Source organism: Streptomyces milbemycinicus (genome assembly GCF_002154605.1).
Classification (GTDB): domain Bacteria; phylum Actinomycetota; class Actinomycetes; order Streptomycetales; family Streptomycetaceae; genus Streptomyces; species Streptomyces milbemycinicus.
On record NZ_MUNE01000189.1, the window covers coordinates 1 to 54,164 of the forward strand.

The 54,164-nt window shown below is 70.1% G+C and carries 49 protein-coding genes and 2 pseudogenes; 23 read left to right on the forward strand and 28 right to left on the reverse strand.

Annotated features, from left to right (window positions below):
* Positions 1-189: 189 nt before the first annotated feature.
* The 4 genes from CCN51_RS16820 to bldG form a co-directional block, all read right to left on the reverse strand.
* Positions 190-783 (reverse strand): hypothetical protein, encoded by a 594-nt coding sequence (locus CCN51_RS16820; RefSeq protein ID WP_014178439.1) that lies wholly within the window; start codon positions 781-783, stop codon positions 190-192.
* Between the two features lie 277 nt (positions 784-1,060).
* On the reverse strand, positions 1,061-3,526 hold the full coding sequence (locus tag CCN51_RS16825; protein ID WP_014178438.1) for a sodium-translocating pyrophosphatase: 2,466 nt from the start codon (positions 3,524-3,526) through the stop codon (positions 1,061-1,063).
* 346 nt (positions 3,527-3,872) lie between these two features.
* Positions 3,873-4,307, reverse strand: a complete 435-nt coding sequence (locus tag CCN51_RS16830) for an ATP-binding protein (protein ID WP_014178437.1) — start codon at positions 4,305-4,307, stop codon at positions 3,873-3,875.
* A gap of 86 nt (positions 4,308-4,393) precedes the next feature.
* Positions 4,394-4,735 carry an anti-sigma factor antagonist BldG gene (gene bldG / locus CCN51_RS16835; protein WP_014178436.1) on the reverse strand — a complete coding sequence of 114 codons (342 nt, stop codon included), beginning with the start codon at positions 4,733-4,735 and terminating at the stop codon, positions 4,394-4,396.
* A gap of 54 nt (positions 4,736-4,789) precedes the next feature.
* Here bldG and CCN51_RS16840 point away from each other — a divergent pair, with 54 nt between their 5' ends.
* Positions 4,790-7,243: a DEAD/DEAH box helicase gene (locus CCN51_RS16840; RefSeq protein ID WP_078610581.1), complete on the forward strand. Its 2,454-nt coding sequence runs from the start codon at positions 4,790-4,792 to the stop codon at positions 7,241-7,243.
* A 287-nt stretch (positions 7,244-7,530) separates the two neighbouring features.
* Here the strand turns inward: CCN51_RS16840 and CCN51_RS16845 are convergent, their stop codons facing one another.
* From CCN51_RS16845 to CCN51_RS16870, 6 genes and pseudogenes are all read right to left on the reverse strand, one after another.
* On the reverse strand, positions 7,531-7,905 hold the full coding sequence (locus CCN51_RS16845) for an Rv3654c family TadE-like protein (RefSeq protein ID WP_238545430.1): 375 nt from the start codon (positions 7,903-7,905) through the stop codon (positions 7,531-7,533).
* Positions 7,902-8,354: a TadE family type IV pilus minor pilin gene (locus CCN51_RS16850; RefSeq protein WP_055413984.1), complete on the reverse strand. Its 453-nt coding sequence runs from the start codon at positions 8,352-8,354 to the stop codon at positions 7,902-7,904. Before CCN51_RS16850 ends, CCN51_RS16845 begins: the two co-directional genes overlap by 4 nt.
* A complete protein-coding gene (locus CCN51_RS16855) occupies positions 8,341-8,478 on the reverse strand; it encodes a DUF4244 domain-containing protein (RefSeq protein WP_238545429.1) in 138 nt (45 codons plus the stop codon). The genes CCN51_RS16850 and CCN51_RS16855 overlap by 14 nt, the downstream gene beginning before the upstream one ends.
* Before the next feature lie 209 nt (positions 8,479-8,687).
* Positions 8,688-9,494 carry a type II secretion system F family protein gene (locus CCN51_RS16860; protein ID WP_014178431.1) on the reverse strand — a complete coding sequence of 269 codons (807 nt, stop codon included), beginning with the start codon at positions 9,492-9,494 and terminating at the stop codon, positions 8,688-8,690.
* Positions 9,484-10,416 (reverse strand): type II secretion system F family protein, encoded by a 933-nt coding sequence (locus CCN51_RS16865; RefSeq protein ID WP_043491046.1) that lies wholly within the window; start codon positions 10,414-10,416, stop codon positions 9,484-9,486. The genes CCN51_RS16860 and CCN51_RS16865 overlap by 11 nt, the downstream gene beginning before the upstream one ends.
* A pseudogene (locus CCN51_RS16870) lies at positions 10,413-11,006 on the reverse strand (ATPase, T2SS/T4P/T4SS family); the annotation flags it as partial. The pseudogene CCN51_RS16870 and the gene CCN51_RS16865, both read right to left, overlap by 4 nt.
* A 158-nt stretch (positions 11,007-11,164) precedes the next feature.
* Here CCN51_RS16870 and CCN51_RS16875 point away from each other — a divergent pair.
* On the forward strand, positions 11,165-11,512 hold the full coding sequence (locus tag CCN51_RS16875; protein ID WP_014178428.1) for a phosphomannose isomerase type II C-terminal cupin domain: 348 nt from the start codon (positions 11,165-11,167) through the stop codon (positions 11,510-11,512).
* An 85-nt stretch (positions 11,513-11,597) separates the two neighbouring features.
* Here the strand turns inward: CCN51_RS16875 and CCN51_RS16880 are convergent, their stop codons facing one another.
* Positions 11,598-12,083, reverse strand: a complete 486-nt coding sequence (locus tag CCN51_RS16880) for an NUDIX domain-containing protein (protein WP_014178427.1) — start codon at positions 12,081-12,083, stop codon at positions 11,598-11,600.
* Positions 12,084-12,201: 118 nt separating this feature from the next.
* Here CCN51_RS16880 and CCN51_RS16885 point away from each other — a divergent pair, with 118 nt between their 5' ends.
* Complete coding sequence (locus CCN51_RS16885; protein WP_014178426.1) at positions 12,202-13,407, forward strand: helix-turn-helix domain-containing protein; 1,206 nt, start codon at positions 12,202-12,204, stop codon at positions 13,405-13,407.
* Positions 13,408-13,519: 112 nt separating this feature from the next.
* Positions 13,520-13,870, forward strand: a complete 351-nt coding sequence (locus CCN51_RS16890; RefSeq protein ID WP_014178425.1) for a DUF6415 family natural product biosynthesis protein — start codon at positions 13,520-13,522, stop codon at positions 13,868-13,870.
* Positions 13,871-15,122: 1,252 nt separating this feature from the next.
* On the opposite strand, the gene CCN51_RS16895 is transcribed toward CCN51_RS16890, so the two are convergent.
* Positions 15,123-15,653 carry an SCO5717 family growth-regulating ATPase gene (locus CCN51_RS16895; RefSeq protein ID WP_014178424.1) on the reverse strand — a complete coding sequence of 177 codons (531 nt, stop codon included), beginning with the start codon at positions 15,651-15,653 and terminating at the stop codon, positions 15,123-15,125.
* Between the two features lie 148 nt (positions 15,654-15,801).
* On the opposite strand from CCN51_RS16895, the gene CCN51_RS16900 reads away from it, so the two are divergent.
* The 5 genes from CCN51_RS16900 to CCN51_RS16920 all read left to right on the forward strand — a co-directional run bounded on the left by CCN51_RS16900 (position 15,802) and on the right by CCN51_RS16920 (position 20,092).
* Positions 15,802-16,134, forward strand: a complete 333-nt coding sequence (locus CCN51_RS16900; protein ID WP_014178423.1) for an SCO3933 family regulatory protein — start codon at positions 15,802-15,804, stop codon at positions 16,132-16,134.
* Positions 16,131-16,328: a hypothetical protein gene (locus CCN51_RS16905; RefSeq protein ID WP_014178422.1), complete on the forward strand. Its 198-nt coding sequence runs from the start codon at positions 16,131-16,133 to the stop codon at positions 16,326-16,328. The genes CCN51_RS16900 and CCN51_RS16905 overlap by 4 nt, the downstream gene beginning before the upstream one ends.
* A gap of 2 nt (positions 16,329-16,330) precedes the next feature.
* Positions 16,331-17,713, forward strand: coding sequence for an FtsK/SpoIIIE domain-containing protein (locus tag CCN51_RS16910; RefSeq protein ID WP_106436402.1), 1,383 nt, complete (start codon positions 16,331-16,333; stop codon positions 17,711-17,713).
* Positions 17,714-17,759: 46 nt separating this feature from the next.
* Entirely contained in the window at positions 17,760-18,473 is a 714-nt protein-coding gene (locus CCN51_RS16915; protein ID WP_014178420.1) for a DUF2637 domain-containing protein, read from the forward strand.
* A gap of 137 nt (positions 18,474-18,610) precedes the next feature.
* Entirely contained in the window at positions 18,611-20,092 is a 1,482-nt protein-coding gene (locus tag CCN51_RS16920; protein ID WP_014178419.1) for a replication initiator, read from the forward strand.
* A gap of 206 nt (positions 20,093-20,298) precedes the next feature.
* Here the strand turns inward: CCN51_RS16920 and CCN51_RS16925 are convergent, their stop codons facing one another.
* From CCN51_RS16925 to ssd, 3 genes and pseudogenes are all read right to left on the reverse strand, one after another.
* Positions 20,299-21,945 (reverse strand): recombinase family protein, encoded by a 1,647-nt coding sequence (locus CCN51_RS16925; RefSeq protein ID WP_014178418.1) that lies wholly within the window; start codon positions 21,943-21,945, stop codon positions 20,299-20,301.
* Between the two features lie 35 nt (positions 21,946-21,980).
* Positions 21,981-22,601 (reverse strand): annotated as a pseudogene (locus tag CCN51_RS16930) (ATPase, T2SS/T4P/T4SS family); the annotation flags it as partial.
* Complete coding sequence (gene ssd / locus CCN51_RS16935) at positions 22,598-23,710, reverse strand: septum site-determining protein Ssd (RefSeq protein ID WP_014178416.1); 1,113 nt, start codon at positions 23,708-23,710, stop codon at positions 22,598-22,600. The pseudogene CCN51_RS16930 and the gene ssd, both read right to left, overlap by 4 nt.
* A gap of 468 nt (positions 23,711-24,178) precedes the next feature.
* Here ssd and CCN51_RS16940 point away from each other — a divergent pair, with 468 nt between their 5' ends.
* Positions 24,179-25,015 carry an HAD family hydrolase gene (locus tag CCN51_RS16940; RefSeq protein ID WP_014178415.1) on the forward strand — a complete coding sequence of 279 codons (837 nt, stop codon included), beginning with the start codon at positions 24,179-24,181 and terminating at the stop codon, positions 25,013-25,015.
* Between the two features lie 344 nt (positions 25,016-25,359).
* Here the strand turns inward: CCN51_RS16940 and CCN51_RS16945 are convergent, their stop codons facing one another.
* Positions 25,360-26,181, reverse strand: coding sequence for a Fic family protein (locus tag CCN51_RS16945; RefSeq protein ID WP_014178414.1), 822 nt, complete (start codon positions 26,179-26,181; stop codon positions 25,360-25,362).
* Positions 26,182-26,291: 110 nt separating this feature from the next.
* On the opposite strand from CCN51_RS16945, the gene CCN51_RS16950 reads away from it, so the two are divergent.
* Positions 26,292-27,296, forward strand: coding sequence for an ATP-binding protein (locus tag CCN51_RS16950; protein ID WP_014178413.1), 1,005 nt, complete (start codon positions 26,292-26,294; stop codon positions 27,294-27,296).
* Here CCN51_RS16950 and CCN51_RS16955 read toward each other — a convergent pair.
* Entirely contained in the window at positions 27,277-28,581 is a 1,305-nt protein-coding gene (locus CCN51_RS16955) for a polysaccharide deacetylase family protein (RefSeq protein ID WP_043487366.1), read from the reverse strand. The genes CCN51_RS16950 and CCN51_RS16955 overlap by 20 nt on opposite strands.
* 294 nt (positions 28,582-28,875) lie before the next feature.
* Here CCN51_RS16955 and CCN51_RS16960 point away from each other — a divergent pair, with 294 nt between their 5' ends.
* The 6 genes from CCN51_RS16960 (at position 28,876) to CCN51_RS57420 (ending at position 36,993) form a co-directional block, all read left to right on the forward strand.
* Positions 28,876-31,359, forward strand: coding sequence for a SulP family inorganic anion transporter (locus CCN51_RS16960; RefSeq protein WP_086859693.1), 2,484 nt, complete (start codon positions 28,876-28,878; stop codon positions 31,357-31,359).
* A gap of 105 nt (positions 31,360-31,464) precedes the next feature.
* Entirely contained in the window at positions 31,465-33,426 is a 1,962-nt protein-coding gene (gene acs, locus CCN51_RS16965; RefSeq protein ID WP_014178410.1) for an acetate--CoA ligase, read from the forward strand.
* A gap of 276 nt (positions 33,427-33,702) precedes the next feature.
* Positions 33,703-35,094, forward strand: coding sequence for a Na+/H+ antiporter NhaA (gene nhaA, locus CCN51_RS16970; protein WP_014178409.1), 1,392 nt, complete (start codon positions 33,703-33,705; stop codon positions 35,092-35,094).
* A gap of 134 nt (positions 35,095-35,228) precedes the next feature.
* Positions 35,229-35,690, forward strand: a complete 462-nt coding sequence (locus CCN51_RS16975; RefSeq protein WP_014178408.1) for a phage holin family protein — start codon at positions 35,229-35,231, stop codon at positions 35,688-35,690.
* On the forward strand, positions 35,687-36,613 hold the full coding sequence (locus CCN51_RS16980) for an alpha/beta fold hydrolase (protein ID WP_014178407.1): 927 nt from the start codon (positions 35,687-35,689) through the stop codon (positions 36,611-36,613). Before CCN51_RS16975 ends, CCN51_RS16980 begins: the two co-directional genes overlap by 4 nt.
* A gap of 173 nt (positions 36,614-36,786) precedes the next feature.
* Positions 36,787-36,993 carry a hypothetical protein gene (locus tag CCN51_RS57420; RefSeq protein WP_078610579.1) on the forward strand — a complete coding sequence of 69 codons (207 nt, stop codon included), beginning with the start codon at positions 36,787-36,789 and terminating at the stop codon, positions 36,991-36,993.
* 84 nt (positions 36,994-37,077) lie between these two features.
* On the opposite strand, the gene CCN51_RS16990 is transcribed toward CCN51_RS57420, so the two are convergent.
* From CCN51_RS16990 to nth, 3 genes are read right to left on the reverse strand one after another with little or no spacing between them, the layout of a single operon-like run.
* Positions 37,078-38,277, reverse strand: a complete 1,200-nt coding sequence (locus CCN51_RS16990) for a MarP family serine protease (protein ID WP_014178406.1) — start codon at positions 38,275-38,277, stop codon at positions 37,078-37,080.
* 12 nt (positions 38,278-38,289) lie between these two features.
* Positions 38,290-38,955, reverse strand: coding sequence for an NUDIX hydrolase (locus CCN51_RS16995; protein ID WP_043491038.1), 666 nt, complete (start codon positions 38,953-38,955; stop codon positions 38,290-38,292).
* 17 nt (positions 38,956-38,972) lie between these two features.
* Positions 38,973-40,103, reverse strand: coding sequence for an endonuclease III (gene nth / locus CCN51_RS17000; RefSeq protein ID WP_014178404.1), 1,131 nt, complete (start codon positions 40,101-40,103; stop codon positions 38,973-38,975).
* 248 nt (positions 40,104-40,351) lie between these two features.
* On the opposite strand from nth, the gene CCN51_RS17005 reads away from it, so the two are divergent.
* The gene (locus CCN51_RS17005) at positions 40,352-41,026 is read left to right on the forward strand and encodes a Crp/Fnr family transcriptional regulator (RefSeq protein ID WP_003981529.1); all 675 of its coding nucleotides are present in this window, start codon (positions 40,352-40,354) and stop codon (positions 41,024-41,026) included.
* A gap of 74 nt (positions 41,027-41,100) precedes the next feature.
* Here the strand turns inward: CCN51_RS17005 and CCN51_RS17010 are convergent, their stop codons facing one another.
* The 4 genes from CCN51_RS17010 to CCN51_RS17025 all read right to left on the reverse strand — a co-directional run bounded on the left by CCN51_RS17010 (position 41,101) and on the right by CCN51_RS17025 (position 45,044).
* Entirely contained in the window at positions 41,101-41,931 is an 831-nt protein-coding gene (locus tag CCN51_RS17010) for an MBL fold metallo-hydrolase (RefSeq protein WP_086859696.1), read from the reverse strand.
* A complete protein-coding gene (locus tag CCN51_RS17015; protein WP_014178402.1) occupies positions 41,931-42,836 on the reverse strand; it encodes an NUDIX hydrolase in 906 nt (301 codons plus the stop codon). Before CCN51_RS17015 ends, CCN51_RS17010 begins: the two co-directional genes overlap by 1 nt.
* A 79-nt stretch (positions 42,837-42,915) precedes the next feature.
* Positions 42,916-44,283, reverse strand: coding sequence for an RICIN domain-containing protein (locus tag CCN51_RS17020; protein WP_014178401.1), 1,368 nt, complete (start codon positions 44,281-44,283; stop codon positions 42,916-42,918).
* Between the two features lie 104 nt (positions 44,284-44,387).
* Entirely contained in the window at positions 44,388-45,044 is a 657-nt protein-coding gene (locus CCN51_RS17025; RefSeq protein WP_143675819.1) for a C40 family peptidase, read from the reverse strand.
* Between the two features lie 282 nt (positions 45,045-45,326).
* Between CCN51_RS17025 and CCN51_RS17030 the strand changes: the two genes are divergently transcribed.
* Positions 45,327-46,121 (forward strand): VOC family protein, encoded by a 795-nt coding sequence (locus tag CCN51_RS17030; protein ID WP_014178399.1) that lies wholly within the window; start codon positions 45,327-45,329, stop codon positions 46,119-46,121.
* Positions 46,122-46,268: 147 nt separating this feature from the next.
* On the opposite strand, the gene CCN51_RS17035 is transcribed toward CCN51_RS17030, so the two are convergent.
* Both CCN51_RS17035 and sp36 read right to left on the reverse strand, forming a co-directional pair.
* Positions 46,269-46,733 (reverse strand): RidA family protein, encoded by a 465-nt coding sequence (locus CCN51_RS17035; RefSeq protein ID WP_014178398.1) that lies wholly within the window; start codon positions 46,731-46,733, stop codon positions 46,269-46,271.
* Positions 46,730-46,891 carry a Sp36 family protein gene (gene sp36, locus CCN51_RS17040; RefSeq protein ID WP_014178397.1) on the reverse strand — a complete coding sequence of 54 codons (162 nt, stop codon included), beginning with the start codon at positions 46,889-46,891 and terminating at the stop codon, positions 46,730-46,732. Before sp36 ends, CCN51_RS17035 begins: the two co-directional genes overlap by 4 nt.
* A 72-nt stretch (positions 46,892-46,963) precedes the next feature.
* On the opposite strand from sp36, the gene bagA reads away from it, so the two are divergent.
* Both bagA and bagB read left to right on the forward strand, forming a co-directional pair.
* Positions 46,964-47,941: an ATPase BagA gene (bagA, locus tag CCN51_RS17045; RefSeq protein ID WP_014178396.1), complete on the forward strand. Its 978-nt coding sequence runs from the start codon at positions 46,964-46,966 to the stop codon at positions 47,939-47,941.
* A gap of 133 nt (positions 47,942-48,074) precedes the next feature.
* Positions 48,075-49,484 (forward strand): ATPase BagB, encoded by a 1,410-nt coding sequence (gene bagB / locus CCN51_RS17050; RefSeq protein ID WP_014178395.1) that lies wholly within the window; start codon positions 48,075-48,077, stop codon positions 49,482-49,484.
* Positions 49,485-49,770: 286 nt separating this feature from the next.
* On the opposite strand, the gene CCN51_RS17055 is transcribed toward bagB, so the two are convergent.
* Positions 49,771-50,106: a WhiB family transcriptional regulator gene (locus CCN51_RS17055; protein WP_043487364.1), complete on the reverse strand. Its 336-nt coding sequence runs from the start codon at positions 50,104-50,106 to the stop codon at positions 49,771-49,773.
* Positions 50,107-50,491: 385 nt separating this feature from the next.
* On the opposite strand from CCN51_RS17055, the gene CCN51_RS17065 reads away from it, so the two are divergent.
* On the forward strand, positions 50,492-52,753 hold the full coding sequence (locus CCN51_RS17065) for a transglycosylase domain-containing protein (protein WP_014178393.1): 2,262 nt from the start codon (positions 50,492-50,494) through the stop codon (positions 52,751-52,753).
* A gap of 137 nt (positions 52,754-52,890) precedes the next feature.
* Here the strand turns inward: CCN51_RS17065 and CCN51_RS17070 are convergent, their stop codons facing one another.
* Entirely contained in the window at positions 52,891-53,361 is a 471-nt protein-coding gene (locus CCN51_RS17070; protein WP_014178392.1) for a GatB/YqeY domain-containing protein, read from the reverse strand.
* A gap of 77 nt (positions 53,362-53,438) precedes the next feature.
* On the opposite strand from CCN51_RS17070, the gene CCN51_RS17075 reads away from it, so the two are divergent.
* Positions 53,439-54,164, forward strand: a 726-nt coding sequence (locus tag CCN51_RS17075) for a metallophosphoesterase (protein WP_086859698.1), incomplete at its 3' end; no start/stop codon positions are given.

Here is a 54,164-nt window from a genome sequence, read left to right on the forward strand (position 1 = left end):
GCCGGTCGGCCCTCGGCGGCGGGGGCGGCGCCCGGCCGTTGTCGCGGGTCGGCGGGCGCGGCGGGCGGCGCGGTTGTGGGGGGCGCGCCGCCCGCGCGGTGACGACGGTTACGTCAGTTGCTTCAGTTGCTTCAGTTGCTTCAGTTGCTTCAGTTGCGTCGGTTGCGTCGGTTGCGTCGGTTGCGTCGGTTAGGACGGCGACGCGGTGCTGGTGCCCTTGGGCTTCTGGCAGCCGGGCTGCTTGGCCATCGCCTTGCCGACCTCACCCTCCTGCAGCTTCTGCAGGGCCTTGTCACCCGAATTGCTGAGCTTCTTGAGGTCGTCGGCGATGCTGTTGAGGCCCGCGGCGAACTTCGCCTTGTCCGAGGTGTCGAGCTTGTCGACGGCCGTCTGCAGGTCCTTGTACGCCTTGGAGGTGCTGTTCAGCTCCTTGACCGCCTGCTTCTGGGTCTGCTCGCCGCCCTTGACGGGCGGGGCGCCCGCGTCCTGCACGGCCTTGCCGAGCGCCGCGTACGCCTCGGAGATATCGCCGAATGCCTGGGAGTCGGTCTGTTGAAGCTTCTTGGAGTCCGGTTCATCGGACGCGGCCTGGATCGCGGCGTTGGCGCTCTGGATCTTCTTCAGCTGCGGCTGCACCTCGTCGCAGACCGTCTTGGCCCAGTCGTTGACCTTTTTGTTGCTCTCGCCCCCGCCGCCTCCGCAGCCGGTCAGCGCCACGACGAGTGCCGCACCGCCGGACAGTGCCGCCACAAGCTTCTTGTTCACCGGATTGGTCCCTTCCATGGCTCTTCTCGGCCCCGGAACATACACGGCCGAGCGGCCGGGGCCCTGGGATGAGCGTCCCTTATGAGGCCTTCTGAAGCCATTTGAACCAAGCCAGGTGTGCTTTCCGCCTCACCTTGAGGCCGAACCCTGGGACCGGATCCTGAGCCCGGACACGCTCGCCCCGGGGCCGGACGCGGGGCCGGAGGCGGAAACGGGCGGACAGCGTGCCGACGCACGCTGTCCGCCCGCCTGTCGCAGGGCTCTCCCCCGTCGGCCCGCGGCCCACTCCCCCAGGTCAGGACACCACCGCGGCGTCGGCTGACTTACCGACCCGCTCGGAGTTGCCTTCGTCACCCACCGCGATACCGCGCCGCTTGGACACGTACACGGCTGCGATGATGATCAACAAGGCCAGCGTCGCGATCCCGGCCCGCAGGCCCGGGCTGGCATTGTCGCCGTAGGAGAACTTCACGACCGCCGGGGCGATCAGCAGCGCCACCAGGTTCATGACCTTCAGCAGCGGGTTGATCGCGGGGCCCGCCGTGTCCTTGAACGGGTCGCCGACCGTGTCGCCGATCACCGTCGCGGCGTGCGCCTCGCTGCCCTTGCCGCCATGGTGGCCGTCCTCCACCAGCTTCTTCGCGTTGTCCCACGCGCCGCCGGAGTTCGCCAGGAAGACCGCCATCAGCGTCCCGGTGCCGATCGCACCGGCCAGGAACGAGCCGAGCGCGCCGACCCCGAGAGTGAAGCCGACCGCGATCGGAGCCAGTACGGCGAGCAGCCCGGGCGTGGCGAGCTCGCGCAGCGCGTCCTTGGTACAGATGTCGACCACCCGCCCGTACTCGGGCGTCTCGCTGTAGTCCATGATCCCGGGCTTCTCGCGGAACTGCCGCCGCACCTCGAAGACCACGGCACCCGCGGACCGCGACACCGCGTTGATCGCCAGCCCCGAGAAGAGGAAGACGACGGCGGCGCCGAGGACGAGCCCGACGAGGTTGTTCGGCTGCGAGATGTCCAGGCTCAGGTTCATCTTCCCGGACACGGTCGTATGCGTCTCGGCGATCGCCTCCGCGATGGCGTCGCGGTACGAGCCGAAGAGCGCGGAGGCGGCGAGCACCGCCGTGGCGATGGCGATGCCCTTGGTGATCGCCTTGGTGGTGTTGCCGACCGCGTCGAGGTCGGTGAGCACCTGCGCGCCCGCGCCCTCGACATCGCCGGACATCTCGGCGATGCCCTGGGCGTTGTCGGAGACCGGGCCGAAGGTGTCCATGGCGACGATCACGCCCACGGTGGTGAGCAGACCCGTGCCGGCCAGCGCGACCGCGAACAGCGCCAGCATGATCGAGGTGCCGCCGAGCAGGAACGCGCCGTAGACGCTGAGGCCGATCAGCACCGCCGAGTACACCGCGGACTCGAGCCCGACCGAGATCCCGGCGAGCACGACCGTGGCGGGACCGGTCAGGGACGTCTTGCCGATGTCCCGCACCGGCCGCCGGGTGGTCTCGGTGAAGTAGCCGGTGAGCTGCTGGATGAGCGCGGCGAGCACGATGCCGATGGCGACGGCGACGAGCGCGAGCACGCGCGGGTCCCCGCCGTGGCCGAGGATCGCGCGGTCGGTGACGCCGTCCAGGTCGGCGTAGCTGGACGGCAGATAGGCGAAGACCGCGGCCGCCACCAGCGCCAGCGAGATCACCGCGGAGATGAAGAAGCCGCGGTTGATGGCGCTCATGCCGCTGCGGTCGGAGCGCCGCGGGGCCACGGCGAAGATGCCGATCATGGCGGTGACCACGCCGATGGCCGGGACCAGCAGCGGGAACGCCAGGCCCGCGTCGCCGAAGGCGACCTTGCCGAGGATCAGCGCGGCGACCAGGGTCACGGCGTACGACTCGAACAGGTCCGCCGCCATGCCCGCGCAGTCCCCGACGTTGTCGCCGACGTTGTCCGCGATGGTCGCGGCGTTGCGCGGGTCGTCCTCGGGGATGCCCTTTTCGACCTTGCCGACGAGGTCGGCGCCGACGTCGGCGGCCTTGGTGAAGATGCCGCCGCCGACCCTCATGAACATCGCGATCAGGGCCGCGCCCAGGCCGAAGCCTTCGAGCACCTTGGGTGCGTCGGCCGCGTAAACCAGCACCACGCTGGACGCGCCGAGCAGGCCGAGACCGACGGTGAACATGCCGACCACGCCGCCCGTGCGGAAGGCGATCTTCATGGCCTTGTGCGAGACGGCCGTCAGATCGACACCCGATTCGCCCGCGGAAGAGGTCGAAGAAGGGGGCGTGGAAGAGGGGGAACTCCCATTGACGGGAGCCGCCCCGGACGGCTTCTCCGGTGTCGCCTCACGGGCGGCGGCCGCGACCCGCACATTGCTGCGCACCGCGAGCCACATCCCGATATAGCCAGTGGCCGCCGAGAATCCGGCGCCGATCAGAAAGAACACCGATCGCCCGATGCGCTGCTTCCAGTCGTCCGCCGGCAACAGCATGAGCAGGAAGAACACCACGACGGCGAATACGCCGAGAGTGCGCAGCTGCCGGGTCAGATAGGCATTCGCGCCTTCCTGGACCGCCGCGGCGATCTTCTTCATGGTGTCGGTGCCCTCGCCGGCCGCGAGCACTTGTCGTACCAGCGTCACCGCGACCGCGAGTGCCGCCACCGCGACCGCGGCGATCACCAGCACGATCACTCTGTTGTCATCGGTCAGTTCCACGGCGGCCAGGGTTGGGGGAAGGTCCAGTGGATGAGGGGTGAGTTGCCCCGCCATTCGTCCTCCTTGACGTTTGGCACATGGGCGCGCAGCAGTTCTGCGACCGCAGAAGAGCCGCCACGCTCAGGCGTCCTGAGCTCAAGATGTGGACGGATTGTAGGGAGCGGCACCAGATCAAAACAGGGCGCCGGAATAGGAATTCGCCTGCACCAGCGAAGATCAATAGGTTTCGGCCTCAGCAATTCCCTCGGATGAAGGAAGGCGACTAATTCGCTGACGCATAGATAATGATCTCTATAAACGATCTCAGTGTCATATAAAAAGCCCTGCTCAGCGCATGGCCAGAGCAGGGCGGAGCACCCTGCGCCGACGTCCGCTATGGACCCCGGCGCGAGCTGTGGAGCTACGGCAGAAGGGACTGGGGAGCGGTGGGCCAGCTCATCCGAATACGGCCGCCGGTCTCGCTCGACGTCACCTCGACGTCGTCGACCAGCCCGCTGATGACCGCGAGCCCCATCTCGTCCTCTCCCTCGGCCGCCGGCTCCTCGTCCACGTCGGGATGGGAGCCGGGCGTCAGCCCGGCGGATGTCGGCGACTCGTCGCCGACCTCGATGGAGAACTTCTTCTCCTCGTCGGTCAGGACCACCCGCACCGGGGCCTCCACCCCATTGCTCAGGTGGAGCCCGACCGCGCGCGTGCATGCCTCGCCGACCGCAAGCCGCACCTCGTCGAGCACGGCCTCGTCCACCCCGGCCCGACGCGCCACGGCCGCCGCCACCAGGCGTGCGGTTCTGACGTGCTCGGGCAGGGCGCTGAAGCGGAGTTCGACGGTGGCCATGCCATCCCCCTCGGGCGTGTGGGCGTGCATCTCAGGGGGCCGGGCGGAGCCGCCCGGTACCCCCTCGTTCTTCCGGTGGTGGCTGATCAGTCGGTCGCCGCGACGGCGTCATCGACCGAGGTGTGAATCGGGAACACCTTGGTCAGACCAGTGATACGGAAGATTTTGAGAATGCGCTCCTGGTTGCAGACGAGGCGCAGCGAGCCCTCATGGGCCCGCACTCGCTTGAGCCCGCCGACGAGCACGCCGAGTCCGGTGGAGTCGAGGAAGTCGACGCCCTCCATGTCGACGACCAAGTGGTAATTGCCGTCGTTGACAAGCTCGACCAGCTGCTCGCGCAGCTTGGGCGCGGTGTATACATCAATCTCGCCACCGACCTCGACGACCGTGCGGTCGCCAACGGTCCGGGTCGACAGGGACAGGTCCACGGATCCTCCAGCACCTTGCATCGAGCGGTCGCCCCCCATGGATCGGCAGCCGCGATGGCATTCAATCACTTACCAGCAGGCGCGCACGACGCCTTGAGCCCATTGTCCGTCAGACCAGTGACAGACTCGGTGTCGATGGCCCACAACCAACTCCCGCGGCAGGCGGGCATACGCACCTCACCCCGGACCGTCCTCGGTCGGCTCACCACCGGGGCGAGCCGGGCTGCGCGCATCACTCATACGGAGCACTTGCCCCCGCGTATCGGGACCCATGCCGATTGGCCTCGCCAGATCCGGCCGGAAGTCGTCGATGCCGTCCAGGCCGCCGGAATCGAGCGCCCGTGGGCCCACCAGGCGCGTACGGCCGAGCACGCGCTGCGAGGCGAATCCGTGGTCGTCGCCACGGGCACCGCGTCGGGGAAGTCCCTGGCCTATCTGGCCCCCGTCCTCAGCGCCCTCCTGGACGGCTCTGAGGCGCCCAGCGGACGCGGCACCACCGCCCTGTACCTGGCGCCCACCAAGGCCCTGGCCGCCGACCAGCGGCGCGCCGTGGCCGATCTCGCCGCCCCGCTGGGCACCGGCATCCGCGCCGCGGTGTACGACGGGGACACCCCGGTCGAGGAGCGCGAGTGGGTCCGCCAGTACGCGAACTACGTGCTCACCAACCCCGACATGCTGCACCGCGGCATCCTGCCCGGGCACCCCAGATGGTCCTCCTTCCTGCGCGCACTGCGCTATGTCGTCATCGACGAGTGCCACACCTACCGGGGCGTCTTCGGCTCCCACGTGGCCCAGGTGCTGCGCAGACTGCGCCGCGTCTGCGCCCGCTACGGCTCCTCACCCGTCTTCCTGCTCGCCTCCGCGACCGCCGCCGACCCGGCCGTCGCGGCGACCCGGCTGACCGGACTTCCCGTGGTGGAGATCACTGACGACTCCTCACCCCGGGGCGAGGTGGTCTTCGCCCTGTGGGAGCCGCCGCTGACCGAGCTGCACGGCGAACAGGGCGCCCCTATCCGCCGCACCGCCACGGCGGAATCCGCGGACCTGCTCACCGACCTGGCCGTCCAGGGCGTCCGTACGGTCGCCTTCGTACGCTCCCGGCGCGGCGCCGAGCTCATCGCCCTGATCGCCCAGGAACGGCTCGCCGAGGTCGACCGGTCCCTCGCGGACCGGGTCGCCGCCTACCGCGGCGGCTATCTCCCCGAGGAGCGCCGCGCCCTGGAGCGCGCCCTGCACTCCGGGGACCTCCTCGGACTCGCCGCCACCACCGCCCTGGAGCTCGGGATGGACGTGGCCGGGCTGGACGCCGTCGTCCTCGCCGGATACCCGGGCACCCGCGCCTCCCTGTGGCAGCAGGCGGGGCGCGCCGGGCGCGCCGGCCAGGGCGCGCTGGCGATCCTCGTGGCCCGGGACGACCCTCTGGACACCTATCTCGTCCACCACCCGGAAGCCCTCTTCCGACAGCCGGTCGAATCCACCGTGCTGGACCCGGACAACCCATACGTCCTCGCGCCCCACCTCTGCGCGGCCGCCGCCGAGCTGCCGCTCACCGAGGCGGACCTCGAACTCTTCGGCCCCGCCACCGAGGAGCTGATGCCACAACTGGAGCAGCGCAGACTGCTCCGCCGCCGGGCGACCGCCTGGCACTGGACCCGCCGCGAGCGCGCCGCCGACCTCACCGACATCCGCGGCGAAGGCGGCAGGCCGGTGCAGATCGTGGAGGCCACGACGGGGCGGCTGCTGGGCACCGTGGACGCCTCAGCCGCCCACGCCACCGTCCACGAGGGCGCCGTCCATCTCCACCAGGGCCGGAGCTACCTCGTCAAACAGCTCGACCTCGAAGACTCGGTCGCGCTCGTGGAGGAGGCCTCCCCGCCGTATTCGACCACCGCCCGCGACACCACGGCGATCTCCATCCTCGAGACCACCACCGAGGTCCCGTGGGGCGACGCACGGCTGTGCTTCGGCTCGGTCGAGGTCACCAACCAGGTCGTCTCCTTTCTGCGTCGCAAGCTGATCAGCGGCGAGGTCCTCGGCGAGTCCAGGCTCGACCTCCCGCCCCGTACGCTGCGCACCCGGGCCGTGTGGTGGACGGTCACCGACGACCAGCTCGAGGACGCCCGCGTCGCCCCCGAAGCCCTCGGCGGCGCCCTGCACGCCGCCGAGCACGCCTCCATCGGCATGCTGCCGCTGTTCGCGACCTGCGACCGCTGGGACATCGGCGGGGTCTCCATCCCGCTCCACCCCGACACGCTCCTTCCGACCGTGTTCGTCTACGACGGGCACCCCGGCGGCGCGGGCTTCGCCGAACGCGCCTTCCACACCGCCGCCCGCTGGCTCACGGCCACCCGCGAGGCGATCGCGGCCTGCGAGTGCGAATCCGGCTGTCCGTCCTGCATCCAGTCCCCCAAGTGCGGCAACGGCAACGACCCACTCGACAAGAAGGCCGCCATCCGCCTCCTGACCACCCTCCTCACCAAGGCACCACCCCAGCCGGCCGACACCTGACGCCGGGCAGCCGACGCCGGGCGCCTGCATAACCGGGGCCGGGCCTCTGGCACCTGATACGGGGCACCGGGCAGCCGGTAGCCGACGGTGGGGCTCTGGCACCCGACGCCGGGCGCCTGACGCGCCTGACAGGCTTCACCGGGCGCCTGGCGGCCGGCACCTGACAGGCGGCACCGGGATCTGCGTCCGCCGCGCGGACGTACAGCCCGAGCCCGCGCCGACCCCGGCGCCCGGCCGCCGGTCGGGTCCCGCCACCGTCCCGCACCCGCGGCCTCCCGGTCGGCGCCTCACCGGGGCGCGTCTCGCTCGGCCTGGGGCTCGGGCGGCTCCGCGGGGCCGGCGCGGGACCGGACTTGGGGGGCGAACGGACCGGCGCGGGCCTCCACCCTGAGATCGGCGATCGCGCCGCGCAGGGCGCACTTCACCACGCGGGTGCCCTGTTCGGCGGCCACCCGCCGGGCGAGTCCGCAGGCGACTTCGGGTCCCTCCAGCCCGTGGTCCGCCGCCGCGAGCGCCGCCAGATCCGCGGCGGCTCCGGCCCGGTGGCGGGCCACCATGACCTGTCCGGCCGCCAGCACGACCGCGAACACCGCGCACAGCGCCGTGGCGGTCAGGGCGGCCCACACCGTCGCCGACCCACGGTCTCCCCAGTCCCTCCTCACGGCCGCGCCTCGCCCGCCGGTGCCACGGCCGATTCCGGCGCCTCCTCGGTCCGGCCCACCGACTCCTCGGCGAAGGCGACCGCCTCACCGCGCAGGCGCACCGCCAGTGGGCCAGGGCCGGGCGCGCGGGCCTCGACCCGCACCCGCACCAGGTCGCCCTCCCGCCGCAGCTCGACCCGGGCCCCGCGCGGCGCGGCGGACCGGGCGGCGGCCAACACGGCCGCCCGGGGCTCCGATCGCGCTGCGGCGCGCGCACCGGCCCGCGCCGCGTCCACGCACCGCATCTGCCCGGACGTGGCCATCAGGCCCCAGATCAGCATCAGGGCGAACAGCCCCAGCACCGGCAGCGCGACGGCCGCCTCCGCTGTGACAAACCCCCGGTCGCCCGGTCCGGCCACGCCGCGCCGACTGCCCGGATTGGATCGGCCGGTCGCGTCAGAACTGTCCATCGAGCGCCTTCCCGATCATCGACCGCAGCGCTTCGTCGACCGCCCCGCCAGTCACCACCTTGTACAGAACCGCGGCAAAGGCGCATGCCGCGAGTGTCCCCATCGCATACTCGGCGGTCGCCATCCCCGCGTCAGCTCGTGCCTTCGCTGCCGCGTACCGCCGCAGACACCACCGCATCACCATGTCGGCCTCCCCGTTCTGTGCTGATTCCCGTACGTCTGACTCGCATAGTTCTGACTCGTGTCTTTTGACCGCCGGACTTCCGGCTGCCGCGCTTCCGTTTCCGTGCTTGCCTGCGACGTCCGCACTCGCTCTGCCGGACGGCCCCCTCCTCAGCCACCGCCCACCAGGACGCCCGCGAGGCCGAGCATCACCGGCGCCACCCCGATCAGCAGGAACGCGGGCAGGTAGCACGCCCCCAGCGGGGCGGTGGCCAGCACGGTTGCGCGCTCCACCCGTTTGTCCGCCTGTCTTCCCTGCTCGGCCCGGCAGTCGGCGGCCAGCCGGGACATCGACTCCACGGCCGGCGCGCCCGTCGTACCGGCGCGCTCCAGAGCGCGCGCCAGTCCGTGCGCACCGGGCAGAGCTCCCATACGCCCCCAGGCGGCGGACGGTTCGCCTCCGAGACGCAGCTCCGCCGCGGCCTGGGCGAGCCGTTCGCCGATCGGGCCGCCGAGCGACCGCCCCACCGCCTCTGCGGCCTTGTACGGACCGGCTCCGGCTTCCAGGCAGGCGGTGAGCAGATCGGCGGCCAGCGGAAGCTGACGCGCCGCGCCGTCGTTGGCGCGCTTGCCGGACCGCCTGCCGCCGCTGGCCTGGCGGTGGCGCCGCCACCTTCTCGCTCCGTATCCAGCCGCGAGGCCCAGCACGCAGCCCAGCGGGCCACCGACCAGGACGAGGCAGCCGATCAGGGCACCGGCGGCCCAAGCCCAGTCCCGTATCGCGTCGGCCACCCCGTCGGCGCGCCATCTCTCCCGCAGCCCCGGCCGCCGCCCCTGATGGGCCTCCGGCAGCAGCACCGCGAGCCGACGCCGGGCCGTCCGCACCCGGCGGGCATCGGTCACCGCTCCCACGACGGACACGGTGGCGCAGGCAAAGGCCGCCGTGATCCACAGGCTGTGGATGACATCAGCCGTCATGGCTCTGGCGTCCTTCCTGGCCGGCCGCCGCCCGAATCACCCGCGAGGTCCAGGCGAACCCGGCCCACTCCAGTAGCCCGCCCACCAGCAGGCAGGCCAGACCGGCCGGGGTGTGGAGCAGCACATGCAATGGGTCCGCTCCCAGCGCGGTGCCCATCAGCAGCCCGAGGACGGGCAGCAGCACCAGCACGACGGCCGTGGCCCGGGCGCCCGCCAGCCGGGAGCGCAGGCTCTGCCGCTGATCCCGCTCGGCCCGCAGCGCCGCCGCGACCCGGTCGAGGCCGGCCGCGAGGCCCGCCCCCTCGTCGACCGCGACCTGCCAGCAGGCCGCGACCCCGATGAGCCCTTCCGCACCTGGCGAACGGGCCGCCCTGCGCAGGGCCTCCGCCACATCACCGCCGAACCGCGCCGCTGCCGAAACCAGGCCCCACCGCTCCCCGATATGCCCTGGGGGCGTGGCCAACAGCGCCTCGACCGGTTGCCGTCCGGCGCGCAGCTCGCCCGCCACGGCCCCGCACAGCTCGATCACCGCCGCGGCGCGCCGATCCCGCCGCCGATCGCGCTGACGCGCCCGCCGCCACCGGCCGACAAGCGGCACGGCCGCCGCCCCGGCCAGCAGCGGCAACACCGACGCGCCGACCAGCGCGAGCACACATCCCACCGGCAGGCACACCAGCTCGCGCCCCATCCGCCCGCCGTATGCGGTCCGCCACCGCTCCCGCAGCCAGGCGACCGTCTCGGTCAGCCGGCGCTGTGGATCCGCCCCGGCGGGCCCGACGGCTCCGCCGCCCGCGAACAGCAGCCTGGCCCGCCGCAGATCCCTGTCCCGCCCGGAGAGCAGCCACGCCGCCGCGCCCGCGCACAGCACGGCCGCACACAGCGGCAGAGCCTCTGGGGCCACTCCACCGCCCACGCCCGTCATGCCGCGCCCCCGCCGCGTACACACAGCCGCTGGAGCCGGTCCCAGCCCGCCGCCCTCCCGAAACCCTCAGGGCTCCACACCGCGGCCGGGACGGTCGTGACATAGCCCGCCCGGTCCCGGTCCAGGACATGGAGCTCGGCGATCTTGCGCCGCCCGCCGCGGTCCCGCACCAGATGGATCACCACCGACAGGGCGGCCGCCAACTGGCTGTGCAGCGCCGCCCGGTCGAGGCCGGCCGTCGACCCCAGCGCCTCCAGCCGGGCCGGGACATCCGCCGCGGTGTTGGCGTGCACCGTGCCGCAACCGCCCTCATGCCCGGTGTTGAGCGCGCCCAGGAGATCGGTGACCTCGGGACCGCGCACCTCTCCGACCACGAGCCGGTCCGGACGCATCCGCAGCGCCTGGCGCACCAGATCCCGGAGGGTGACCTGGCCCCTGCCTTCCTGGTTGGCGGGCCGGGTCTCCAGCCGGACCACATGTGGATGGTCCGGCCTGAGCTCGGCCGAGTCCTCGGCGAGGACGATCCGCTCGTCCGGTCCGACGAGCCCCAGCAGCGTGCTGAGCAGGGTCGACTTGCCGGAGCCCGTGCCTACGTAGACGTTCTAAAGAAGACTACTGACAAGCAGGAATACGCGGAAGCTTCGTTGGCTAGTCCTGTGACCGGAAGGTTCACCAAGTCGCCATCGCCGCAGCGTTCCCAGGCACAGCACTAGGGTGGGACCGCCTGTCAGCAAGCGAAGGGAAAGCTGTGATCGGCGAATCCGACGACCGGCCGTGGGGCACCTGGACGATCCTCGACGAAGGCGCCGGTTTCAAGGTCAAACGGATCGAGGTCAAGCCCCACGCGCGGCTCTCTTACCAAACCCACGAGCACCGCGCCGAACACTGGGTGGTCGTCGCAGGCACCGCATCATCGATCATCGACGGTGAGACGGTCGTTTCCAGGGTCGGCGAGTGCATCGACATTGCGATCGGGCAGCCCCACCGCATCGTCAACAATGAAGACGAGCCGCTGACCATCATCGAGATCCAGCGTGGCGACTATCTTGGCGAGGACGACATCACCCGGCTAGCGGACGACTTCGGGCGCGTCTAGACCCGGACGACGCGCGGAGCCTCGCGCTGCGGGCGGATCAGGTGGAGGGGCGGCAGTAGCGGCCCGGCCTACCGCGCCCGCGACGTCAGACGGACTCCTCGGCTGGCGGTTCGCCATGCTCCAAATACACCGGGTGCCCCTGGCCCCTCGCGGATATGGCCCGCTTCACTCGGCGGGCGAGTCGTGGGATCAGAAGTTGGTCTAGGTCTTCTGCCGCGTGGAACTCGGCAGCCAGCAACTCGTCAGACGCGAGCTTGATCGACGCTGCCGCATCCGGGCTCAGCTCTCCGCCGTCGAAGAGATACAGGACCTTGTCGCCCTCGGCGTCGTTCGGCGCCCAGTCGACCACCAGCAGCGAACCGATGGGCGGCGTGATGCCTAGCTCCTCCTCGACCTCGCGGCGGCATGCGCTCAGGGGCGACTCCCCCGTCTCGATGTACCCGCCCGGAACCTCCCACATGGGTTTGTACGAGGGGCGGACCAGCAAGACACGGTCTTGGGCATCGCAGAACAGCGCACCCGCTGCCATGCGCGGCCGTGCCATCCGCTGGACCTGCTCGTTCTCGGGCATGTCATGACCCTACTGGCCGTGGTCCTGAGGGGCTGAACGTGGTCTCTGTGTCTACCGGGACGCGACTCAGCGTGTGACACTCGGCTGAGAAGAGTGAGGAGATACAACGGTGCGTGGCATGACCGACCGCCTCCCATTCGGCGAGCGCGTGAAGTTCTACCGAAAGCGTCGCGGCCTTCATCAGTGGCAACTGGGCGAACTGCTCAACCGCTCCGAGGACTGGGTGTATCGGGTCGAGGCGGGCCGTATCCCGGTGAACAACGTCAAGATGCTGGCGGACCTGGCAGACGCCTTGCGGGTCCATGTGGAAGATCTGCAAGGGGCCCCGACGCTCCTGGACGATCACAAAGATCACGCGGGCAGCGTGCCCGCTATTCGCGCCGCTCTGATGCGTTCTCGGCGGCTGGCTGGCTCCTTGTACGACGCGCGGGAGCCGCTTCGCTTGGAACGTCTCGCCGTGGAGGTGAGCGACGCCTGGGGCATGTACCAGGGTTCCCAATACGCCCAGCTGGCCGGCCGCCTTCCGTCGCTTCTCGCTGACGCGCGCATGGCCACACATGAGTATTCCTCGGGGAAGGACAAGGCTCAGGCACTCCGGCTGTTCGCCCTGACGTGTCACGTCACGGCGGCATTCCTCCGCAAGCTGGGTGAGACGAATCTGGCTTGGACGGCTGCCGATCAGGGCGACGTGGCCGCGAATGCATCGGGAGATCTGGACGCCATGGTCGCGCTGCGTCGGTGCGTGGCACACGTCCAGCTCGGTGCCGGACTGGCGGAGGAGGCCGTAAGCGTCACCCAGGACGCTGACGTTGATCTGCCGAATGGCTGGTGGGAGACGTCGCCGGTCTCGCTCTCCCTATACGGAACGCTTCATCTGAATGGGGCTGTCGCGGCTGCGCGGGTGCGTGACAGGTCTCTGGCCGACCACATGATCGGGAAGGCTCAGCGGGCAGCCGATCGGCTCGGGACAGACGCTAACGAGATGTGGACGGCGTTCGGTCCAACCAACGTTGAGATTCATCGGCTGGCGCTGGCGCTTGAGTTCGAGGATGTACAAGAGGCTGTCGACATAGCTCCGAGAGTGAAACCCCCTGCCGGATTCCCCCCGGAGAGGCGCGCGAGAGCACGTCTGGATGTCGCTCGGGCGTACGGTGAGGCCGGAAGGACGGACGACGCCATCAATCATCTGAAGCGGGCCTACAGGGCCGCGCCAGAGCAGATGCGCGCACATGAGTTCGCCCGCGACTTGGCGCGTCGGCTGCACAAGCGGAGTGCCCGACGTGACGCTCACGAGCTCGCTGTGGGCCTTGGTGCGCTTGATTAGCCGCTGACTTCGCGAAAAAGCAGGGTGGACCCGGAAAATTCTTCCGGGTCCACCCTGCTTTTTGCTTCTACGGTCATCCCGTTCAAAGCCCGCCTGGCCTTGGGAGCTTGCCGTGACCGTTGACGACGTAGACGTCTGCGCGATTGAGAAGACGATCGCCCGTGCTGTGGTCAAGCGGACGGCGCTGCCCCCATACGAAGAACTCTGCGAACTGCATGACGTCCTGGTGGAGCACATCAAGGCGCTGGTGCCGCTTGCCGACAAGCGGATCAATCGCCTGAACCGGGGAACCGTGGACTGGTACCAGAAACGGAGCAGGCTGGACCTGATCCCGCATGAGCTCCGTCAAGGGCTCGGCTCCGGTTTGCAGTCGGCTGACTGGCACGTCCGGAGCCTCGGTTACACCTGTCATTTCCTGCTCGACAACTCCGGGGTGACCTCGGACGCACGGTCGATGCCCTAGAGACCGGGCGGGAGCTGCTGCGCCCCGGGAAGGACCCGGTAGCTCCCGCCCCCCAACTCCCCTTGGCTCAGTGTCTGTGAGGCAAGCCCACGCCCTGTGAGCTCCCCCGCCTCACCGACGTCACACACTGCGCCTCGGGGATAGCGGCGGACCTGCACACTCCGCCGTCTGCGGTCCGGCTCTCCGCACTCGCCACACCCGAGGTGGGGAGCCGGACCGCGCACAACAACAACACATGCAAAACCGGACCACCCCTTAAACCCTGGCAGGCCGCGAGGTGGTCCGGCGAAGAGTCCATGATCAGGACCCCGGTGCCGATGGTACCGGGGCGGTTGTCGTGCTCGCTTCGACACTGCCCTATCCCAGATGAGTTCGAGTGGAGGAAAGGGGTGTTGACGAGTGCGAGGCGGACGCGACGCGGTGGGCTCGGCGGTGGCGGTGACGGGGGTGTCTACGACACGCTGCCCAGCCACGACGATGCCCGCGCCGACGCGCAGCGACCATGGCGGCCTGAGCCACTTCGCGGCAGCAGCTGCCCCCCGCCCGCCACGTCCGGGCAGTGCGGTCTGCTCACGCTCGCGCATCCGTGACGGCGGCAGTACGGCGGCCGGCCACATCCGGCCCGGGTCGACGATCGACATGCCCCCGGCCGGGCGCCCCCTCTCCCCGCTGGCCTCTTTGCGCGCACAACGGCGATGGTCGCAGTCGGCGGACGGCTGGCCATGTAAGCCGCTCTGCGTAGCCGCCCCTCGATGGCTGGCAGTTCGGGCGCGTGGTCCTGGTCGTGCTGCTGCTTCGGCGTCTTCGCTGTGGTCGGCGGGAGCACCGCGGGCGACTGTTCCAGGTGCTGACTGGCTCTGGTGGGTCGCTGGTGTGGGGTGGCGCGCTGAGTGGGCCGGGGGCGCCGCTGAGCGGGGCGGCAGACAGGAGCGGGCGGCGGCCACGGGCCGCCAGCGCGCGCGGCCCGCGCAAGCGGGCCGCCTTGATCCAGTAAAGAAACTTTGAACAGCTCGCGCTCTGGGTGCCGTGCCAGCCTGCCCAGTGCGGCGGAGTCCGAAGGAAGAAGAACGGAGCGTGATCGGCTCGTTGAGTCGTGCTGACAGCAGGAGAACGGCGCGTGCTGCCGCGCAAACCATGAACGGGGGAATCAGGATGATGGGCGACGCTGAACGAGTGCTGCTGGAGGAGATCGCGGAGATGACTCGGGCCCTGAATCAGGAGATGGCTGACCTGAACATCAGGGTCTCGGCGATCAGTTCACGTCTGGATTCTCTAGACGGGAAACCTTCTCCTCAAGACCAGCAATCTGTTGCCTGAGGCTTACTACCTCGCCTGTGACATGTCGCAGTTGCTCCCGTACGCCAAGGAGGATTTCGGCCAGGCTGGCCGTCTGATCGACAGTCACAGGAGGGGGAGGCCCGGCCTTCACGTGGTCGGCCTGGGCACTCTCTTTGTACTGCGTGTACCAGGCTGGCGGGGTGTAGTCGAGAGTGAACTCACCGGCCCACTCGGAGGCGAGTTCCCCGATCGGGTCGACGGTTGGGTGCTGCTTCGGGTCGGCGACGTAGTTCCCGCGTCCGTGTACGGAGTAGATCAGCCCTTCGTCGCGCAGGACCCGCAAAGCCGCGTGGACGGTGGCGTTGGCGATGCCGAGCGTGTCTCTCAGCTCGCGGGAGGACGGCAGGCGGTCACCGGGCTTGAGGTGCCCTGAGGTGATCTCTGCCCGGAGCCTGTTGGCAGCCAGCTGATATGGCGGGCGCGGGTCGTTGTTCGGCAGGCTCATGGGGGCAGTCTAGTTCGCTCTAGACCGCCCCAACCAGTAGGCCAGTGATCTAGAGTGCTCCACATCACATTGACTGATCTAGAGCGCTCCGTGGTACTACTTGATCCACGCCGCAGCGAGCGGCAGAAACCGAAAGGAAGTTCGAAACATGGCGCGCATTCGCGTGGGACTGCTGCCCTCCACGATGTTCATGGTCGGCACGCTGCCGGTGCCGAAGATCGCGGACCAGGAGACGGGCAAGATCGCCCAGGATCGGGACACCGGTGAGGACCTGTTCACGCTGACGGTGTTCCTCATGGAGGACGGCCGGGCGGAACAGATGAAGCTCACCGTTCCGAAATCCGGTCTGCCGGACGGGCTGAACCTGGGCCTCCCGGTCCGGCCGACGGAGCTGTTCGCCACTCCGTGGGCGCGCATCTTCAACGGGCAGCTGTCCGACGGGATCGCCTACCGGGCGGCGGCGCTGGAGCTGGTCAAGTGACGACCGCCAAGCCTGAGCCGGTCTATCCGGTCGAGCCGGAGAGCGGGGATGACGACTCGCGGTTCACCAACGGCCTGCTCCTGGACGTGGTCGAGGTGATCGAGTCGCACGGCTACCCGAAGTTCGTATCCGGCCGTGACCTGCTGGAACTCCGGATGTCCCTGTACGCATTCCTCTACAAGAACAAGGACTGACCGTGACGGTGGGTGAAGTTATCGGGTTGGCTCCGGCTCTGGCCGGGGCCGCCCTGGCCCTGAGCGGGATATGGGCCGTGTGGTGGGTGGTGCGCTACGTGCGTGCCGACAAGATGACGCGGGCGAGCATCCGGCAAGCCATCCGGGTGCGGCGTGGCTGGCGTCGGCTGGCTCCGATGGCGGGCCTGTCGGTGACCGACAAGACCCCTCCGGCTGCGGTGATCGTGGCGCCGGACGGGAAAGTGCCCAAGCCCCGGGTGCTCATCCCGAAGATCAAGGTCAGGGCCGACCGGTACGGCGTGGTGGTGCGGGCGGTGTGTCTGCCGAAGGTCAGCCTGGCGGAGTTCCAGCGCGCGGCCCCCTATCTGGCTGATGCGTGGCGGTGTACGCGGGTCTCGGTGCTGCCGGACAGGCCGGGGCAGCTGGTGATCCGTGGCGTACGGGTTGATCCGCTGATCGTGCCGACCGAGCACATACCCACGGGTGAGGTTCCTGAGGAACTGGCGGTGTGGGGCCTGGGGGTGGACGAGTACGCCCAGCCGATCGACGTGAGCCTGTCGGACGTGCCCGGGGTCACCGTGGCCGGTCTGCCCGGGTTCGGCAAGACCTCGCTGGTCAACAAGTTCATCTGCGACACCGCCCCATCGGATGCGATCCAGTACGCCGTAGCCGACGGCAAGGTCACCTCATCCCATGAGGGCGACTACGCCGACCTGGCGCAACGCATGTTCGCGTTCGTCGGCGATGACCTCGAAGAAGCGAACGCGTTGTTCAAGCGGCTGGTCAAGCTGCGGCGGGACCGCTCGGCGTCCATCCGCGCCGTCCTCGGCGTCAAGAACATGTGGCACCTCGGCCCCTCCGCCACCTGGCCACTCACAGTGCTGATCGTGGATGAGGCACACACCTACTTCCGCGACCACAAGGGATCGGACCCGCAGACGAAGAAGCTCGCCGCGCTGGCCGCTGACAACGCCCGGCTGGTTGAGGACCTGGTGAAGAAGGGGCGGAGCGTCGGCATCCTGGTGATCATCGCGACGCAGAAGGCGACTGGGGATGCCATCCCCACGTTCATCCGGGATGTGTGCCCGGTGGGCCTGTCCTTCGCGCAGAAGACGGCTGAGGCGGCCGTGGTCGCGCTGGGGGAAGACATCCGGAATTGGCCGGATGCCAATCCGACGGCGCTTCAGGATCCGGTCTATGTCGGCGTGGCTTCCATGGCTCATCAGGGCCGCCCCGGCTTCACCCGCATCCGCACCCCGTACGTGGCCGACGATGACGCGGCCCGCATCGCCGCCGACACAGCGCACCTGACCCGCGACCCGGCCGAACTCCTCGACGAACAACTCACCAGCCCCACCAGTGCGCCGGTCCTCCTGGCCAAGTGACCCTCTGTACCCCGACCAGCCCGACACCGGAAGGAGGTGAACTCTTATGTCTGAGGATCGGATCACTCAGCGCACCGTGACCGTGGTCATGGCCATCATCGCGGCCCTGGCCTTCGTCTTCTCCTTCGGCAACGTCTGGGCCCTGGCCCTGCGCCTGGGCGTCCCGCGCCCGATCGCCCCGCTGATCGCCCCCATGGTCGACCTGTCCGTTGTCGGCCTCCTGGTGGCCCTGCGCTACCTGTCGCTACGCGGTATCGCCGCTGAGCAGATCAAGGGCGCCACACGCCTGATGCACCTGTCCGGGCTCCTGACCCTGGCCCTCAACATCGCCGAACCCCTCGTCGCCAAGCACTACGGCCGCGCCGCCGTGGACGCTGTCGCCCCGCTCCTCCTCCTCGGCTGGGGAGCCGTCGGCCCGCAACTCCTGCGCCATTTCCACGCCGTCACCCACACCGAGGCTCCGACCCCGGCGGCCACCCCCGACCCGGCTCCGGCCGAGACAGCTCCCGCACCGGTCACTGAGCCTGACTCCGCCCCGGCCCCGGCCACAGCGCCGACTCCGGAACCGGCGGCAGCCTCAGCCCCGCCAGCCCCGGCCGCGCCCCCGGCGGTCACCGTGCCCGTGCCGCTGCTCAACGCCGCCCGCACTATCGCCGACACCTACCAGGCCGACCACGGCGCGCCCATCACCCCGGCCCAGCTCCGGACCCGCCTGGGCGTCGCCCTCCCGCTGGCCACCGCCGCGCACGCCCAGCTCTGACCCCGTGCCGGCCGTTCCGGCAATCCGAACTCGCCCCGCCCTACCGGGCTCGATTCGCCATGCCCCGAGCAGCACGCACCCCGCCCTTGGCCTACTGCTGCTCGGGGTCCCTTCCCTCAGAAAGGACACCGCCCGTCGTGAACCGCCCCCTGGACCTGCGCCACGTGGCGAGCCTGGCCCTGCGGGACCTCATCGAGCTCGCCCACCTCCCCGACTTCGACCGCGTCCACGACCAGATCAGCCGCGTCCGGGGCTGCACCCGACCGGTTCAGCTCGTCGGCACCACACAAACCCTCGACGCCACCACGAACACCGTGCTGCGGTCGTACAGCACCGCCGACGAACCGACCGGACGCCTCCTGACCGCGTGCGGCAACCGCCGCTCATCCCGGTGCCCCGCCTGCTCACGGGTGTACGCGGCCGACACCTACCACCTGATCAAGGCCGGGCTGTCCGGCGGCAAGGATGTCGCCGAAACCGTCCGTGATCACCCCCGCGCCTTCGTCACCCTGACTGCCCCTTCGTTCGGCCCGGTCCACAACTGCAAGACCGACGCGGGCAAGCTCCGCCCCTGCCGGTGCGGCGCCCACCACGCTGAAGATGATCCGGCGTTGGGCACCCCGTTGACCCCGGCCGCGTACGACTACACCGGCGCCGTGCTCTGGAACGCGCACGCCGGACAGCTCTGGGCACGCTTCACCACCTACCTGCGCCGCGCCCTGGCCGAACACCTCGACATGACCCAGAAGGCGCTGAACGCCGCTCTGCGCGTCTCCTTCGCCAAGGTCGCCGAATACCAGAAGCGCGGCCTGGTCCACTTCCACGCCGTGATCCGCTTCGACGGACCCGACGGCCACACCACCCCGCCCCCGGCCTGGGCCACCTTCGACGCCCTGAGCGCGGCCGTGGGCCTGGCGGTCAAGCGTGCCCGGCTCACCGTCGAGTCTGACGCCGTCGGCGAACGCGTCATCGCCTGGGGCGGCCGGTTCAAGGTGGACCCCATCTCGGCCCTGGGCGACGGCGAACTGACCGACGCCAGAGTTGCCGAGTACACAGACGCCAAGGTCGCCGGATACGTCGCCAAGTACGCCACGAAGAACGCCGAAGGTGCGGGCACCGTGGACCGCTCCTTGCGCTGCTCGCACTGCGCCGGACGCGGCTACCAGTGCGGCCCCGACGGCTTCCGGGACCTGTGCGGCCAGTGTGAGGGCACCGGCCAGTCCGAACCCCTCGCGGACCTTCCCGTGCACAGCCACGTCCGCCAGATGATCCGAACCGCCTGGGCCCTCGGCCACCTCCCCGAATTCGCTGACCTGAAGCTCTGGAAGTGGGCTCACATGCTCGGCTTCCGGGGCCACTTCTCCAGCAAATCCCGCCGCTACTCCACCACCCTCGGCGCACTCCGCGACGTACGCCGCGCCTGGCGCACCGCGCAAGCACGCCCCGCGGGAGCTCCCGAGACGAGTGAGGAAACCACCCTCGTCCTCTCCCACTGGCAATACCTCGCCTCCGGCTACAGCCCCGGCGAAGAACTCATAGCTGCCCAAGTACGCCACGACCGCGCCCAAGCGCGGGACATGGCCGAGCGTGTGAAGACGGAAGGGGAGGTATGGCGGTGACTGACCGACGCCCCACAGAGGATGAGTGCTGGGCGGAGTTTTGGCAGATCATTGGTAAGGCTGCTGCACGTCGGTACCTGCGTGAACTCGAAGAGGCTGACCCCGGGCATGGTGAGGTTACGGACCTCCCTACGGCTGCCTGAACCGGCCCGAGTGCCGCCCTCCGCCTGCCAGAGGCACAGGGCGGCGCTCTGGATGGTCAGGGGCTACCTCCCGACCTCTTCCGGCTCCGGCCGCTCCCAAAGGGGGATGATCGTGTATCGGTCGTGGTCGTGGAATTCGCCTCGGCTCGCGTTGATCCGCCAAATGACCTTCTTCAGGGCCGCGCGCTTCGTGTCATCGTCCATGTGCGGCCACTCCTTCATCAGCCCTTGGAAGACCTCACGCTTGGGCACGCTGGGTGTCTTGCGCTTCTTGGCTCGTTTCAGCTTGGCATCGGCTGTGGCGATCTCCTCGGCGAGTTCATCGCGCTGCTCGATGAACTCGGCTTGATCGATCTCGTCGGCAGCTCTCATGCGTATCAGGTTCTTCTTCAGGGTCTTCAGCCGGGAGATCTCCGCTTGCCAGTGATCAGGGCCGTCCTGCTGACCTACGGGGGCAGCGTTGGCCTTGACTGCCTCCTGGGCCACTGCTTGGGCGGTTCCGTCGTCCTTGGCCCGCTTCTGGAGCCATTCGAGGATCACTGCGTCAACCGCCTCGCGGCTGGCGTTCGAGTGGTTGCACTCTCCTGTATCGATCTTCCCGCACCGCCATGTCAGGTACAGGCCGCCACCTGCGCCGCGTGAGGCTCCCGCGCGCATCGGTACCCCGCTCTTGTCTCCGCAGTCGATACAGAACACCAGGCCGCTTGCCGGATACTTCGCCCTGGTCTTGTGAGAAGCGATGCGTTTGCCCGCGCGGCGGCGCTCTAGGTACGCGTTCCAGGTGTCCTCGCTCTTGATGACCTGCTCATGCGCCCCGGGGATCCAGATGAATCGGTCAAGCTTGTGGATCCCGGTGGACTCGACGGCTGACTCTGGCAACTCATCGGCCCAGCTCCGGGCCCCCGGCGTAACCCGTACGTATCCGGCGCCGAACCCGGTGTCCATCGCCGCCAGCAGGGTTTTGTCTGTGATGATCTTGCCTGAGTACGTGCGAAGGCCCTCTAGCTTGAGCTCATGGGCCGCTCGGTGAAGGGGCTTCCCTTCGGCGTACTCCTCCCAGGCGTACGCCAGCGCATCGCCATAGACCGGCCTGGGTATCTGGATGCCCGCCTTGCACTTCTCGCAGGTCTGCCGCCTCTGGCGTTCCCGGCGGACTCCGCGCGGGGATCGCGGCTCGGGCATCGGGCACGTGTCGCAGTACCAGTAGCCGAACCTCGGCGCGCCGTGGTGGGGCAGCCCGCGCCTGATCCGCCTGGCATGGGTGCTCATCCAGTTCTCGCCGATTAGATCCCGCTGGAACTCGGCGACGCCCAGCATGTTCGTCCGGGCGAACCGGCCCGCTGCCGTGCTTGTGTCGAACTGCTCCGTAGCTGACTTTGCCACGCCGCCCATGCCTTCCAGCATGCGGAGATTGGTCAAGGACAGCTCAATGTTCCGGCCGAAGCGGTCCCATCGGTAAACGAGCACGCCATCCGCTTCGTCGTTGGAGACGCGGGCGATGATGCTGCCGATCTTGCGCTTGGCGAAGTCAGCGCCGGATAGATCCAGGTCATACACGACATCTACGATGACTGCGCCGATATCGGCGGCATACTTGCGCCCCGTGTGCTCCTGCAACTCCGGGCTGATCATGTCCTCACGGGCTGTGGAGACCCGTATGTACAAGATCAACCGCAAGACCTGGCTCGGTACCGCTCGGAGAATGGTCATTACGTGCCCCCTGCGTGTCTTCTTTTGGGAGTCTACGTACCACCGCTGATCAGGTATGACAGCCGGGCGTCCAGCATCGCCCGCAGCAGCTCCTGGCCGCCGGGCGGCACGGTGCCCGCCGCCACCAGCTCCTCCAGGGAGAATGCCCGGGGCCGCACCACGCGCAGCGACAGGCACGTCGACCCGACGGCCACCGGAGGGAGCACCGCATGCAGCCGTGTGCCGTCCGGCAGCCGGGCGTCCACCCATGGCCTGGCGTCGTCCAGCCGTCGGCCGGCCACGGCGGCGAGGCGCTGGGCGAGTCTGCGCACCGCGGCCGCGTCGGTGAATGCCACGTCCGTCCGCTCCAGTCCGGCTCCCCGGTCCACCCACACCTCGTCGGGGGCGGTCACCAGGACATCTGTGACGTCGGGGGCGGCGAGCAGCGGCTCCAGCGGCCCGGTGCCGACCAGCTCTGAGCGCAGGGCCGCGACGACGCTCAGGACTTCTGTGTCGCCGAGCAGCCTCCCCTCCTCGCGCAGGGCCGCCGCCACCCGCGCGGGCGTCGGCTCCGCCCCGCTTCGGGCCAGCCGCAGCCGCACTGCGTCCAGCAGCTCCGGCGACTCCACCCCCGCGCCACCGCGCTCGCGCCAGGTGACGCTCGTATTGACGCTCATGCCCCGCCCCCTTGCTGCTCCGCGTCTGCCAGGACCCGCCCCCAGAACGCCGAGCAGAACCGGGCGAGCGGTCCGCGGGCGCTGCCGCCCGGCGGCTCACCGCCGTCCAACGCATCCGGCAGCCCGGGCTCCGGCGGCAGCTCACCGGCCAGCGGCAGGTCCAGAAGCCGGGCGATCTCCTCGTCGTCGAGCCCCGGTCCGCATGGCCCGCGCACCACCGCGCGCAGATCCCGCAGCACCATGCCGACCGTCGATGCCACGCGGTGGGCGGCGGCGACCGCGCGCAGCTCGGCCGGCACGACCAGCAGGCCCAGATCCAGCTGGTCGAGGGCTTCGGCCACCGTGTCGTCCACCCGCCGCGGCAGGTCCACCACCACGACCCCGCCGCGCCGCCGCGCGGCCGCGAGCACCGCCCTCATCGCGGACGGCGCGATGGCCGCCGATTGGCCGCGGTCCCAGCTGAGCACGCGCAGGGAGTGCAGCTCGGGGAGCGATTCCTCCAGCGCGCTCCCGGCAACCCGGCCGCGCGATTCGGCGAAGGCGGGCCATCTCAGCCCCTCCGCACCCTCGCCGCCGAGCAGCACATCCAGGCCGCCGCCCAGCGGGTCTCCGTCGATGAGCATGGTGCGCCGCCCCGCGCGGGCGGCGGTGACCGCCAGGGCGCAGGCGAGGGTGCTGGCGCCCGCTCCGCCGCGCCCGCCGACGACTCCGATGGTGAGGGCTTGGCGGCCGACGCCCTCGGCCACGTCGGCGATGCGGTCCACCAGCCAGGTCTCGGCATCGGGCAGAAACGCCACATTGTCCGCGCCGAGGGCGACAGCTCGCTGCCAGATGCCGTGGTCGTCGAGGTCCCGTCCGATGAGCAGCACCCCCTCCCTGCGGGTGCCACCGCGCAGCCGGGCCGCGGCGTCGTCACCGACCAGAATGAGCGGGGCACCCTCCCAACTCCCCCGGCGCGCGGGCAAGCCATGCACCACTTCGGGCTCGGCCCCCGCCGCCGCGCACAGCCGTAACAAGTCGTCGAGAAGCTCTTCGTCCTCCGTGACGATCAGCGGTCTGCGCTGTCGTCCATCCGCCGCCGGTCGATTCGGTGTGATGGATCCAGCCACGATCCCCTCCCCTTCTCCTTACGCGCCCATCTCGTTACGCGCTCTCACTTCCGCGAACGATGAGCGCGAACGCCGTGGAGAATCAGCGTCCGGCGATCCAGAAAATCTTGGGGATCTTGGTCCAAAACTGTGGACAACTCATCAGTTGTGAATATCCCAGTCACCTAAACCAGTGACTTCCGGAGAGCAGCCTTGCGATTACGCACAGTCACGAATCAGTCTGGTGGGGTGGCAGTCGCCAGCCGAGGCCCGGAGGGGGAAATGATCAGGTGAAAAGACCGCAAATGCATCCGGACATGCGACGACCCCCGCCGGGGGGGAGAGCGGGGGTCGTCCCCACGGCCGACTCGGGGGGGGAGGAGTCGGACCGGGTTAGCACGGTCGCGAACGATCCGTGACTTCCATGGTGTACCCGAGAGCCTTCTCAGGCAAACCCACGCGCCCAGCTTACGCCGAATGGTGGGCCCTATGCTCGGCGTCGTGGAAAACCACTCGTTGCCTCGGACAGCCGCCTTCTTTGACCTGGACAAGACGGTCATTGCGAAGTCGAGCACGCTCACCTTCAGCAAGTCCTTCTACCAAGGTGGGCTGATCAACCGCCGCGCCGTACTGCGTACCGCATATGCGCAGTTCGTCTTCCTCGCCGGCGGGGCCGATCACGAGCAGATGGAACGGATGCGGGAGTATCTCTCGGCGCTGTGCCGTGGATGGAATGTCGAGCAGGTGCGGGAGATCGTCGCCGAGACCCTGCATGACCTCATCGACCCGATCATCTACGACGAGGCCGCCTCCCTCATTGAGGAACACCACACCGCCGGCCGCGATGTGGTCATCGTCAGCACCTCGGGCGCCGAGGTCGTCGAGCCGATCGGCGAGCTGCTGGGCGCGGACCGAGTCGTGGCCACCCGCATGGTCGTGGAGAACGGGGTGTTCACCGGCGAGGTGGAGTACTACGCCTATGGGCCGACCAAAGCGGAAGCCATCGCCGAGCTGGCCGAGTCCGAGGGCTATGACCTCTCCCGCTGCTACGCATATAGCGACTCGGCCACCGACCTGCCGATGCTGGAGTCCGTCGGCCATCCCCACGCGGTGAACCCGGGCCGCGCGCTGCGCCGCGAGGCCGCCGCCCGTGGCTGGCCGATCCTCTCCTTCAACAAGCCGGTGCGGCTGAAGCAGCGCGTGCCCTCGCTGTCCATGCCGCCGCGTCCGGTGCTGGCCGTGGTAGCCGCGGTGGGCGCGGCCGCAGCCACCGCCGGGCTGATGTGGTACGCCAGTCGGCGCCGCGCACCGTATGCCCGTATTTGAAGCCAATCACAAAGATCTGCGATGAGAGCTTCCGCTTGGGCTGACACAGGAGTAGAAAGGAATCGAAGGCCCGCGAGACCAGGGGCATCCGGAGGATTCCCCCAGACGCACCAAGGCCCACGGACCGAGCATGAATACTGGGCACCCACGCGACGCCGACCCGTCGATTACGGGCCAGCCGCACCAGGTGACGGGCGAAGATCCCGACCTGATGGGCGAATTCTCGTGCACGCATGGTAACCCGGTGGCCGTGCCAGCGGCGGCACCGAACTCGGTGCCGCCGCAACCATGTTCGGGCCTGCCGCAGCGCCCCCATACCGGACGCGATCCGGCCCTGCGGTGACTCAGGCGGCGCCGCGCTGCAGGGCCTCGCAGACCGCCGTGCTCTCACGGGCCCCCAACTCCACTGCACGCCCGCACTGTGCGATCCACGCCGCCATGCCCTCGGGCGTCCCCGAGACATAGCCCTTCAATGCCTCGGCGTATGCCGCAGCGCCCAATTCCGCGTGTCCGACCTCGGCCGCACAGATGGACTTCGGGTCAAGTCCGCTGCCCACCAGCACGATCCGCTCCGCCGCGCGGGCCACCAGGCCGTTGTAAGACCCAAAGGGCCGCAGGGCCAGCAGTTCACCGTGCACCACCGCGGCCGTCACCAGCGCCGGGGCCTGGCTCCCCGCAAGCAGCAGCCGCGCCAGCCCATCCAGTCGCCCGGCCACCTCGTCGGCGTCGGGCAGCGCCAGTTCGATCAGCGGCTCCTCGACCGGCTCACCCGCCAGCCGCGGCCGCCCCACCGTGTCGGCCACCTCCGTGCCCCCCGCCGCGACCAGATGCAGCCGGGCCAGCACCCGCAGCGGCGACTGCCGCCATACGCTCAGCAGCTGTCCGGCCTCGGCGGTCAGCCGCAGCGCCGCGCCCACCGTGCGCGGTTCGCCCTCCGATCCGAAATCGCTGCGGCGCCGCAACTCCTCCAGCGCCCAGTCGGCCCCGGCCAGGGCGGCGGAGCCGCGCGCCCCGCGCAGGGCCGCCTCGGATGTGACCTCATTGCTGCGGCGGCGCATCACCCGGTGGCCATAGACCCGGTCCACCGCGTCGCGCACGGCGTCCACGGAGTCGGTGACGCCGGGAAGCGCGGCCAGGGCGGCGAGCGGATCTGCTGTCGTACTCATGAGTACGACCCTACGCACCAACCGGCGCCCACGGCCGCCACCCCTCATTGGAGTGGTCTTCTTCACCGTATCCGCCTTCCTGGACGATCACTCACCTACGCTAGGTGAACATGAAGATCGCTTTCGTGGGCAAGGGCGGCAGCGGCAAGACGACGCTGTCCTCGCTGTTCATCCGCCACCTCGCCGCCACCGGCGCCCCCGTCATGGCCGTCGACGCGGACATCAACCAGCACCTCGGTGTGGCCCTCGGTCTGGACGAGCCGGAAGCCGCCGCACTGCCCGCCATGGGCGCCCACCTCCCCTTGATCAAGGACTACTTGCGCGGCACCAACCCCCGTATCTCCGGCGCCGACACGATGATCAAGACGACTCCGCCGGGCGAGGGCTCACGGCTCCTGCGGATCGACGAGGACAACCCGGTGTACGAGGCCTGCGCCCGTACGGTCGGGCTCGACAGCGGGCAGGTCCGCCTGATGGTGACCGGCCCGTTCACCGAGTCCGATCTCGGCGTCGCCTGCTACCACTCCAAGGTCGGCGCGATCGAGCTGTGTCTGAACCATCTGGTGGACGGCCGCGACGAGTTCGTCGTCGTCGACATGACCGCCGGCAGCGACTCCTTCGCCTCGGGCCTCTTCACCCGCTTCGACATGACGTTCCTGGTCGCTGAGCCCACACGCAAGGGCGTGGCGGTCTATCGCCAGTACAAGGAGTACGCCGCCGACTTCGACGTGGCGCTGCGCGTGGTCGGCAACAAGGTGCAAGGGCCGGAGGACCTGGCCTTTCTGCGCGCGGAGGTGGGCGACGACCTGCTGGTCACGGTCGGCCACTCGGACTGGGTGCGGGCCATGGAAAGGGGCCGCCCGCCGCGCTTCGAGAAGCTCGAGGAGGTCAACCGCCGCGCCCTGCGCACGCTGTACGAGGCGGCGGACGCGTCGTACGAGCGGCGGGACTGGCGGCGTTACAGCCGCCAGATGGTGCACTTCCATCTGAGGAACGCGGAGAGCTGGGGCAACGAGAAGACGGGCGCCGACCTGGCGGCCCAGGTCGACCCCGCCTTCATGCTGGGTGAATCCGTCCTGGCCGGGCGGCCGGCGGCTACTTCCGCTTCCGCTTGACCGGCTGCGCGGAGTGCGTGGAGGCCGGCTCGGCGGCCAAAAAGCCCGCCCAGCCGCCCTTCGGCCGCTTCCCGACATCCAGTTTGCGCAGTCGGCGCAGGACTCCGGGGTCCTGCGCGTCCAGCCAGTCGGCCAGTTGTTTGAAGGTGACGCAGCGCACGCCCTTCTTCGGGCAGACCTTCTTGATGGTGTCCTCGACGGCGTTCATATACGTTCCGCCGTTCCAGGACTCGAAGTGGTTGCCGATGAACAGCGGTGCCCGATTGCCCTTGTACGCCCGGCGGAAGGCGGCACGCAGTCCCCCGCGCATCTGCTTGCCCCAGGCGGCGCGCTTGGAGGGGTCGCCCTTGGTGGTGCCGGACTGGTTGGCGAGGAAGTTGTAGTCCATCGACAGGGTTTCGAAGGAATGGCCGGGCACGGGGATCTCCTGCAGCGGAAAGTCCCAGATTCCGTGGATCTTCTTCGGCCAGACCTGGCGGCCGCCCACGGAGCTGGCGTCGTAGCGGAATCCCATCTTCTTGCCCGCCTTGATCAGGTTCTTCTGCCCCTCCAGGCAGGGGGCGCGGCCGCCCACGAGCTCCTTGCCGTAGTCGAAGGGCAGCGGTTCGCCGTCCCGCTGGCCGGTGTTGGTCTTCCAGTGCTTGACGAACGACACGGCCTGCCGGGTCTCGTCGATCCACTCTTTGGGGCTCCAGGTGCCCACCCCGTCGTCCGGACCGCAGAAGTGACCGTTGAAGTGGGTGCCGATCTCATTGCCTTCGAGCCAGGCGGCGCCGAGTTGCTCGACGGTGTCCTTGACGCCCTTGATGTCGTTGAAGCCGATGGCCGAGGAGCCGCGCGAATGTCGCGGCGGATCGTAGAGGTCCCGCTTCTTGGCGGGCAGCATGTAAACGCCGCTGAGGAAGTACGTCATCGTCGCGTCGTACTTCCTGCCGACGGCGCGGAAGCGGGAGAAGAGCTTCTGGCCGTCCTGACCCGCGCCGTCCCACGAGAAGACGACGAACTGCGGTGGCTTGTCGCCCGGTTTGAGGCGGCGGGGTCTGAGCTGCCCCGGCTGCGGTCCGGTGTAGGAGGTCGATCCGTCACCGATGAGCCGGCCCTGTTTCCCGCCCAGCTTGGGGTGCTTGGGCACCGCCGGCCCGTTCCGCTGCGCGTCGCGGTCCGTCCGTGGCTGGCCCGGATTGCCTGAGCGCTGTGAGTCGTGCGAGTTCCCCGTGCAGTTGGCCAACGTGGCCAGCACGGCCATGACGGCCAACCCTGCAGTGACGTTTCTTCTGGGTCTCATGCCGCCACCTCGCCTCTCTCGTCGTTCCGCGTCGCGGGAGCTCGGACCGAGAGCCAAGCTCGCATGGAACGGAGAAAAGACAGAGCATGACAAGCCATTTCAAATGATTATTCACCCGTAAGGTGGAATATAGACCCGTTCCACCCGAAAAGACTTCCTGTCGACTTTACTCAGCATTACGATTCATTTACCAATGCTTGGGGGTCGATGCCGGGCTTGGGAATCAGACCGCAGTACGCCGTGACCCACGGCCGTGTTCTCATGCACGGCCGCGAAGCCCCGGAGGAGACGGGAATGTCGCAGCTCTTGAACCGGATCGGCGGGGTCTCCTGCCGACGGGACCTTTCCGCCTCGATCGTCATCTTTCTGATCGCGATCCCGCTCTCCCTCGGGCTCGCGCTGGCCACAGGCGCCCCTCTGCAGGCCGGTTTGGTCTCCGCCGTCGTGGGCGGAATCGTGGCCGGGCTGCTCGGGGGCGCCCCTCTCCAGGTGAGCGGCGCCGCGACCGGTCTGGTCGTGGTCACCGCCGATCTCGTGCAGCGCTACGGCTGGCGCACCACCTGCGCGATCACTGTGCTCGCCGGCGCGGCGCAACTGGCCTTCGGCGCCGTGCGGGTGGCGCGGGCCGCGCTCGCCATCAGCCCGGCCATCGTCCATGGGATGCTCGCGGGCATCGGTGTCGTCATCGCGGTCGGCCAGCTGCACGTGGTGCTCGGTGACAGCCCCGACAGCTCAGTGATCGACAACATCGCCGCACTGCCCACGGAGTTGAGACATCCGCACCCTGCCGCCCTTCTGGTGGGTGCGATCACCGTCGCAGTGCTCACGCTGTGGCCCTGGCTGCCGGGGAAGGCCGGGCGGGTCGCGCGTACCGTACCGGCGGCACTCGTCGCCGTCGTCGCGGCCACTGCGGTGAGCGCGGGTATGTCGGTGCCGCGCGTCGATCTGCCGTCCTGGGAGGTCCCGGCGCTGCCCGGACTCCCGGAAGGGCCGGTGCTCGGGCTGGTCGCCGCCGTACTGACGGTCACTTTGGTCGCGAGCATGGAATCGCTGCTGTCCGCCGTCGCCGTCGACCGGCTGCAAACCGCGGGACCCGGCCCGCGGACGGAGGCGCCGGGCGTGGCGCCGCGCCCGGTGCCGGAAAAGCAGCCGACCCGGCTGGACCGCGAGCTGGTCGGGCAGGGCGCGGCCAATATGGTCTCCGGGCTCCTGGGCGGGCTGCCGATCGCGGGAGGCGCGATCCGCGGCTCGGCGAATGTCCGAGCCGGTGCCGTGACCCGCCGGTCCACGGTGCTCCACGGCGTATGGGTGGCGCTGTGCGCGGGGCTGCTCGCCGGGGTGCTCGAGCTGATCCCGCTCGCGGCGCTCGCCGCGCTGGTCATGGTCGTCGGCGTGAAGATGGTCAGCTTCGCGCACATCAAGAACGTGCAGCGGAACCGGGAGTTCCCGGTGTATGCGGCCACGCTGGGCGCAGTCGTCCTGCTGGGCGTATTGCAGGGGGTAGTGGTCGGGATCGTGGTCGCGGTCGTCACGGCGCTGCGCCGGCTGGCCCACACCCGGATCACCGTGGCCGAGGAGGCCGGGCTGCACCGGGTGCGGGTGAGCGGGCAGCTGACGTTCCTGGCGGTGCCCCGGCTCAGCCGGGCCCTGGCGCAGCTGCCGGCCGGGGCCAGCGTGGTGGTGGAGCTCGGCGGCTGGTTCATGGACCACGCCGCGTATGACGCGCTGCATTCCTGGGCCGAGGGGCATCGGGCGCGCGGGGGCTGGGTCAGGCTCGGCGGCCGGTCGGGGCGGCCGATCGCCGAGCCGGCCAGCGCCCATACCTGCCGACCGTGGACGCCCTGGCGCAACCATCACTGCACCCGTCCCGCCCCGACGGCTGTGCTGAACGGCGGAGGGCAGCTGCTCGGCGGGGTGAGCGCCTTCCAGCGGCACACCGCGCCGCTGGTGCGGGAGGAGTTGGCGCGGCTCGCGCGGGAGGGGCAGCGGCCCACTCAGCTCTTCTTGACCTGCGCCGACTCGCGGCTGGTGACCAGCATGATCACCTCCAGTGGGCCCGGCGACCTGTTCACCGTGCGCAATGTGGGCAATCTGGTGCCACCGCCCGGCTCCGGAGACGCCTGTGACTCGGTGGGCGCGGCCCTCGAATACGCGGTGGAGGTGCTGAAGGTCGGCAGCATCACGGTGTGCGGACACTCGGGATGCGGGGCGATGCAGGCGCTGCTCGGCTCGGCGGTGCCCGCACCGTCCGGCAGGCAGGCGCCGCACGGCAGACAGGCGCCGTCCGGGACGCAGACACCACCCACGGCGCCGACACCGTCCGGCAGGCAGACGCCGGACGAGGCGTACACGCCGGCCGTCGCGCAGACGCCGGCCGTCGCGCAGACGCCGCTCGCGCGATGGCTGCGCCATGGGCGCCCGAGTCTGGCCCGTATGGAGCGGATCGGGCGGCTGGGGCGCGGGGAGGTGGCGCTCGGGGACCGACCCGTGGCCGATGAGCTGGAGCGGTTGGCGTTGGTCAACGTGGTGCAGCAGCTCGACCATCTGATGGCGCACGGCTGTGTGGCCCGCCGGGTGGCGGAGGGCGGGCTGATGCTTCAGGGGATGTACTTCCATGTGGGGGAGGCTCAGGCGTATGTGCTGGAGGCCGGGGGAGCGGGCAGATTCTCGGCTGTGCGGCCGGATCATGGCGCGGCAGCTGGTGCCTGTACGAGCGGCGGGGCCGCGGCGGCGGGCGTGGGCGGCGGGTCCCTGGCCGAGGGCGTGGGACTCATGTGATTACAGGTCTAAACCAATTTTTACCGACGACCCTTGTCAGGGTGCACCGCGGGCTGATGAGCTATGGCCTGGGACACAACGGTCACCCTGGGAAAGGGAGATGTCGTGAGCAACGAAAGCCTGGCCAACCTTCTTCGGGAGGAGCGTCGCTTCGCTCCACCCGCCGACCTGGCCGCCAACGCCAATGTCACGGCGGAGGCGTATGAGCGGGCGAAGGCTGACCGCCTGGGCTTCTGGGCCGAGCAGGCCCGTCGGCTGACCTGGGCCGCCGAGCCGACCGAGACGCTGGACTGGTCGAACCCGCCGTTCGCGAAGTGGTTCGCCGACGGCAAGCTCAATGTGGCGTACAACTGCGTCGACCGCCATGTGGAGAACGGGCTGGGCGACCGGGTGGCCATCCACTTCGAGGGCGAGCCCGGCGACACCCGCTCCGTCACCTACGCCGAGTTGCAGCGCGAGGTCTCCAAGGCGGCGCATGCCCTGACCGAGCTCGGGGTCCGGACCGGTGACCGGGTCGCGATCTATCTGCCGATGATCCCGGAGACCGTCGTCGCGATGCTGGCCTGTGCCCGCATCGGCGCCCCGCACTCCGTGGTCTTCGGCGGCTTCTCGGCCGACGCTCTCGCCACCCGCATCGAGGACGCCGACGCCCGGGTCGTGATCACCGCGGACGGAGGCTACCGCCGTGGCAAGCCCTCCGCGCTCAAGCCCGCCGTCGACGAGGCCCTGACCCGTCCGGGCACCGAGAACGTGGGCAATGTGCTGGTGGTCCGCCGCACCGGCCAGGAGGTGGCCTGGGCCGAGGGCCGCGATGTGTGGTGGCACGAGCTCGTCGACCGCCAGCCGGAGCAGCACACCCCCGAGGCGTTCGACGCCGAGCACCCGCTCTTCATCCTCTACACCTCGGGCACCACCGGTAAGCCCAAGGGCATCCTGCACACCACGGGCGGCTATCTCACCCAGGTCTCCTACACCCACCACGCCGTCTTCGACCTCAAGCCGGAGTCGGATGTGTACTGGTGCACGGCCGACGTCGGCTGGGTCACCGGCCACTCGTACATCGTCTACGGACCGCTGTCCAACGGCGCGACCCAGGTGCTCTACGAGGGCACCCCGGACACCCCGCACCAGGGCCGCTGGTGGGAGATCGTCCAGAAGTACGGCGTCACGATCCTCTACACCGCCCCGACCGCGATCCGCGCCTGCATGAAGTGGGGCGACGACATCCCGGCCAAGTTCGACCTGTCCTCGCTGCGCATCCTCGGCTCGGTCGGCGAGCCGATCAACCCTGAGGCATGGGTCTGGTACCGCAAGCACATCGGCGCGGACAAGACGCCCGTGGTTGACACCTGGTGGCAGACCGAGACCGGCGGGATGATGATCAGCCCGCTGCCGGGTGTCACCGAGACCAAGCCCGGTTCGGCCCAGATCCCGCTCCCCGGTATCTCCGCCACCGTCATCGACGACGACGCCAACGAGGTGCCGGACGGCTCCGGCGGCTACCTGGTCCTCACCGAGCCCTGGCCGTCCATGCTCCGCACCATCTGGGGCGACGACCAGCGCTATCTGGACACCTACTGGTCGCGCTTCGCCAACCGCTACTTCGCGGGCGACGGCGCCAAGAAGGACGACGACGGCGACATCTGGCTGCTCGGCCGGGTCGACGACGTCATGCTGGTCTCCGGCCACAACATCTCCACGACCGAGGTGGAGTCGGCGCTCGTCTCGCACCCCAAGGTCGCCGAGGCCGCGGTCGTCGGGGCCACCGACCCCCAGACCACCCAGGCCATCTGCGCCTTCGTCATTCTGCGCGGCGGCGCCGCGGAGGAAGACGGTCTGGTCGAGGAGTTGCGGGCCCACGTCTCGAAGCACCTCGGCCCGATCGCCAAGCCCAAGCGGATCCTGCCGGTGGCCGAGCTGCCCAAGACTCGCTCCGGCAAGATCATGCGTCGGCTGCTGCGCGATGTCGCCGAGAACCGCACCCTCGGCGATGTCACCACCCTCACCGACTCTTCCGTCATGGAGCTCATCCAGAGCAAGCTGCCGTCCGCCGCCAGCGAGGACTGACCCGGTCACAGCGGTCGTGCGGCGGAGCCGCGTATCGGCCCGCGCGGCGGAGCCGCATATCGACACCGACGGAATGCGGAAGACGGAGGGCGCCCGGCCTGGCGGGGCGCCCTCCGGGCATTTCAGTTAGGGTGGAAAGCCATCGCGTCAAGAACGCGACAAGAACAAGTTTTCGAGGGCGCGCCGGGAAGTCTGGTCGGCACACACGCCACACGTGTATCCCCACATGTGGAATCACACGCGTGCATATGTCCGACCGCCCCAGGAGGGTTCCCCGTGGCCGCGCCCATCCGCCGCAAGTTCCTCGGACGTCTGTCGCTGCCCGAGCGGACCTTCGTCACCGACGCCCTGCGCACCGAAACCGTCGGCGGCATCATCCTGCTGGTCGCCGCCATCGCCGCGCTGTTCCTCGCCAACACCCCACTCAGCGGCATCTACCAGGACGTCAGGGACTTCTCCTTCGGCCCCGACGCGCTGCATCTGCGGCTGTCGATCGACTCCTGGGCCGCGGACGGCCTGCTCACCATCTTCTTCTTCGTGGCCGGCATCGAGCTCAAGCGTGAGCTGATCGCGGGCGAACTGCGCGACCGCAGGGCGGCCGCGCTCCCCGTCATGGCAGCGATATGCGGCATGGCCATGCCCGCCCTCGTCTATGTGGCCGTGGGCGCGGCCGGCGGCGGAAATCTCAAGGGCTGGGCGGTGCCCACCGCCACCGACATCGCCTTCGCCCTCGCCGTGCTCGCCGTCATCGGCACCGCCCTGCCCGCCGCCCTGCGCGCGTTTCTGCTCACCCTCGCGGTGGTGGACGACCTCGGCGCGATCCTGATCATCGCGATCTTCTATACGACGCATATCGACTTCGTCGCCCTCGGCCTCGCCTTCGCTGGTCTCGTCGTGTTCTGGACGCTGCACCGCAAGGGCATACGCGGCGCATACATCTATGTCCCACTGGCCTTCGTCATCTGGGCCCTGATGCATGCGAGCGGGGTGCACGCCACGATCGCCGGCGTCGCCATGGGCCTGATGCTGCGCTGCACCGTGCGCGAGGGCGAGGAGCGCTCCCCCGCCGAGCGCATCGAGCACCGGGTGCGCCCGCTGTCGGCCGGACTCGCCGTCCCGCTGTTCGCCCTCTTCGCCGCCGGGGTCCCGGTCTCCGGCGAAGCCATCGGGCAGGTCTTCTCCCGTCCCGAGACGCTCGGCGTCGTCCTCGGCCTCGTCGTGGGCAAGACCATCGGCGTCTTCGGCGGCTCCTGGCTCGCCGCCCGCTTCACCAAGGCGGAGCTGAACGAGGACCTGGCCTGGGCGGATGTGTTCGCAATCGCCTCGCTCGCCGGGATCGGCTTCACCGTCTCCCTGCTCATCGGCGAGCTGGCCTTCCCCGCCGACCCCACGCTCGCCGCCGAGGTGAAGGCGGCGGTGCTCATCGGCTCGCTGCTCGCCGCGGTCGTCTCGGGCGTCCTGCTGAAGATGCGTAACAACACCTACCGGCAGCTGTGCGAGGAAGAGGAGCGGGACGAGGACCAGGACGGCATCCCCGACATCTACGAACTCGACAGTCCGGCCTACCACCTTCGGATGGCCGCGATCCACGAGGCCAAGGCCGCCGAGCACCGCCGACTTGCCGAAGTGGCTGCCGCATCCGACTCCGGTGACGATGGTCCGGCATGATCTGAGAGGCTTGACGACCGCGGAGAAGCGCAGAAGACATGGCAGACGCGCAAGACGACGAGCAAGACGACGCGTACGACGACGCGGAAGACGTGCGGGACGCATAAGACGTGCGAGAGCAGAGGGAGATGGCGATGAGCGCAGCCGACGACGGCGGCAACCGCAGCCTCGGCCAGCTGGTGGCGACGGCGACCACCGAACTGTCCGCGCTGGTGCACGACGAGATCGCGCTGGCCAAGGCCGAATTCCGGGACAGCGCCCGGCGCACGCTGTTCGGCAGCGGCGCGGCCATCGTGGCCGGGGTGCTGCTGCTGTTCTCGCTGCCGGTGCTGAGCTTCGCCCTCGCCTACGGCCTGCGCGCCTGGACCGGCCTCGGCCTCGCCTGGTGCTTTCTGATCGTGGGTGGCATCTATTGGCTGATCGCCGGGATCCTGGGCGTCTTCGCGCTCGCCAAGTTCAAGCGGGTCAAGGCGCCGAAGAAGTCCGTGGCCTCGGCCAAGGAGACGGCGGCCGTACTGGGGAGCGTCAAGCCACACCCGCGCGCAGCGGCCAATGGCGGCCGCCCGGCACGGGATGTGACACGCTCGACCGCATGACGGCCCCTGACACCTCCGCCTCGGTCGTACGGCTCGACGGACCCTGGACCCATCGGGACGTCGCGGCCAACGGCGCGCGCTTCCATATCGCCGAGCTGGGTGACGGCCCGCTGGTCCTGCTGCTGCATGGCTTTCCGCAGTTCTGGTGGGCCTGGCGGCATCAGCTGACCGCCCTGGCCGAGGCCGGCTTCCGAGCGGTGGCGATGGATCTGCGCGGGGTGGGCGGCAGCGACCGTACGCCCCGGGGCTACGACCCGGCCAACCTCGCCCTCGACATCACCGGGGTGGTCCGCTCGCTCGGCGAGCCCGACGCCGCGCTCGTCGGCCATGACCTGGGCGGATACCTCGCTTGGACGGCCGCGGTGATGCGGCCGAAACTGGTCCGGCGACTCGCGGTGGCCTCGATGCCGCATCCGCGGCGCTGGCGCTCGGCCATGCTGCGGGACGTCAAGCAGAGCGCGGCCAGCTCTTACGTATGGGGCTTCCAGCGGCCCTGGCTGCCCGAGCGGCAGCTGACCGCGGACGATGGGGCGCTGGTGGGGCGGCTGATCCGGGACTGGTCGGGGCCTCGGCTGCCCGAGGACCAGGCCGTGGAGATCTACCGGCGGGCGATGACCATCCCGTCGACGGCACACTGCTCGATCGAGCCGTACCGCTGGATGGTGCGGTCGCTGGCGCGGCCGGACGGTTTCCAGTTCAACCGGCGGATGCGGCGGCCGGTGCGGGTGCCCACGCTGCATCTGCACGGGTCACTCGACCCGGTGATGCGCACCCGCAGCGCGGCGGGTTCTGGAGAGTACGTAGAGGCGCCCTACCGCTGGCGGCTCTTCGACGGCCTCGGGCACTTCCCGCACGAGGAGGATCCGGTCGCCTTCTCCACCGAGCTGATCAACTGGCTCAAGGACCCCGAGCCCGACCGCTGAGGCCACAGACCGCCCGTTCCGCGGACAAGCCGCCGGTTCGGTGTCGGCACGCTGTCCGCTGCAGGCACATTGGGCGAACACCTGTTTTTCGAACGGCCACTTGCCTGGAGCATAGGCCAATTGCCGCGGCCAGCGGCGATTACGGACCTTGGGCCCCGGGCAGAGACCCAGGTATGGGCTGGACGCACGACTACCGTGACGCACCAAGCGACCGCGGCTCCACAGCCGCCGCTGCTGCCAATACCGCGCTGAGCGTTTCCGAGCGGGGCGGTCCCGGGCCTTCCGCAGGCCATGACCCCGATATGGGGATCCCGCGCATCATCCGCCGCAGGGCCCGCTGGGTCTCCGCTCGGCTGCGCCATCCACGCGGCCGTCAGTAGCGGCCGTTCACACAGCGCGACATAACACGCGCTGTGGCCGCGAGGCTTCTCGCGGCCACAGGGGAACGATCAGCGGGGTCGGCTTTACAGCGCGCAGCCCTTGGTGTCCACCGGGGCCTGGGCCGTACGGCCCTGCTCGGCGTCCTTGCGCACCTCGTCCGCGGTCAGCGCGTATCCGGTGTCCGCGTTGTCGAGGGACTTGGCGAAAACCACGCCGTACACCCGGCCCTGCGGGGTGAGCAGCGGGCCGCCGGAGTTGCCCTGCCGCACGGTCGCGAACAGTGAGTAGACATCGCGGTGCACGTTGCCGTCGTGGTAGATGTCCGGCCCCTTGGCCTCGATACGGTCGCGGACGCGCGCCGCGCGCACATCAAAGGCGCCGTTCTCGGGGAATCCGGCGACGATCGCGCCGTCGCCGCTGCGCGCGTCACCCTCGGCGAACTTGAGCGCGGGCGCGTTCAACGAGGGCACGTCCAGGACGGCGATATCGCGCTTCCAGTCGTAGAGCACGACCCTCGCCTCGTAGAGCCGTCCCTCGCCGCCTATCTGCACGGTCGGGTGGTCGACCCCGCCGACGACATGGGCGTTGGTCATCACCCGATGCCGCGCGAAGACGAAACCGGAGCCCTCCAGGACCTTGCCGCAGCTGGGGGCGGTGCCGACGACCTTCACGATGCTCTGCTTGGCATTGGTGGCCACCGGGCTCGAGGCGAGCGCCGGGTCCGGCGCCGGCACCGAGGTGATGGGCTCGTTCGAGAAGGGCGAGAAGACCTGCGGGAAGCCGTTCTGCGCGAGCACCGAGCGGAAATCGGAGAACCAGGTGGTCGCCTCGTCCGGGACCACCCGGGAGACCCCGAACAGCACCTTGGAGTTATTGACCTCCTTGCTCACGGTGGGCAGCGAGGAGCCGGCCAGGTAGTAGCCGATCAGCCAGGCGACCAGGAGCATCGCCATCACGTTGACCAGCGCGCCACCGGTCGCGTCCAGGGCGCGCGCAGGCGACCAGGTGATGTGACGGCGCAGCTTGTTGCCCAGGTGGGTGGTGGCGGCCTGGCCGACCGAGGCGAACACGATCACCAGCACGACCGCCATGACCGCGCCGAAGGTGCCCGGGGACGCCTGATCAGTGGTGCCGTCCCAGATCACCGGCAGCAGGTAGACCGCGGCGAGGCCACCACCGATGAAGCCGATCACCGACAGAACGCCGACGACGAAGCCCTGGCGGTAGCCGACGACCGCGAACCACACGGCGGCGAGCAGCAGCAGGATGTCCAGCACATTCACCGGGACACCGTCTCATGCACGCCAGTCGAGCGGGACGCGGTTGTCACGGTTCCAAGGTCTTTCCCAGCCCGCGTAGTGCAAGATCCGGTCAATCACTCCGGCCGTGAATCCCCAGACCAAAGCCCCTTCGACGAGGAAGCAGGGGCCGGTGTGACCGCTCGGGTGGACGGTGGTCGCCCGATGCGCCGGATCCGTGAGATCCGCCACGGGCACGGTGAAGACCCGGGCCGTCTCCGCGGGGTCGACGGGCCGGATCGGGCTGGGCTTGCGCCACCAGCCGAGCACCGGAGTCACCACGAAGCCGCTCACCGGGATGTAGAGCCGCGGCAGCACCGCGAAGAGCTGCACCCCGGCCGGGTCCAGGCCCGTCTCCTCCTCGGCCTCGCGCAGCGCCGCGCTCACCGGGCCGGCCCCTTCCGGATCGCCGTCCTCCGGGTCGAGCGCGCCCCCGGGGAAGGATGGCTGGCCCGCATGCGAGCGCAGCGAGCCCGCACGCTCCAGAAGCAGCAGCTCAGGCCCGCGCTCGCCCTCCCCGAACAGCACCAGGACGGCGGAGGGGCGCCCGCCGCCCCGCGCAGGCGGCAGAAACCGGCTCAGCTGCCGGGCCTCCACCGTCTCCGCGGCGCGGGCCACGGGCATCAGCCATTCGGGCAGCCCATCACTGGTCACACCGGCCATACCGCCGTACGTGCTCGTCACTCGGCGGCCTCCACGGGAGCGGCCGACCCCAGGGAAGCGGCCGCCTCCAGCGGAGCGGCGGCCTCCAGGGAGGCGGTGGCCCCCAGAGGGACGGCGGCCCGGCCCGGATAGTCGGTCGGCGGCCGCAGGCGCTGCCCCGGCTGGCCGCCAAGCTCGTACTTCAGCAGCTTCTTCGCCTTGTCCGGATCCGTCTCCCCCTCCCCGTACGACGGGCACAGCGGGGCGATCGGGCAGGCGCCGCAGGCGGGCTTGCGGGCGTGGCAGACGCGGCGGCCGTGGAAGATGATGCGGTGCGAGAGCATCGTCCACTCGCTCTTCGGGAAGAGCGCGGCGATCTCCGCCTCAACCTTCTCCGGGTCCTCCTGGCCGGTCCACTTCCAGCGCCGCACCAGCCGCCCGAAGTGAGTGTCCACGGTCAGCCCCGGCACTCCGAAGGCGTTTCCGAGGACCACATTGGCCGTCTTGCGCCCGACACCCGGCAGCGTCACCAGATCCTCCAGGCGGCCCGGCACCTCGCCGCCGAAGCGGTCCCGCAGCGCGGCGGACAGCCCCAGCAGGGACTTCGCCTTGGCCCGGAAGAAGCCCGTCGGCCGGATCAGCTGCTCCAGCGCCTCGGGGTCGGCGGCGGCCATGTCCTCGGGCGTCGGATAGGCGGCGAACAGGGCGGGGGTGGTCTGGTTGACCCGCAGGTCGGTGGTCTGGGCGGACAGGACCGTGGCGACCAGCAGCTGGAAGGGGTTCTCGAAGTCCAGCTCGGGGTGCGCGTACGGATACGTCTCGGCGAGCTCGCGATTGATCCGGCGGGCCCGGCGGACGAGCGCGAGCCGGGATTCGGGGCGGGCGGCGGCGGCCTTACGGGGTCTGGCGGCGTCGGCGGGTTGAGCAGCACCGGTGGTTTCGGCGCCATCGGCGGTTTCGGCAGCTTCAGCGGCTTTAGCTGTTTTAGCGGCTTTGGCCGCTTTGGCGGTGCTCTGCGCTCCAGTGGTCTTCCGCGCCTCTGCGGTCTTCCGCGCTCCGGCCGCACCAGCTCCTTTGGCGGCTTCGGCGGCTTCGGCGGCTTTTGTCCGCTTGATTGTTTTGTGTGGATTTGCCGTTTCCGCTGGCTGGGCCGACCCTTGTTCGCCCACAGCGGAATTACGAGGTGCGCTCACCCGTCCGGCCCCCTTGCCCCGTGCTTTCACCGGCCTATTGGACACCCAGCCAGCCTAAGCCCCGGCACTGACATACGCTCCGACCACAGGAAAGAGCCGCTCAATCGGACCCCTGCCGCACAGTGCCGCAGGCAGGTGCGTCAAACTTGTGATTGATCGCACTGTTTTACCGTCCGGCATCATGGGGACGACGGTCCCCTGTGCATGTCGACAAGGAGAGTCTCGTGGACGACGTTCTGCGGCGCGCCCCGCTTTTCGCGGCGCTCGATGACGAGCAGGCCGCTGAGCTGCGCGCCTCCATGGGAGAGGTCACCCTCGCGCGCGGTGACGCCCTCTTCCACGAAGGGGACCCGGGCGACCGCCTGTACGTGGTCACCGAAGGCAAAGTGAAGCTCCACCGCACCTCTCCCGACGGCCGCGAGAACATGCTGGCCGTGCTCGGGCCCGGCGAGCTGATCGGCGAGCTGTCACTCTTCGACCCCGGCCCGCGTACCGCCACCGCCACCGCCCTCACCGAGGTCAAGCTGCTCGGCCTCGGCCACGGCGACCTGCAGCCGTGGCTGAACGCCCGGCCCGAGGTCGCCACGGCGCTGCTGCGCGCGGTCGCCCGGCGCCTGCGCAAGACCAACGACCAGATGTCCGACCTGGTCTTCTCGGATGTCCCCGGGCGCGTGGCCCGCGCGCTGCTCGACCTCTCGCGCCGCTTCGGCGTGCAGTCGGAGGAGGGCATCCACGTCGTCCACGACCTCACGCAGGAAGAGCTGGCCCAGCTGGTCGGCGCCTCGCGTGAGACGGTCAACAAGGCCCTCGCCGACTTCGCGGGCCGCGGCTGGCTGCGGCTGGAGGCACGCGCGGTGATCCTGCTGGACGTCGAGCGGCTCGCCAAGCGGTCCCGCTGACGCGTTACGAGGAGGGCCCTCGCCGGCTGGTCCGGTGAGGGCCCTCCTCGTGTTTCCGCACGCGGCGCCCAGCCTCAGATCAGCCCGTGCTCGCCCAGATACTCCAGCTGGGCACGGACCGACAGCTCCGCCGCCGGCCACAGCGACCGGTCCACATCCGCGTACACATGCGCCACGACCTCCGAGGGCGTGCGGTAGCCGCTCTCCACGGCCGTCTCCACCTGCGCCAGCCGGTTGGCCCGGTGCGCGAGGTAGTACTCCATCGCGCCCCGCGCGTCGTTCAGCACCGGCCCGTGCCCCGGCAGCACGGTGCTCACCCCGTCGTCCACCGTCAGCGAGCGCAGCCGGCGCAGCGAGTCCAGATAGTCGCCGAGCCGCCCGTCCGGATGCGCCACCACCGTCGTACCGCGCCCCAGCACCGTGTCTCCGGTCAGGACCGCGGCGTCCGCCGGGAGGTGGAAGGAGAGCGAGTCGGCCGTGTGGCCGGGCGTGGGCACCACCCGCAGCTCCAGCCCGCCGGTGGTTATGACGTCGCCGGCCCCCAGCCCCTCCTCCCCCAGCCGCAGCGCCGGGTCCAGAGCCCGTACGCGTGTACGCGTCAGCTCGGCGAAGCGCGCCGCGCCCTCCGCGTGGTCCGGGTGGCCGTGGGTGAGCAGCGTCAGAGCGACCCGCTTGCCCGCCTGCTCCGCCGCGGCCAGGACGTCCTTGAGGTGGGCGTCGTCGAGCGGGCCCGGATCGATGACGACAGCCAGGTCGGAGTCCGGCTCGGAGACGATCCAGGTGTTGGTGCCGTCGAGCGTCATCGGGGAGGGGTTCGGCGCGAGGACGCACACCGCCCGATCGGTGGCCGGGCCGCCGATGGCGCCGCCTCGCGGCTGGCCGGGCAAGGATGCTCCGTACGTCATCAGGTCGCTCCCCCCGTGGAGCCCGTGGGGCCCGTGGGGCCCGTGGGAATGTGCTTGGTGAACTCGTCATGCCCCGGCCAGCTCAGTACGACCTGGCCCTCCTCCAGCCGCGCCCGCGCCAGTACGGGCGTGAGGTCCCGGTCCGGGGCCGCCGCCAGCGCGTCCGCGACCGCACCGTACGGCTCCAGCTCGCGCAGGGTCGCGATGGTCGGCGGCATCATCAGCAGCTCGCCCCGGTCGTACCCCGCGGCCGCCTCAGCGGGCCGGATCCAGACGGTGTGGTCGGCCTCGGTCGAGGCGTTACGGGTGCGCTGGCCGTGCGGAAGGGCGGCCACGAAGAACCAGGTGTCGTAGCGGCGCGGCTCGAACTCCGGGGTGATCCAGCGGGCCCAGCACCCGAGCAGGTCCGAACGGAGCACGAGCCCGCGGCGGTCCAGGAAATCGGCGAACGACAGCTCCCTGGCGACCAGCGCCGCGCGGTCCGCGTCCCACTCCTCGCCCGTCGTGTCCGCGACGACCGTGTGCGGCGTCGGGCCCGCGAGCAGCACACCCGCCTCCTCGAAGGTCTCCCGGACCGCCGCGCACACGATGGCCTGGGCCGCCGTCTCGTCGTCGGCCGAGAGGCCCAGCCGCCGCGCCCACTCCCGGCGCGACGGCCCGGCCCAGGCCATCCCGCGCTCGTCACGCGGGTCCACCGACCCGCCCGGATACGCGTACGCCCCGGCGGCGAACGCCATGGAGGTCCGTCTGCGCAGCATGTGCACGGCGGGGCCCTCGGCCCCGTCGCGCAGCAGCAGCACGGTGGCCGCCCGGCGCGGGGTCACCGGGGTGAGCTCGCCGACCGCCAGCCGCCGGATGCGCTCCGGCCAGTCGGGCGGATACCACTGACCATTCGTAGTGGACATGGCCGGATGCTATGCGCTGACGCGCGGATGTTCGAGGGGACCGGGGCGGCGCGCCGCCTCAGGGCACGGTGAAGCCGCCTCAGGACGCGCTGAAACGGAACGCCTGGTTCGCCTCGCCGGTACAGGTGTTCTGAATCGCCTCGGCGCCCTCCGTACGGGGCGGCAGGATCCCGATGCACAGCCCGCTGTGGACCGGGCGCAGCCGGAACCCGCCGTGGGACGGCTCCAGCCGGAACTTCATGTTGTCGGCGTCCGTGCAGGGGCTGCGCGGGGCGAGCAGGGCGCCCGACCCCATCGCGTTGTCGTCGACGGCCAGGCAGCCGAGGCCCTTGCCCTCACCGGGGTGGTCCCACTGGATGCGGTAGACACCGTCGCCGACCGCGTCCAGGGACACGCGGGGCAGCGGGACGTCGGCGCACGGCATCTGAGCCGCGATCTCAGCCCTCCCGGTCTTGCGTTCCTTGCCCTCGGTGAGGCAGAGGCCGGGGGCCGAGACGGGATGGATCCGCGTCAGGCCCGCGGCGGGCAGCCGGGGCTTGGAGGCGGCGCCCGTGGCCGTCGGCTCGGGCTTCGACGAGGAAGCGTCGCGGGTCGGCGACGTGGTCGGGGTGTCGTCGGCGACGGGCTCCTTGGTGGCCGGCGTCTCCGAGGTATCCGGGGTCTCCGACGTATCCGAGGCGCCCGAAGGCGCGTCGGCGCCCTTGGACGACCCGCCGCCGGACGAGCCGGAGCTGGCCCCGGGCCGGGCGTCGGGGCCGCCGCCGGAGCCGGAGAACGGCCAGTAAGCCAGCAGCAGCACCCCGACAGCGGCGGACAGCCCGACCGCGAGCGTGGGCAGATACCGCCTTCTCCACGCCGAGCCGGACGTGGGCTCCCCGGGTCCCGGGCCGGGCCCCTCGCCGGAGGCGAGCACCTCGGTCACCTCGGCCGGAGGGCTGATCTCGTGGCTCCGCTCGTCCGGGTCGGGCGGCGTAGGGCCGCCGGGCCGGGTCTCGGCGGCGTGGGCGGGTACGGGTGCGGGTGCGGGCGTTGGGGCGTGCCCGGCTGTGGCGTCGCTGGTGTCGCGTTCCGGGGCGGCCTCGGATGCGGCTACGGAGGCGTCAGCACCGTCGGAGGCGGGCGCGGAGGCCGGGACACCGGGCTCGGTCGAGGCCGAGGCGGCCCCGGAACCGGCTATGGACAGCCGCCGACGGGCCGCCAGCCATACGGCCGCGGTCTCCTCGTCCCCGCCACACGCCTTTACGAACGCGGCGAGAAGCTGCTCCCGGGGCAGGTCGTCCCGGCTGAGCGCGCCCGAGATGGTGGCGCGTGGCAGCACATCCCCGGCGGCCTCCGCGTTCCGCTCCAGCTGGCGGTAGCTCAGATCGGCCCAGCTGCGCAACTGCCGCATCGCGACAACAAACTCGGCCGCCGTACGTGCCGCCTTCGGGTCAGGCCCCGTCTCCATGACCGCTCCTATGCGTTCGGGCTGTCCAAGCAGCCTAATGCGCATACGAGTTGGCCAGGGCATGTCTGCGGACGACGTGTTCACGGTGAGGCGTTCCCCTCGTCTCAGGATCCGATATGGCGGTAGGCGACGACCTGCGAGGACGGGGGCAGGGGCGCGATGGTGACCCTCGTCCCGGGCCGGGGAGCGTGGATGACCCGGCCGCCGCCGATATAGAGCACGACGTGGGCGCCGCGATGCGACAGAACGATGTCCCCGGGAACCAGCCCGGACCGGGTGGTCGGGGTCCCGGCCAGCGACTGCTCCCAGCTGCTGCGCGGCAGATTCACCCCGGCGGCCCCCCAGGCCCGCATGACCAGGCCGGCGCTGTCGAAGCCCCGAGGGCCGACGCCGCCCCACCGGTAGGGCTTGCCCAACTGCCCCTTGGCGTACACGATCACCGCCGCGACGGGCCTGGGGGCGGTCTTGGGGGCGGTCTTGGGGGCTCCGTACGCCTTGGAGACCCTGGACGCCGGGGACGCCGGGGACGCCGGGGTCCGGATGTCCGCTTCACGCGCGTCGTCGGAGCCACAGTCGGCCGCCGACAGCCTCGGTGTCGACGCCGACGCCGACGCCGACGCCGACGCCGAAAGCGTCGCCGTCGGACCGTGCACGCCGACGGTGGCGACGCCGACGACCACGGCGACAAGAGACCCCACGGCCACAGCCGTCGAAGCCGTCGCCGGCCGCACCCGCCCGACCGACCGCGTCTGCTCCGTCATCACGACCTCCTTCATGGGCCTCGTGGTGGGCCCATGAAGGAGCGTTTTCTGCGCCGTACCGTCCGGCAAGGTCTCCTGGCGTCCCGGACAGTCCGGGACTGTCCGACCTGGTCAGAGGCGCGCCCTGGACCGCTCGGCGCGCACGACGACCCTCGGCGCAGGCGTCGGGGGGCGGATGTCAGTGGCGGGTGTCACCCTGACTGCATACGGACCTACGCGGGTCGGAAATCCGACGGAGAAGGCGAGCGGCCGCCAAGGGGACCGGTCGGGAAGGGAAGCGCCATGATCACCACTGACTATGTGCCCGGCTCCCCGTGCTGGATCGACCTCGGGGCGCCCGATGTCGCCGCCGCGGCCCGCTTCTACGGCTCGGTCTTCGGCTGGCAGCTCGACCCCCCGGAGCTGGAGGCGGACGGATACGGCGTCTTCCGGCTGGACGGAAAGAGCGTCGGGGGCCTGGGCCGGCTCACCCAGGAAGGGGCCCGCTCGGCCTGGATGATCTACTTTCAGACCCCCGACGCGGAGGCCGCGACCACGGCGGTCGAGCGGTCCGGCGGCTCCATACGGGTCGCTCTGTTCGAGCCGGACGACGAAGGCCGGATGGCGCAGCTGACCGATCCGCAGGGCGGCCAGTTCGCCGTCTGGCAGCCGGGGACGATGCGGGGCCTGGAAGCGGTGGACGTGCCGGGCTCCCTCTGCTGGATCGAGCTGTACACGACGGACGCGGCCGCCGCGAAGGAGTTCTACGGCTCCCTCTTCGGCTGGCAGACCCAGGACATGCCGCTGCCGGGCGAGGGCGGCGTGTACACGCTGATCGCCCCGGCCAACCTGGGCCCCGAGCGCGCGCAGGGCGGCATCATGGGGCTCCCGGCGGATCACCTGGCGCTCACCGGCGGCCGGCCGTACTGGCACCCGGTGTTCGCGGTCGCGGACTGCGACGCCACCGTCGCCAAGGTCACCGAGGGCGGCGGCAGCGTGCAGATGGGCCCGGTGGACATGCCGGAGGTGGGGCGGCTGGCCGTCTGCCTCGATCCGTCCAGCGCGGACTTCGTGGTGCTCGCCCCGGCGCCCGGCTGAGCCCGCGAAAGCCGCGTACGAAGCCGCGTACGAGAGCGGCCCACGAAGAGCCCGTGCCGACCGCCCACGCCCGGCAGTCCGGGCCGACCGCCCACACCCACTGTCCGGGCGGACCCGTTTCGGGCCCCGCCCGGCCCCAGTCCGGACCTAGTCCGCGACCTCGACCTGGATCTCGACCTCGACCGGCGCGTCCAGCGGCAGCACCGCCACGCCCACGGCGCTGCGGGCGTGCACCCCCGCCTCGCCCAGCGCCTCGCCGAGCAGCTCACTCGCGCCGTTGACGACGCCCGGCTGCCCGGTGAAGTCCGGGGCCGAGGCGACGAAGCCCACGACCTTCACGACCCGTACGACCTTGTCCAGGTCGCCGATGGCCGACTTGACCGCGGCCAGGGCGTTCAGCGCGCAGATCCGCGCCAGCTCCTTGGCCTCTTCCGGCGTCACCTCGGCGCCGACCTTGCCGGTCACGCCGAGCTTGCCGTTGACCATGGGCAGCTGGCCCGAGGTGTACACATACGCCCCGGAGCGGAGCGAGGGCACGTACGAGGCGAGGGGAGCCGCGACCTCCGGCAGGGTCAGGCCCAGCTCGGCGAGCTTGTCCTCGACCGCGCTCATGCGGCCTTCTCCCGCTTGAGGTAGGCCACCAGCTGCTCGGGGTTGTTCGGCCCCGGCACGACCTGGACGAGCTCCCAGCCGTCCTCGCCCCAGGTGTCCAGAATCTGCTTTGTGGCGTGTACGAGCAGCGGCACGGTCGCGTATTCCCACTTGGTCATAGGGCCGACTGTAATGCCTGTCTGCCGGGGCCTGGTGCGTAGCCCGGACGACGACTGGTTAGGCTCCCCATTGTGAGCAGGCTCCATGTCGTCAGTGGCAAGGGCGGAACCGGCAAGACCACGGTCGCCGCGGCACTCGCGCTGGCCCTCGCGGCCGACGGCAGGCGAACCCTGCTGGTCGAGGTCGAAGGCCGCCAGGGCATCGCACAACTCTTCGAGACCGGGGCGCTGCCCTACGAGGAGCGGAAGATCGCCGGCGCGCCGGGCGGCGGTGAGGTGCACGCGCTCGCCATCGACCCCGAGTTCGCGCTCCTCGACTACCTCCACATGTTCTACAAGCTGGGTTCGGCCGGACGGGCGCTGAAAAAGCTCGGCGCGATCGACTTCGCGACCACCATCGCCCCCGGGCTGCGGGACGTCCTGCTGACCGGCAAGGCGTGCGAGGCGGTGCGCCGTAAGGGCAAGGACGGCCGCTTCGTCTACGACTACGTCGTGATGGACGCGCCGCCGACCGGCCGGATCACCCGCTTTCTGAACGTCAACCACGAGGTGGCGGGGCTGGCCAGGACCGGCCCGATACACAATCAGGCGCAGGCCGTGATGCGCGTGCTGAAGTCCCCCGAGACGGCGGTCCATATGGTCACGCTGCTGGAGGAGATGCCGGTCCAGGAGACCGCGGACGGCATCGGGGAGCTGCGCGCCGACGGCCTGCCGACCGGTGCGGTCATCATCAACATGGTGCGACCGGCGATCCTCGACCACGCGGCCGTCGACGCCGCCGCCAACGGCCGGCGCGCCGCCGTCGCCAAGGCCCTGTCCCAGGCGGGGCTGGGCGGTGCGCGCCGCGGTGGGCTCGCCGAGCGGCTGGTGGACCCGCTGCTGGAGCAGGCCCGTGAGCACGCGGAGCGGGTCGCCCTGGAGCGGGCGCAGCGGGCGGAGCTGACGGGCCTGGAGCTGCCCCTGTACGAGCTGGAGCTGCTCACCGACGGCGTCGACCTGGCCGGCCTGTACCGGCTCGCTACGGATCTGCGTAAGCAGTGGCCGATGTGAGCCGCACGGGCGACGGCGGCGACACGAGCGGCGCGACACGAGCGGCGCAATCCACACCATCAGCGCAATCGGCATGAACGGTACGAGCGGGCGGTACGCGTCGTACGCGCCGTACGCAGGAGGCGGCAGAAGCATGGACATGGCACCGCAGCTGGACACCGACGCACTGCTGGCCGACCCCGAAACCCGCATCATCGTGTGCTGCGGCTCCGGCGGCGTCGGCAAGACCACGACGGCCGCGGCCCTGGGTGTACGGGCCGCGGAGCGGGGCCGTAAGGCCGTCGTCCTCACCATCGACCCGGCCCGCCGGCTCGCGCAGTCGATGGGCATCGACGCGCTGGACAACGTGCCGCGCCGCGTCGAGGGCATCGACGGCGCGGCGGGCGGCGAGCTGCACGCCATGATGCTGGACATGAAGCGGACCTTCGACGAGTTCGTCGAGGCGCACGCCGACCCTGAGCGCGCCCGCGCGATCCTGGCCAACCCCTTCTACCAATCACTTTCGGCCGGTTTCGCGGGCACGCAGGAGTACATGGCCATGGAGAAGCTGGGCCAGCTGCGGGCCCGCGACGAATGGGACCTGATCATCGTCGACACGCCGCCGAGCCGGTCGGCGCTGGACTTCCTGGACGCGCCCAAGCGCCTCGGCTCCTTCCTGGACGGGAAGTTCATCAAAATCCTGATGGCACCGGCGAAAGTCGGCGGCAGGGCCGGGATGAAGTTCCTGAACGTGGGCGTGTCGATGATGACCGGCACGGTCAGCAAGGTCCTGGGCGGGCAGCTGATGCGCGACGTACAGACCTTTGCCGCCGCCATGGACACGATGTTCGGCGGCTTCCGCACCCGCGCGGAGGCCACGTACCGGCTGCTACAGGCGCCGGGCACGGCCTTCCTGGTGGTGGCGGCCCCGGAGCGGGACGCGCTGCGCGAGGCGGCGTACTTCGTGGAGCGGCTGGCCGCGGACCGGATGCCGCTGGCGGGGCTGGTGCTGAACCGGGTGCACGGGAGCGGTGCCGTGCAGCTCTCGGCGGAGCGGGCGCTGGCGGCCGCGGAGACGCTGTCCCTGGGTCTGGCGGAGACATCGGGCGCGTCGAATCCGGCGCAGCCAGCCAACCCAAGGGGCTCGGCAGGCCCGGCAGACACGACAGACCTGGCGAGCGAGGCAGGCGAGGCCGAGGGCGCGACCCTCACCGTCAACAGCCCAGAAAATCTTGCCGAAGACGGCATTGTCGACCCCGGTTCAGGGCATGCTCAAGAGCAGAACGCCTCAGCGGCGGACGACTCCTCGGCATCTGACCCCGACGGCTCCCCCACGTCGGCAGAGCGGCTGGCCGTGGGGCTGCTCCGGCTGCACGCGGAGCGTATGCAGGTGCTCACCCGCGAGCAGCGCACACACCATCGCTTCACGACGCTGCACCCCGAGGTTCCCGTGGCGGAAGTGGCCGCGCTCCCCGGCGACGTACATGACCTCGCGGGGTTGCGAGCGATCGGCGAGCGCTTGGCGGAGCAGCCAGAGCGGCAGCCCAAGAGCGCGGCGGGCTAGCAGCCGCGCGAGGGCATCACGGCACCCCGAACTCACGCATGTGCATGGAACTCACGCATGCGCACGTGACCACCGCCTGGGTCGTGACGTGGTGATGAGAGAAACGAAACGTCACACCGCCAGGATGGATTGCCTGACGGCCCAAGCTGTCCGAGAACGCACGGACGCAAGCGACCGGACACCCTGAGGCCCTTGGCCGACCACCGGCCGCAGACCGCAGACCGCAGACCGCAGACCGCCCGAACGTCAGCCGTCAGCCGTCGCCCGCCCGAACGCCGATCGCCCGCTACCCGACGGCGGCGAAGCGCTCGTATTCCTCGTCGTCGAGCGGCAGGATGCCCGCGCCGCGCTCGTACTCGAGGCGCGCGGTCTCCAGCAGCCGGCGCCAAGAGGTGACCGTGGGACGGCGGCGCAGTAGCGCCCTCCGCTCACGCTCGGTCATGCCACCCCACACGCCGAACTCGACGCGGTTGTCCAGCGCGTCGGCAAGGCACTCGGTGCGCACCGGACACCCGGTGCAGACCGCTTTGGCCCTGTTCTGTGCCGCGCCTTGAACAAATAGTTCATCTGGATCAGTCGTGCGACAGGCGGCCTGCGCACTCCAGTCGGTTACCCAGCCCATGCTGGCGCCGTCCTCTCCCGATTCGGAGCTCCCCCACGGCGACAAACGGCATATTCACCGTCGCCAGTTGAGGACGTTACGGAAGGCGGACAGGGTGCAACACCCCCTGCGGGCCCAATCTTGGATGGCCCGAACGGACTATGGGTACGCGGCAGATCACCCAACGGAGTGAGCTGACGACATGCGCGACTTACCGCACAAATAGGGGTAGTTCACCCACTCCAAAAGGGGTGGGACATAACACAAGACAGCAAATGGGGCAGGTCTCATCACTCACTTGAGTGAGAGGGGTGATGGTGCTCGACCGCACCGAAGTGACTGGCGTGAATCAGCGTATGCGAACAGGTGGTCCCCTGTCCGGCGATTCGGCACGTAGGCTGCCCCCATGGGTAACAAGCGTTCGGGCGGAGGTCTGTCCCCCGCTCAGCAGGCCGCGAAGTTCCTCGGCGTCAGCGTGCTCGCGGGAGCGGTGCTGGCCGGGCTCGCGCTGCCCGCCGTCGGCGCGATCGGACTCGCGGCCAAGGGAACGGTCGAGCAATTCGACGAAATTCCGGCCAATCTCAAAAGGCCGCCGCTCAGCGAGCGGACCACCATCCTGGACGCCAAGGGCGGCGAGATCGCGAAGGTCTACTCCCGCGACCGCACCATCGTGGACCTCAAGGACATCTCCCCGTACATGCGGAAGGCGATCGTCGCGATCGAGGACGCGCGCTTCTACGAACACGGGGCGATCGACCCCAAGGGTGTGCTGCGCGCGCTCAACAACAACGCGCAGGACGGCGGCGTCTCCCAGGGTGCCTCCACACTCACCCAGCAGTATGTGAAGAACGTCTTCGTGGAGGAGGCGGGCAACGACGAGAAGGCGGTCGCCGAGGCCCAGAAGAAGTCCATAGGCCGCAAGATCAAGGAGCTGAAGTACGCGATCCAGGTCGAGAAGGAACTGGGCAAGCAGCGGATCCTGCAGAACTACCTCAACATCACCTTCTTCGGCCAGCAGGCCTACGGTGTCGAGGCGGCCTCCCAGCGCTACTTCAGCAAGCACGCCAAGGATCTGAAGCTGGAGGAGGCCGCGCTGCTGGCCGGTCTCGTCCAGTCGCCCAGCAGCTACGACCCGGTCAACAACGCGGAGGTGGCCAAGGCCCGCCGCAACACCGTGCTGCAGCGCATGGCCGACGTGAAGGACGTCACCCAGGCTCAGGCCGACGCGGCGAAGAAGAAGCCTCTCGGGCTCAAGGTCAGCTCGCCCAAGAACGGCTGCATCACGGCCGTGAGCGGCGCCGGGTTCTTCTGTGACTACGTCCGCGAGGTCTTCCTCAACGACCCGGTCTTCGGCAAGACCCGCGAGGCACGCTCCCAGCGCTGGAACCGCGGCGGCCTGACGATCCGTACGACCCTGGACCCGAAGGCCCAGCAGTCGGTCCAGAACTCGATCAAGTCCCATGTCTACAAGGACGACCCGGTCGCCACCGCCGTCACGCTCGTCGAGCCCGGCACCGGCAAGGTGGTCGCGATGGGCCAGTCCAGGCCGTACGGCTTCGGGCCCAACGACCTGACGATCAACCTGTCCGCGGACCATGCCATGGGCGGCTCGAACTACGGCTTCCAGGTCGGCTCGACGTTCAAGCCGATCACCGCCGCGGCCGCCCTCGAGCAGGGCAAGAAGCCGTACCAGCGCTACTCCTCGCCGTACGAGATGGACTACCCGAGCCCGGTGTCCACCTGCAACGGCTCCTGGTCCAACAACGAGGGCGCGTCCCTCACGAACGAGGACCCCAAGGAGAAGGGCCCGTACGGCCTGAGGGAAGCGCTCGCGAAGTCGATCAACACCTACTTCGTGCAGATGATCAGTGACATCGGCGTCTGCCCGGTCACCGAGATGGCCGCCAAGATGGGCGTGCACCGCGCCGACGGCAAGAAGCTCAACCAGGTGCCCGCCATCACCCTCGGCACGGACGGCTTCTCGCCGCTGACGATGGCCAACGCGTACGCGACCTTCGCCAACCGCGGTATCTACTGCACCCCGGTGTTCATCGAGTCGATCACCGGCCCGGGCGGCAAGGACCTCGAGGTCCCCAAGTCCTCGTGCACCCGCGCCATGTCGGAGAAGACCGCCGACACCATGAACACCCTGCTGCGCGGCGTGGTCGAGGACGGCACCGGCCAGAAGGCGGGCCTGGAGAACCGGCCGAGCGCCGGTAAGACGGGTACGACGGACGAGCGCAAGGCCGCCTGGTTCGTCGGCTACACCCCGAACCTCGCCGGCGCGGTCTGGGTCGGCGGCTCCGGCTCCAAGGGCGTCAAGATGGAGAACATCCGGATCGGCGGCATCCTCCACGACAAGGTCTACGGCGCGGACACCCCCGGCCCCATCTGGAAGGACGCCATGAGCGGCGCCCTGGAGGGCAAGCCGGTGGAGAACTTCGTCACCGTGCCGATCAAGGACCCGAATGAGAAGCCCCGCGACGACGACAAGGACCACGGCGACAAGCCGGGCCGCGACAACGGCGGGAACAACGGCGGCGACAGCCCGTGGCCGGACATCACCCTCCCGCCGGACGTGATCGGCGGCGGGGACGGCGGCAACCGGGGCGGAAACGGCAACGGCGGAAACGGCAACGGGAACAGCAACGGTTGGAACTTCCCGTAGCGCGTGGCTGAGCGCCGAGAAGTGATCGGCGCGGCAAGACAGGGCCGAGACGGCCCAGACAGGTGAAGACAAGGAAGCGGGCCCGGACACCGTCCGGGCCCGCTTCGTCTTCGCTCTTGATACCGCCCCTGGGTGCGTCAGCCCTCGGCGAGCCGCCGCTTGACCGCGGCGGCCACCCGGCCGCCCTCGGCCCGGCCCGCGACCTTCGGGTTCACGATCTTCATCACCGCGCCCATGGCCCGCGGCCCCTGCGCACCGCCCGCCGCGGCCTCCTGTACGGCCTCCGCCACCAGCGCGTCCAGCTCCTCGTCCGTGAGCTGCTTGGGCAGATACTCGGCGAGCACCACGCCCTCGGCCCGCTCCCGCTCGGCCTGCTCCGCCCGCCCGCCCTGCGCGAACGCCTCAGCCGCCTCGCGCCGCTTCTTGGCCTCGCGCGCGATGATCTTCTCCACCTCGGCATCGGACAGCTCCCGGGCGGTCTCGCCCGCGACCTCTTCCTTCTGGATCGCGGTGAGGGTCAGCCGGAGCGTAGCGGAGCGCAGCTCGTCACGCGTCTTGATCGCTGCGGTGAGATCGTCCTGCAGCCTGGACTTGAGCGTGGTGGTCATGCCGTCGAGTCTGCCAGCCCTTGCCGGGAATCACCCGAAGATTTCTCGCCCGGCCACGGTCTGCGACCATGGTGACCATGCGCGCGCGATACGGAGTACCCCTGGGAATCACGGCGGTCGGCGCCGCCGGCCTCGTCTATGCCGCCGGCTTCGAGGTCCGGTCCTTCCGCCTCCGACGGGTGACCGTCCCCGTACTGCCACGCGGCATGCGGCCGCTGCGCGTCCTCCAGGTCTCCGACATCCACATGGTCAGCGGCCAGCGCAAGAAGCAGCGCTGGCTCCAGTCCCTCGCCGGGCTCCGCCCCGATTTCGTCATCAACACGGGTGACAACCTCTCCGACCCCGAGGGCGTCCCCGAGACGCTGGACGCGCTCGGCCCGCTCATGGAGTTCCCGGGCGCGTACGTCTTCGGCTCCAACGACTACTACGGCCCCAAGCCGCGCAATCCGGCCCGCTATCTGCTGGAGAAGGCGAGCGGCAAGCACGGCCTGAACGGCAATCCCCCCGTGGTCGGCGCGATCCACAACCCCTGGAAAGAGCTGCGCGACACCTTCGACGCGGCCGGCTGGGTCAACCTTTCCAACGCCCGCGGCCGGCTGAAGCTGGACGACGTGGAGATCGCCATGACCGGCCTGGACGACCCCCACATCAAGCGCGACCGCTACGGCGAGGTGGCCGGCGGCCCCGAATCGGACGCCGACCTCTCCCTGGCCGTCGTCCACGCCCCCTACCTGCGCGTCCTCGACGCCTTCACCGCCGACCGCTACCCCCTGATCCTCGCCGGCCACACCCACGGCGGCCAG

Bases quoted from the DNA above. Each gene is read 5' to 3' on its own strand.
- CCN51_RS16820 (WP_014178439.1), bottom strand. From the start codon at position 783: ATGGAAGGGACCAATCCGGTGAACAAGAAGCTTGTGGCGGCACTGTCC.
- CCN51_RS16825 (WP_014178438.1), bottom strand. From the start codon at position 3,526: ATGGCGGGGCAACTCACCCCTCATCCACTGGACCTTCCCCCAACCCTG.
- CCN51_RS16830 (WP_014178437.1), bottom strand. From the start codon at position 4,307: ATGGCCACCGTCGAACTCCGCTTCAGCGCCCTGCCCGAGCACGTCAGA.
- CCN51_RS16840 (WP_078610581.1), top strand. From the start codon at position 4,790: ATGGCATTCAATCACTTACCAGCAGGCGCGCACGACGCCTTGAGCCCA.
- CCN51_RS16850 (WP_055413984.1), bottom strand. From the start codon at position 8,354: ATGGACAGTTCTGACGCGACCGGCCGATCCAATCCGGGCAGTCGGCGC.
- CCN51_RS16855 (WP_238545429.1), bottom strand. From the start codon at position 8,478: ATGGCGACCGCCGAGTATGCGATGGGGACACTCGCGGCATGCGCCTTT.
- CCN51_RS16860 (WP_014178431.1), bottom strand. From the start codon at position 9,494: ATGACGGCTGATGTCATCCACAGCCTGTGGATCACGGCGGCCTTTGCC.
- CCN51_RS16865 (WP_043491046.1), bottom strand. From the start codon at position 10,416: ATGACGGGCGTGGGCGGTGGAGTGGCCCCAGAGGCTCTGCCGCTGTGT.
- CCN51_RS16880 (WP_014178427.1), bottom strand. From the start codon at position 12,083: ATGCCCGAGAACGAGCAGGTCCAGCGGATGGCACGGCCGCGCATGGCA.
- CCN51_RS16885 (WP_014178426.1), top strand. From the start codon at position 12,202: ATGACCGACCGCCTCCCATTCGGCGAGCGCGTGAAGTTCTACCGAAAG.
- CCN51_RS16895 (WP_014178424.1), bottom strand. From the start codon at position 15,653: ATGAGCCTGCCGAACAACGACCCGCGCCCGCCATATCAGCTGGCTGCC.
- CCN51_RS16900 (WP_014178423.1), top strand. From the start codon at position 15,802: ATGGCGCGCATTCGCGTGGGACTGCTGCCCTCCACGATGTTCATGGTC.
- CCN51_RS16915 (WP_014178420.1), top strand. From the start codon at position 17,760: ATGTCTGAGGATCGGATCACTCAGCGCACCGTGACCGTGGTCATGGCC.
- CCN51_RS16925 (WP_014178418.1), bottom strand. From the start codon at position 21,945: ATGACCATTCTCCGAGCGGTACCGAGCCAGGTCTTGCGGTTGATCTTG.
- CCN51_RS16940 (WP_014178415.1), top strand. From the start codon at position 24,179: ATGCTCGGCGTCGTGGAAAACCACTCGTTGCCTCGGACAGCCGCCTTC.
- CCN51_RS16945 (WP_014178414.1), bottom strand. From the start codon at position 26,181: ATGAGTACGACAGCAGATCCGCTCGCCGCCCTGGCCGCGCTTCCCGGC.
- CCN51_RS16950 (WP_014178413.1), top strand. From the start codon at position 26,292: ATGAAGATCGCTTTCGTGGGCAAGGGCGGCAGCGGCAAGACGACGCTG.
- CCN51_RS16955 (WP_043487366.1), bottom strand. From the start codon at position 28,581: ATGAGACCCAGAAGAAACGTCACTGCAGGGTTGGCCGTCATGGCCGTG.
- CCN51_RS16960 (WP_086859693.1), top strand. From the start codon at position 28,876: ATGTCGCAGCTCTTGAACCGGATCGGCGGGGTCTCCTGCCGACGGGAC.
- CCN51_RS16975 (WP_014178408.1), top strand. From the start codon at position 35,229: ATGAGCGCAGCCGACGACGGCGGCAACCGCAGCCTCGGCCAGCTGGTG.
- CCN51_RS16980 (WP_014178407.1), top strand. From the start codon at position 35,687: ATGACGGCCCCTGACACCTCCGCCTCGGTCGTACGGCTCGACGGACCC.
- CCN51_RS57420 (WP_078610579.1), top strand. From the start codon at position 36,787: ATGGGCTGGACGCACGACTACCGTGACGCACCAAGCGACCGCGGCTCC.
- CCN51_RS16995 (WP_043491038.1), bottom strand. From the start codon at position 38,955: ATGGCCGGTGTGACCAGTGATGGGCTGCCCGAATGGCTGATGCCCGTG.
- CCN51_RS17010 (WP_086859696.1), bottom strand. From the start codon at position 41,931: ATGACGTACGGAGCATCCTTGCCCGGCCAGCCGCGAGGCGGCGCCATC.
- CCN51_RS17015 (WP_014178402.1), bottom strand. From the start codon at position 42,836: ATGTCCACTACGAATGGTCAGTGGTATCCGCCCGACTGGCCGGAGCGC.
- CCN51_RS17020 (WP_014178401.1), bottom strand. From the start codon at position 44,283: ATGGAGACGGGGCCTGACCCGAAGGCGGCACGTACGGCGGCCGAGTTT.
- CCN51_RS17025 (WP_143675819.1), bottom strand. From the start codon at position 45,044: ATGACGGAGCAGACGCGGTCGGTCGGGCGGGTGCGGCCGGCGACGGCT.
- CCN51_RS17030 (WP_014178399.1), top strand. From the start codon at position 45,327: ATGATCACCACTGACTATGTGCCCGGCTCCCCGTGCTGGATCGACCTC.
- CCN51_RS17035 (WP_014178398.1), bottom strand. From the start codon at position 46,733: ATGAGCGCGGTCGAGGACAAGCTCGCCGAGCTGGGCCTGACCCTGCCG.
- sp36 (WP_014178397.1), bottom strand. From the start codon at position 46,891: ATGACCAAGTGGGAATACGCGACCGTGCCGCTGCTCGTACACGCCACA.
- bagB (WP_014178395.1), top strand. From the start codon at position 48,075: ATGGACATGGCACCGCAGCTGGACACCGACGCACTGCTGGCCGACCCC.
- CCN51_RS17055 (WP_043487364.1), bottom strand. From the start codon at position 50,106: ATGGGCTGGGTAACCGACTGGAGTGCGCAGGCCGCCTGTCGCACGACT.
- CCN51_RS17065 (WP_014178393.1), top strand. From the start codon at position 50,492: ATGGGTAACAAGCGTTCGGGCGGAGGTCTGTCCCCCGCTCAGCAGGCC.
- CCN51_RS17070 (WP_014178392.1), bottom strand. From the start codon at position 53,361: ATGACCACCACGCTCAAGTCCAGGCTGCAGGACGATCTCACCGCAGCG.